The organism is Streptomyces sp. Q2, assembly GCF_056820935.1.
The window spans coordinates 1-51581 of record NZ_JBXEJE010000061.1 but is presented as its reverse complement, the minus strand read 5'-3'; the positions used below and the strand labels follow the sequence as shown (position 1 = coordinate 51581).

Genomic DNA, 51581 nt, shown 5'->3' with positions numbered 1-51581 from the left:
GGGCGGCGGCTCGCCGCCGCCGGGGGCTGCGGGATGCTGGTCGGGCTTGCCGAGGCGGTCGGCCCGGCGGTGGCCGCCGCCGCCGACGGGCCCGAGCGCCGCCTCGCCGAACTGACCGCCCGCGAACGGGAGATCGCCGACCTCGTCGCCGACGGCCTCACCAGCCCGGCGATCGCCGAACGACTCTGCCTGAGCCGCCGCACGGTCGAGACCCACATCTCCCGGGTCTACCGCAAGACGGGAGTGTCATCGCGGGCAGCTCTGGCGGGCCTGATGGCGGGGCGCACGCGGAGGCCTTCCTTCAGCGACTGAACTACGCACGGTTCGAGCCGCGGGTACCGGTGATCCTGCACATCAGCCGCAAGCCGCAAGCCGCAACCCCGGCGCCCCGGACGGCGCGTCGGGAAGGACCCGGCAGAGCCGCGCGCCTGGCTCCACCTACGCGATCACAAACCGTCGCAGTGCGCGGCCGACGGTGATAACGGGCCAGCGAAGAAGGTGGATGGACTGTGTGAGCGAGCAGCGGTGCTACCGCTCCGACCGGTCCGCTGCCCCGCCCCGCCCGATCTGGCGCGATCTCGTCATCGACGCGGTCCTCGCCCTGGCCTGCGTCGTCACCGCGGTCAACGACGTCCTGGACGTCGGGACGGGCCGTATCTGTGTGCCCTCCGAGCTCGGCATCTTCTGGTCCTTCGCCGCCACCTGAGGGACCCTCATGAACAGCAGCAACGGCATGGAGCCCACCGCGTCGACCATGGTCCGCACCCGTTCCACCACGTACCCCGACCGCGGAACCGCCCAACGGGCAACCCAGCAGGTCGTCACCGTCAACGAGCAGTTCGTCCTACCGCCGGCTGGCGCGGTCCACGCGTCCCCGTCTGACCATCGAAGCGTCCTGGCCCTCGCCTTGCGGTCCGAGCCAGTGGGCCGGGTGCCGCTTCAGGTGATGATGCCGGCCGGGCGGGGGCCCATCGACGTCCGCACGGGGAGCAGGCAGCCGACTGGTGATCCTGAAGCGGGACGCGTGCCGCCCCCGCCTTCGTAGTCCACGCCGCCTTCCCGTCTGGGGCTGGGCGGCAGCGACTCGGGGATCGCTGCCGCCCAGCACCTCGCAGCCCGGAGCACAACAGGAAGAACAGGCGCCCGGGCTGCACTCCAGTGCCCCGTCACCTGGTAGCCATACTGCGCCGATCGGGTGGTGCCGCCGCAGTCGCGGTCGGGTCCCTGTGCGGGCATCGCCACCGCGGACCGGCTCGCGCGCCTCAACGAGCCTGGCGGCAGCTCGATCCGGCGCGGTGTATGCGGTGGCGGGCCCCGGGCCCAGCCGAATTGTCGGTGGCGGCTGCCAGGATGAGAAAATGACGATCATGCGGAATGGCACGCCTGGGGCGGCCGCCGACCTTGCACATGCCATGTTCACGGAGCCGGGAAGGGAACTGGGCCGGGAGCCCACCACGATTCTCACCTACGCACCGGGCGCCAACCTGGTACAGCGCCGGGAGGCCCTCCGGCCGGTGTACGAGGCGATCGTGGAACGCATCGGCCAGCCCACGCTCCTGGGCGGTGCTGCCTACGGTCCGAGTGTGCGCTGGTGCACCCGGGAGCGGCTTCTCCTGCTGTCGGGGGACCACGGGCATGCTGCACTGTCCGTTCACGACGCCCACGCTTTCGCAAGGCAGGAGTGGTTCGCCTTCGACAGCACACCCAGCAGCACCCCGGACGGGGCGCACCGCCTCGGCGACCTGCCGTACACGTGGCAACTCGATCGCAAGGGCCCCGGCCAGGCGCCCGGCTGGACGTACAACGGGATGCAGGTCGCTGACAACTGGGAGCATGCCCAGAGCGCTCTGGAGCTGATGCTGGCCTCGTGGGCCGAGCAGATCCCGGTGCAGGCGCCGGGAGACTGGGTCGGCTTCCAGTTGCGCACCGCGCGCGACTGGAACCGCGACATGGTCATCGCCTACACACACCGGGACCACGGGCACCAGTTCTATGCCGGGATCTATGACCGTGACAGTGAGCAGACCCCGCAGCGCGCGGCCCAGATGCGTGAGCGTGGCTGGCAGGACCTTGACGAACACCAGCGGTGGCGCATCAGACTGCCGGAGACGGATCGGCAGGCGCCCGCCACGATCGCGCGGGTGGTCATCGCGGACGTACGAGCGCGCGGGGCGACGTGTCCGGACGAGCTGACGGCGTGGGACATCAGCGCGGGCGATCACGGGGACCTGTGGGTGCCGGGCATCGGGGTGCAGGTTCATCCCTCGCGCGGCGAGCACTACTGATCGGCGAACCCATACCTGCACGGTTCGTTTCGTCTTCGCGGCAGATCCTTCGCGGCCGGCTGCGGGCAGCGGACAATGAGGCCGACCGAGGAGAGGAGGGGCGTTGTGTCCCAGGAGGAGCGTGACGCCAGGCTGGGCCTCACGGGCTTGACCGGTGCGGAACGGGAGGTTCGGATACGTCTGCTGAGGGAGCGGGTTGAGCGGGAGGCCGCTGCGGCGAAGGCCGCACTGCAGTCAAAGCGGGCATACAGGCATGCGGCTGCCGGAACGGTGCAGGCCAAGGCAGAGGACAGGTACACGAAGACGCTCGATGCGTTCTGGGCTGCGGCCAGGCAGAGAGCCGGGAACCGGGAGGGCACACAGCTGCTGGTCGAGGTCTTGTCACTGCGCCGAGAGCTGCCCCCTTATGCCTTGATTGCCGGCATTGACGCGGCCCTGAAGATCGGCTCGGTCAGTACAGACCTCGTCGCCACCGAGGCCCGCAAGGCGATCGAGGACACCGACGACACACGCCGGGATGCCTGTGTCGCCCATCAGGACGAGTAAACCAGCGCCGAGGCCATAGCCATTACCCCGCGCACACCGTCGTCACCCCGTCACCTGTTCACGGGCTATGGAGGCATGAGTTGGAGCGTTGCCGCCCCTGGTGAGGCCAGGTGCAACAGGTGCATGGCCAAGCGCCCGTCCGCAGTCGGCCCGCGCTCCAAGAAGAGCGGCCAGTTCAGGGTCCCGCGTGATAACGGGGCCGGCCCAGTACACCGACTGCGCCACAGGCGCGAAGCGCACCTCGGTGCCGTGCATGCGCGCGGCATCGAAGAGGGCCTGGAGCACGTGCAAGCCCGCTAGCCCTGGGCCCCTGCCGACCGACCGCCCGCCCAGCCGGGCCCACATACCTACCAGGCGTATTCCTTCCACGCGATCCGCAGCAACTTGCGCAAGTGCGGTATCCGGACGATGACCCCCGTCCCGGCCGACCAGCGACCTCACCGACTGCGGCGGGGAAGCCGGGGCGGCAGTGCTCCGGCCTTCGACCGCGAGACCTACAGCAGAAGCCCGCCGAGCGGTGCATCAACCGCCTGAAGCAATGGCGCGCCATCGCCACCCGCTACGAGAAGACCGCGACCAGCTACCTGGCCGGACTCCACGTCGGCGGGCATCTTTCGCTGGTCCTGCTGGGTGATCCTGCCAAAACCCGCCCAGCTAGTAGCTGTCGTAGCTGGGCTTACCGTTCGGCCGGTAGACGCCGACGATGGTGCCGCCCTTCGTCGTCGAGACGCTCACCGGCTCCAGCGCGGTGGGGATCGCTCCGTCGGCGAACAGCCGCTTGCCGGTACCGATGATCACCGGATGGATGGTCAGCCGGTACTCGTCGACGAGACCGTGCTGCATGAGGGTCTGGGCGAGGTCGCCGCTGCCGACGACGTTGATGTTGCCGCCGTCGGACGCCTTCACCTCGCGTACGGCATCGACGATGTCGCCCTCCAGCAGCGTGGAGTTCTGCCACTCGACGGACGTCAGGGTCCGAGACGCCACGTACTTCTGCATGCTGTTCATCCGACTGGTGAACGGGTTGTCGGGATCGGCGGTCGGCCAGTACGACGCGAAGATCTCGTACGTCTTACGGCCGAGCAGCATCGCGTCGGAGTGCTCGTACCAACCGGCGATGGCCGCGCCGACCTCGTCGTCGGCGACCGGCTTCTGCCAGCCGCCATGCTCGAAGCCGCTCTCAGCGTCCTCGTCCGGACCTCCCGGCGCCTGCATGACGCCGTCCAGCGTCAGGAACGTGCAAACGATGATCTTGCGCATGGTGCGCTCCCTTCGTCGACAGGTAGACCGCACAACCGCCGGAAACTCATCGGCGGAGCTTCCGCGGCACAGTGTCCCGCCGGTGAGCATAAAGTGGGGAGATGCAAGGTTTTGTCAGCGACCCAACGCCGAAGGGGTCACGCTGGGCTTGCTCGATAATCTGAGCGAATGACGAGCGAGCCTGTGACCGGGCTGCCGGAGGCCGAGTACCGACGCGTCTGGGACCGTTTCTATGCGGAGTTCGCATTCCGTCCGGGCGTGAACCCGGACAAGTGGCCTGCCATCAAGGAGCCGGCTGACTGCGCCATCGTTCATCTCCGTGCCGCCGGAGAGCGCCTCGCAGACGGCCTTCGCGTCCTCAATGACGGCCGCACGGAAGTCGGATATGTCGCTGCCGCCGGGCATGGACGACATGACGCCGTAGGACACGGTGCCGCTGGGCCAGGTGGAGAACAGTGCGACGTCACCGACGAACGCCCGGAGGCGATCGCCCTAAGAGCTCACGCAGGGCCGCGCATCGTCGTGAAACTCCTGGCCGCAGGGTGACGACGGATGGGGAAGTGTCCACCTCGGTGCACCAGCAGATACAGCATCAGGCGGCCGACCCTGTGCTCGGGGGCTGCTCGGAGTGCCCCTCTTTCCGGAGTCGGCCCAGCGGATGGGCAGACGCTGCAGCAACATGTGGGGACCTGGCGAACGGCCAGTGTGCCCGGCTTGAACCGCTGTTGACGCAGGGCATCGAGCCGCGTCGGCCTCAGGTGTGGACGCGGCGGCAGCTGATAGACGGCATTCGGCGTCGGACCCGAACCGGTGCCCCCGCGGCGCGATGTGCCCGACCGAACGGCGAAAGCGCAGCGTGACGTTCGGCACATCGGAGGTCTTCCGGCGGTCCGGTGGTTTCAGCCTGCACTTGTCCCCCGCCTGTTGCTCCTTGCGCACTGTTCCCGCAGGACGGTCACGTGTCACCCGATCTCTGACACGACGTCAAATCAGCCTTCCTGGGCGTGAGTAAGGCGGAACGTCTTCGTCCGAGGGAGCGGAAACGGTTGCCAACAAGCGCTCGCATAAGCCGTTTCAGCCTCTAGTCTGCTGCCAGACCCCCCACAGGGCCTTCCCCCGCGACGTGGGCGGGACTCCCGCCCGTACCACCGAGAACAGGCGGCCGAGGGCATGCAACCACTGCACCCAGAAGATCCCGAGCAGCTAGGGCCCTACCGTCCGGTGGCCCGCCTTGGAGCAGGCGGGATGGGCCGGGTCTATCTGGCCACCTCGCCGGCCGGTCGCACCGTCGCGGTCAAGGTCATCCGTCCCGAGATGGCCGAGGACAAGAACTTCCGGATCCGCTTCCGGCGCGAGGTGGCGGCCGCGGCGGCGGTCGGCGGCGCCTACACGGCGTCCGTGGTGGACGCCGCGCCGGACGACCGGACGCCATGGCTCGCCACCGCCTACGTACCCGGCCCCACCCTGGCCGAGGCGGTCACCGCACACGGGCCGCTGCCGGTGGAGACGGTCCTCGCGCTGGGCGCGGGCATCGCCGAGGCGCTGATCGCGGTGCATGCCGAGGGGCTGGTGCACCGCGACCTCAAGCCGTCCAACGTGCTGCTCGCCGCGGACGGTCCGCGCGTCATCGATTTCGGCATCGTCCGGGCCCGGGACGGCTACCAGCTCACCGGCTCCGGCGGCCTGTTGGGCTCGCTCGAGTACGTCTGTCCCGAACAGGCCACCGGCGATCCGGTGGGACCGGAGGGAGACGTCTTCTGTCTCGGCTCGGTGCTCGCGTTCGCGGCGTCGGGACACGCGCCGTTCAGCGGAGCCGCCGCGGCCGCCCTGCTCTACCAAGTGGTCCACGGTTCGGCCGATCTGACCCTGGTGCCCGAGCCACTGGACAAAATCATCAGCCTCTGTCACGCCAAGGACCCGGCCCTTCGTATCAGCCCCGACCGGCTCTCTGCGGCCTGCGCGCCCGGCGGTGTCGAACAGGTGCTGACAGAGGGCTGGCTGCCCGCGCGGGTGGCCGCCATGGTCGACGACCGCAGGGCGGCCGCGACCGATCTCGACCGGCTCGCGCGGACCCTGACGTCCGCACGGCCGGCGGCCGCCGCAGCCGCCGCTGGGGCTCCCACCACGTCCGCCCGATACGGGCCGGGCCGGACGCCGGTGCACCCGGCGTCGCACAAGACCGACCGCGGAGACGGCGCGGCGGACCCGGACCGCGTCCTCCCGGCCGGGGACGCCCACCACCGCGCCGCTGGTGGAACCGGAGCCACCGGTGGAGCACCGCCCACCGCCGAGCCGCCGGAGCGGAGACCCCCGGCGGCCGCGGCCGAATCGGCGACGGAGCGTTCCACCGCGCCCGCGCACCGCCGCGCCCCCGAACGCTCCCGTGTCGGCCGACGCACCCTCCTCGCCGTGACCGCGGGTGCGGCTCTCGCCGGAGGCACGGCCCTCGTCGTCGGACGAAGGACCAGCGGGCAGCGGGCGCGTCGGCCCGGCCCCGCCCCCGACCCGACCTGGGTCTACCGCGGCGGCCCTCTGCTCCAGACCCCGGCCGTCTTCAACGACGGCACGGCCCTGCTGAAGAGCCGCCCGGGCACCATGATCTGCCTCGACCTGAGGAACGGATCCCAGCCCGAATGGGTCTACCAGGGCATCAGCCTCTCGCCCAGTCCCGTCCTGCTGGCCCACGACGCCGCGGTCGCCCTCGGCACCGGTGCGACGCTGATCGGCGTCGATCCGGCCGGCGGCACCGAGAAGTTCACCCTCGACTTCGGCAGGGACTTCCAGTTCGATCAACTCCTCGGTGGATACGACGGCCACGTCGTCTCGGTCCTCGGCGCCAAGCTGGAACGCCGGTCAGAGGAGCAGGGCGTCGCGACCTCCACCAGCGCGGTCTTCGGCGTCGACCTCAAGGCCCGCCGGGCCGTCGTCATACCGATCGACCCCCAGGACGTCGGGGTTCCCCTCAAGCCGGTCATCACGTCCGACTACTTCGTCTACGCCGACGGTCTGCGCAATGTCACGGTCCGCAGCACCCGGGACGGCGGTGGCCTGCGCTGGCGGCTCCCGGTGGGCTACGACCTGCGGCCGGGTCTCGCCGTACTCGGCGGAACCGTCTTCGCCATCGGCTCCGAATTCATCGCCCTGGACCTCGCCACCGGAAAGCTCCGCTGGAAGGCGAAGGCGGAACGCGGCATGTTCGCCTCCCTCGGAGCGGGCGGCAACACGGTCTACGCCACGGGCACCGATCCCTACGGCGTCCACGCCTTCAACGCGGCCACCGGCGCCCGGCGCTGGTTCTGCGAGACCCCCCGCCTCAACGTCGACCACCCGATCGCGGTGGGGGCGCACGCCGTCCACGTGCCGGCCTTCGAGAACAGGAACGGCTTCTACGCGATCGACGCCGCCTCCGGCCATCTGCTGTGGAACTTCTCCGACGGCCGCGAGACAGGCGTCAACGACTGGCAACTCTCCTGCGACGGGGCCGGACACCTCGTGGCCCAGCATTTCGACCGGGCCTACGGACTGCCCGTCACCTGATGACCGGGACCCGGACAGCCGGATCCCCCGGTCCTCAGGCAGCGTTCGGTGCGCCATACGCCGCGACGGCACCTTCCACGAATCCCGCCTCCCCCAGGCGACGGCTGCATGGACCAGCCCACAGGCACGGGGAGGCAGATCAACACCTCGGGTCGCCTGTCCACACCGAGATGTCTGCGGCCCCCCGGCGGACAGCTTCTTCCGGGTCCCGGACCAGCTTCCTGCAGGCCGCCGCGGCACCCGGCACACCGCCCGGACCCACAAACGCGTCGTGCACCCCGGTCCGCAGCCAGTCGGCCTGGTTGTCGTCAGCCTCAGCGACCGCGAGAGCGATGAGCCTTACGGCGGCCAGCGTCCCCACCCGGGCCAGGGCCTCTGCCGTCTGCCGGGTCACCGCCGTGTCCTCGACATCCAACAGCAGCCCCACCAGCGTTTCCGCAGCGTCAGGAACAGCAGCGAAGGGAGCAAGGTCCCGCCCGGCACGAACACGTCGCGCCCACGAAGGAGACGACGCCTCAGTCAAGGCCGCCTCCAGCCCACTGCACATCTCATTCACGACCAGACACTCTCATCCCTCACAGAGAAGATCGAGTCCCAGCGTGACCGCGCCTCGTTCCCAAAGCTCCCATGCCTGGGACGATGCGCGGTTCGTTCATGCGTCGTCAGCCGAGCCAGACGATGTCGACGACGTACAGGCGTCCGGCGGGGCGGTTGATCCAGTACACGGTGGTGAGCTGTCCGACAGAGGCCGAGCGGACGTCCTCACCTTCGGGGTCGCGGGCGTTGAAGGGCGGGAAGGACCACGGGTCCCGCCCGGCGATGTCCAGGACGTCCCGGAGCATCTCGCGAGCACGGTCGGGCAACCCCCCTGCGGTACCTGCGGCCTGTGGCGACAGGCGTGCGGGCCAGGGCGGCTGATCGCTCACGTACGGGCCCCGAGGACCTGGTCCAAGTCGATGCCGTCGGAGTCGTCGCTCCCGCCGGCGAGGAAAGCGTCGACGGCAGGGGCGGAGGCAAGGCGGGCCCGCCAGGTTCGAACAACGTCGTGGAGCGGGGCGAGGCTATAGCTGTGCCGGGCGTCGTCCAGGGCGCGCGCCCAGTCCTGCTCGAACGCGGGCACCCACGACTCGGCGCGGCGGTCGGCTCGCAGCTGCGCGAGCAGCTGGGCGGCGGCGGCCGGAGCCGGCGGGGCGGCGGCTTCCTCGGGCTGCGCGCTCATCGGCACCTCCTGGCGGGTCGTATCACCACCGTACGCGCGCGGTGGCACGGTGGGGACGAGCATGCGGTCATTCTTCCCTCGGTGGTGACAGTCAGTCGACGCCGTCGTCGAAGCGCTGTCGTGTGTGCAGTCGTCGAGGATCTCGCCGACGGCCTCGCGCAGCCGCCGGCGATGGCTATGTTCACGAGAATGGACACCGATGTTCGCCACTCGGGGGCACCACAGCGCACCGAGACTTCGAACACTGAGTGAGCCGCTAGGCGCCGTCAGAGTCGACGGCCGGCGCTCCCCCACGCTGCGTTGACGCTCCACGACGGATGAGAAAACACGTTGGCGGGCCGCCGCCGGGCTGCGACGATGCAGCTGATTTCCCATGCGGAGGGGGCTCTTGTTCGTTTTCGTCTGTGCGCGGTGCGATGCCGAGTTGACCGTCCCCTTGTCTCAAGTCGCCCTTCCGGCCCACGCCCGTCAGAAGTACGGGAACGGGGTCCAGCTTCCGGTACTCATGAAGTCACGGACGTTTGCCGTGGACCCGGACCCCTGGGGAGGGCCGTGGCGAATGTGGAATGAGATCGATCCGGGCGAGGCGGAGGCACGCGGCATCTACGCGCCGGTCTACGCCCTGTCCGACAGCACGCCCGGGGCGATTGTCATCGCGCCCGGCGATATCCGCGGAACCCGGCTGATCCCGGAGAAACGCGGCGGTTCCTGCTGTGGCCTCGACGGGGCCGACGGGCCCAACATGGCCTGCGAAGCGTGCGACCTGCCCGTGGCAACCAGGGTCGACGACTGCTCGCTCTGGCAGACAGCGCGGCTCAGCTCAGACGCCGTGCGCCGCGTCCTCGTCGACGGTGTCCAGCCTGCGCCGTTCTCCTGGGCGGAGCTGACAGAGAGGGAGGAGAGCACGCCCCCGTTCGAGCCGATTGCCACATGGGGAGGACGGTTCGGGTCGAGCCATTACTGGTCGTGGAGTCCGCAATGGGAGGCGGCAGCCGGCCAGGCGCTCGCCCACCTGCTGGTGGCCTCCAAAGGCCAACCGGTAACGGTCCCCAACGGTCTGACCGCGGACGTGTTCCAACGCGCACTGGACGCCCTCCTGCCCGCAGGTCCGCCAACGCGGCGCGCCGTCCTGGCTGGACCAGGAGAGCCCTCCCCCGAGGCGGGCGTCGACATCCTCCTGGTACCCGTCCATCCCCAGACGGGTCAGACCTGGGCCCCCGTCGGCCCGGCCGACTCGGCATACCCAGTGCCCCTGCCACTGGGGGTGTGGCTGTGGCTGGTCTCGCCCCAGACGTACTTGCCGGTTCCCGCGTCGGGCGGCATACCCCAAGACGTCCTCCGCGACGAACCGCTCCCCCCGCGCCCCAACTGCCTGTTCCGGGCCGACCGGGGAACGTTCGAGCACACCTTGGTCCGGCTACCGGCCGTTCGCAGCCCGTGGATGCGCACGATCCTCGAGAACCTCACGCAGGACAGATCGGCCGACGTTTTCTAGGGCGTCTTGAATGAGGACTCAACAACCAGCGGAACGTGCCGAACAGCGGGACTACCTGGAGGGCAACCGGTCGGAGTTTCTCGACGCCGCCCGCGAGGTGATCGGGTAGCCCTCCCAGCCCGAGATCTTTTTTGCGGAAAAGCACTGGGCAAGGCTTGTTGATTACCTTGATCAGCGCATCGTGCGGAATGTGCGGCGTTTTCGGCGGTCGAACGGTGTCGCGATTCAGTGCCGCCGGCTCAGTCGCCGTCGAAGCCGCCCGAGTCCACGTCGGCGCTGTCTCCGCTGCCCCCAGTCGGACACGCCCGGCGGCCCGGCCGCTTCGCGGTGCTGTGTCTTCACCTTGTCGGAGACGACCGGCACGGTGATCAGACTCGCCGGTGGGAACACGGGCTCAGGCGAAGGGCGCCCTCACGGCGGGCGAATCCGCATGCGAGTAAATCCGTTCGAGACGCCATTCGAGACCGTGGCACCATGTACCGCATGACGACGAACCGAAAGGTCCATGCCGCGTAGCCGGCCAGGAAAGATCCGTGCCGACGCCCTCGGCAGCCACCGGACAACNCCGCATGCGAGTAAATCCGTTCGAGACGCCATTCGAGACCGTGGCACCATGTACCGCATGACGACGAACCGAAAGGTCCATGCCGCGTAGCCGGCCAGGAAAGATCCGTGCCGACGCCCTCGGCAGCCACCGGACAACGGGCGCAAGGCCCCTCATCGACGGCCTGTCTTCGCGTGCGCTGTCCGAGATCACCCGCCTCGAGCACACCCGCAACTATGTGCAGCCAGGCGATGTCAGCACGGCTGTGGGCCTGTGGAAGGACTACGTCCACCAGCCCGAGCGGGATCTGTGGCACGACTACGAGTGGGGCAACGTGCCCTGGTACTGCTGCGGCGACCCCCTCGAAGCGCGAGCCCTCCTCGACACCGTGATGCAGGCCATATCACCCCGAAGTGCCCGCGAACTTCGAAAGATTGTCAGCCGGTCAGACGCCGTCTGGAACCTTCCGTCCCCGCCGTATGACGCGGACGGACGATGAAGAACAAGCTCAGGCCTGTTGTGAAAATGAATCAAGCTCGTGGATGTGGATGATCACGCATCGTGGGGCGTGGAGATCTGACGAACGGCCAGTGGCTCCGGCGCGAGCCGTTGTTGCCGACGAGCAAGAAGCCGGGCCGTCCGCAGACGTTGACGCGGCGACAGCTGATCGACGGCATACGGTGGCGAGCCAGGGCCAGTGCGCTGTGGCTCGACGTGCCGCAGCGGTACCGGCCGAGGGACCGAGCCTACGACCTGCTTCGGCGCCGGCAGCGCGACGGCACTTGGCAGCAGATCTTCGTACAGCTGCAGGCCGAGGCCTACGCGAAGAGACTGATCACCTGGGACGTCAGCGGGAATTCCATGAGCGCGCGGGCTCACCAGCATGCTGCCGGGCTCGTAAAAAGGCGCCGAGCAGAAGGAGTTCCCTGGCGGCATCGACACCGAGCCCGACAACCACGGCCTGGGGCGTCCGCGAGGCGAGTTGTCCACCAAGCTGCTCTGGGCGACGGCTGAGCAGGGCCAGAAACCGCTGTCGCCGCTGGTCACGGCAGGCCAGCGGCACGACAGCCCGCAGTTTCAGCCGGTCCCGGCGGCCATCCAGGTTCCCCGCCTTGGCCTGAGCCGGCCGCGCACCCGGCCGGACAAGGTCCGGGCTGACAAGGCGTACGGGGCACGCGCGAACCGCGACCACCTGCGCAGGCGTGGCATCCGCTGCAGGATCCCGCGGAAGGCCGACCAGGTCCGCAACCGTTAGAAGCGTGGCTCCCGCGGCGGCCGACCGCCGAGGTTCGACGGGGCCGACTACGAGGAGCGCCACGCGGTGGTGTGGGGGTTCAGTCGCCTCAAGCGCCACCGGGGTGGCTGGGATACGACAACCTCGCCGTCCGATATGAGGCGAGTGTGCTGGTCGCAGCTATCAAGGAGTGGCTGCGCCCATTGACACGGTACGCTCCATGCAAAGGAGCTGATCTCGTTCCTCCCATGATTCGGCGACGGTGAAACCGAGCCTTTCGTACAGGGCGATCGCACTTGCCCGCCACTTCCACACCGACAGCCGTACCGTGCTGACGCCGCTTTCCGCGCATTGCGCAAGCGCGGCGCCGACCAGACCGGACGCGATGCCCCGGCTACGGAATGCCGGGTCTGTCCAGAGCCTTTTCACCTCTGACCGCCCGCCGACGGGGGCGGTCACCACGAGGCAACCCACGGCTGTGTCGCCGCTCAGAGCCATCAGCACGACATCGTCGACGAACGCGGCCCGCGGGTCCAGGATTTCGGCCCGGTACCGGTCCGGCAACCCGGCCGCATCGACAACGGCCTCACCCTTCTCGGCCTCCGTCCGCAGATGGTAGGCCGCCAACAACTCGGCCAACCGGTCCACGGAGGGGCCCTGACCTGGCCAGCGGACGATGACAACCTCGCGTTGATCAGTCATTGCGCCAGCATCACACGACCCCTACCAGACGTGAACGAGCTCCTTGACTCACTTTCGCAACACGCGCTGGTCGTCTGGCGGTCGAACAGCGCCAGCTCTCGTGCCTGCCGATGTGCCGTTGAGCGTCATAGGCCGGGGAGCTAAGCGTTTCCCGTTCGGTCAATTGGACCACCTGTTAGCGTGCGCGGATGGAAGATCTGGGACTCGCGGCTTGGCCGCCTGAGCCGATCAGGACCGAGCGGCTCGTACTCCGTGAGCCCGAGGCACGGGACCGTGCGGCGTTCATCGAGCTGCTCGCCTCGCCAGAGGTACACACCTACCTCGGCGGTCCCCGCCCACGTGACGAGCTTGAGCGCGAGACGCCTGAGGTGCCCGAGCGATGGCCCGGGAGTTTCGTCGTTGATCTCGACGGAGCGATGATCGGCCAGATCCTGCTCAGGAGAGCAACCGGGCACCGCCGCCCGGCTGCCGCGGGCAAGGCCGATCTCGGCTACGTGTTCCTGCCGCGGGCGTGGGGATTCGGGTACGCCGCCGAGGCGTGCGCGGCGGCACTCGACTGGTTCGACGGCGTCTTTCCCGGCGAGCCGGTGGTGCTCGCCACGCAGACCGCCAACGTCGGCTCGATGCGTCTCGCGGCGAAGCTGGGGTTCACCGAGGTAGAGCGGTTCGAGGCTTGGGGCGCCGAGCAGTGGCTCGGCATCTGGTCGCCCGTCACGCCGTCCATTGATTCGTGACGGAACCAGCCGGGGAGTACCCACCCATCCACACGCGCGAGCGACCTGCCACGGCCAGAGGGCGCGGATCGGGCCGTTGTTGCCGGACCCGACGCCCAGACGGGGTGGACGGTGGGCGGGATCACCGTGAGGTGATCGATGCGATCGCCCAGAGGTTGCCGACGGGGCCGCAGTAGGTGCACCTGCCGTCCGGTCCGGGAGCAAGGGCTCGATCCGAGCCCACTGCGCGTCAGTCAACGGCACCCGGACCGCGACCGGCTGTTCCAAACGGAACTGCCTAGGAGGAGCGCCGGGACCGAATAGGGCCAGGGCCAGGTCGCAGTCCGGCCGAGAGCCGAAGGTGAACGATGCGACCGGCTCTGGCGCCACTGCAGGCAGCCGGTGGATGCCGTTGAGGAGGGCGCGCGGAGGGACCGCCATCGGGCCGAACAGCTTGGTCAGGATGCCGGTCCGGCAGACCCGCCAGGGCCTCTGAGCCCTTGCCGCCCTCGGGCCTGCTCCAGGTTCGACCGGTGGAGTCCGCAGAGCCAGTCCGCATGTGGCCCCAGACGCGCGTCGACCGGTTCCTCTCCTCGCCGGAGCGCGTCGATGTAGGCATGATCGGCGGCGAGGCGGGTCGCCACCTCGGGACCTTCGGCAACGGCTCCGTGGCCGGGGATCATGACATCGACGCGCCCGGCGGCCTCACCCAGCCGGTCGAGCGCGGCCCCATAGGCTCCCACCTGATCGTCTTGGCGAAAGTCGAAGAGCGGGATCAGGATGTCGGAGAGCATGTCGCCGGCGAGCAGGACGCCACGGTCCGCGAGGAGGATCGCGGCGTGGCCGACAGCGTGCGCCTGATGCTCGATGATCTCGCCCGGCACCGGTCCGCCGTCCGCGGGCAGCGGCGTGACCAGCGCGACCAGGTCGAGAGGGATGCCGGACGCGCTCTCCGCCGCCATCGCCTGCGCCCGCTCTCGGGCTTGACTGGCAAGGTGGGCGGTGGCGGGGGTGGCGTAGCGCGGCGCGTTACCGAACCGGGGATGCCAGAGCAGATGGTCCCAGTGGGGATGGGTGGAGAACCCGGCGACCACCGGAATGCCGAGCCGGTCCACGTCATCGGCGAGTTGGTTCAGCTCGGAGCCATCGATGCCGGGATCGATAAGGATCAGCCCATCTTCCCCGCGCACCGCGATGGAATTGGTCCAGACCCAGTCGCTCTGCCGGACCCAGACGCCGTCGGCCACCTGTTTCAGCTTGCCCATCTTCACTCCCATCGGTTGGCTACAGTGCCGAGACTCCGATCCGCAACCAAAGTCATCGCTTCCGGCGCCCGCTGGGCGCATCGGAATCTCCCTCGTCGAGGCCGTGGAGCAGACCGCCCGGGCGTCGGCCGGCACGATGTAGCAGCTGCTGCATGGAGTGGTTGGAGACGTTGGTCGAAGTGAACAGCTTCGCGGCGGTACATCGGGGCTCTCGACGGCCGTGAGGAGACGTGTGCCCACACCTCGTCGGTGGGGCGCTGGGGGCGACCATCAGCATGGTGACAAAGCCCTGCTCGAAGAAGCGGTACTCCAGCACGCTGTAACCCAACGGCCCGCTGCCGCGACGGAATCGATCTTGGTTAGCGCGGCCCAGTCCGATGGGCCACGCGGTCCACGCGGAACCCGCTGAGGTTCTTCGACATCCAGGGGGTGCATCGTCGCAGCGTAGGGGTGGTCAGTGCTCGCCTATTCTGGGCGGCGCCGGGAACCGGTCTACCCTGGTTGAGGCCGCCGTTAGGGATTGAGGCGGCCGCAGCGCACGGCAGCCTTTCAGGCGGTCTGCGCCCGCTGCTCACATCATCCGCAGCGACTCGCTGAGCGCGGCGAGGTTTTCCAGGTACTCCCTCAAGGTCAGCGGAACCTTCTGAATCTCCGCGTCATGCCCCGGCGTCATCGTGAAGACATCAGTGTGCTGGCGTCGTTCACAGCCGCTTTCCACATACAGAGTCACGGTTTGACCGGATGACTCGCGCCAGGCGCGATGCAGGACGTGGGGCGGCAGCGCGTAGGCACTCCCCTGGGCGTAGTGCGCGGTGTGCGCCAGGCGGAGACGCGCCAGCCCGGTGGGCCGGAGCAACCAGGAACCCGTACCGTCCACCAATGACTCCTCAAGGTGGATCGCTTCGATCTCCCCTTCAGGGCAGGGCTCGAAGAGTTCCATGCCCAGCCGGCCCAGGACGACGCATGAAGCCAGCGGGGCGCGGTGGTTGTGGATGTCCTCCTTGCGCGCAGTACTTCCGTCGTGGGGGTGCCACAGATGTGCCCGGAGTTTGGCGCGACCGCCTGCGTCGACGAGGAGGAGCTTGGTAAAGCCCAGGACGTGCTGGTACGAGAGACGTGCGCAGACCGCGGCATCTCCTCCGCCTTCGGCGAGTTCCGATAGCAGCTCCGCCAGGTACGCGGGCCGAGCCAGTTCCGTGATGACGGTCCGACCAGCGTTGACCATTTCGGCATCGGTCAGAGTATCGCCGAACACGTCGTTCAAGGCTTTCTCCGCCGTCAAGATGCTCCGGCCTACCATGCCCTGCTCCTGTCCCGCTCGTGCGCACACATGGAGACTTCGTTCGCTTCAGCTGCCCACCGAAAATTCAGACAGGCAGAGCCTGTGGTCGGAGAAATTCTCAATGGCCTCGGTGCGGTTCAGAATAATCCGCGGCCCGTAAAGAATGTCGTCGACGGATCGTTCGTTATAGGTGCGCGATCCTTCCATTGAACTGGTCAGCGGCAGGTTTCCCGCCTCGAGAAGCAATCCGCGGTCCGATGAGTTGAAATCTCCGCAGACGAGAACCGAGTGACCGTCCAAATTGTGTCTCAAGTTCTCGGCGAGTTGGTTCCAGATCTCCTTGAATTCGCTCTCATTCGCATCCCTGCCGAAGAGATAGAACGGGAAGGAGTGGAGCGATGTCACCTCCATGCCGAACCCCCACGGCCTGAAACCGGCCGTCAGCATCCCTTTGTCGTGACTTCTGATCTCCTTTCCCTCGATCCGCGTCTGCAGGCCCGGGTTGGGAAGCAGACATCGCCTCGTGTGCTCCACGGGAAATCGGCTGGCGAGGGCTACACCACTGCGGCGTTCCGGAAAGAAGGAGGACTCATGGAGCGGGTAGGCAGCCACATGCTTCAGGTCGGTGGTACGCCGCACGTGCTCGAGAAGCTCGGACGTGCCGCTCGCAGCGAATCCGAGCTCTTGGAAGGCCACGATGTCGACGCCCTTCTCCGAGAGGAGTCGAGCCACTTCCTTTTCGGTCTCGGCGTTCACGGGAGTCCCGCTCCCTGTAGCCGGGAGCCCTTCGTGCACGTTCCAGGTGGCGGCAATCAAGCGACGGTGGGCCGTCCCGGTCACAGGCATCTCGTATTCCTCAGTGCGTAGTCCCTCAAGACCATGGCCCCTTGGTACGTCATCCAGATCGGCCTCGTGTCATCGTGCCAGCGCCACGCTCCGTCGGCGTGCCGCTTGAGTGTCTCGGCGACCGCGTCCCGCAGCGGGTCCTCACAGTCCCGCGCGCCGGGAAGCATCAAGGCCCTGGCCACCCAGGCGGAAGTGAAGTGGCCGATCATGAGAGCGTCCACGCTTCCGTCGTCAACGGGGCGTCGGAGTTGTTCGTCGGTGGTCTGCAGGGAGAGATCCGTGTTGCACAGCCAGTTGATCCCGGACCTGGACGCTCGCTCGTAGATACCTCCGTCCGGGAGCACGCCAGCCGCCCGATGCAGTGCGATGGCGGCACGGGCTGTGTGCGCGGCCGACCTCGTGGAGTGAACCAGGTTCTCACCCCAGTAGGTCAGCGTCTCGCTGCTGTCGTCCCGGCGGGCTCCGTCGAGGAGCCGGCGCGCGAGCAGAGGGAGAGCCGGCGACCTCGGAGCGACTTCGGCCAGGGTGGAGATGACCACCGTCATGACGGTCGTACGGTTCATGCCTATTGGATCGTCCGCCACGTCCAGCATGCCTTCCAACAGACGCACCAGTTGCTGTCTCGTCGTGTCATCGAGACCCGCGCGGTACATCGCCGCGAGGACCCACGCGGTGATCTCCGGCCTGCCACGGTCGCGTTGAGTGCTCGCCGCCCAGCCACCGCCCGGCTTCTGTAGGGCCAACAAGGACTCGACCACCCGATGACGGCTGATTCGGGGATCCCGGATGTCGAAGGACGTCACCACGCGAAGACCATAGGAGGTGCCGACGGCCGTGGGCGGGACTCCGTGGTCGTCAAGGTATTGCGACCACCCCGCCAGGTCGGTACCGCCGTGGTGAACCTCCCTGAACTCGGCCAGGACGCCTCTCTCGGAGTCGTCAATTATGCGCCGGACAGCGGGAGCCGACGACGACACCGGCGGATCGGGGACCGGTGGATCCGTAGGCGTAGGACGGTATCTCTCGCCGAGAAGGCGCAGCACGAGACCGATGCACAAGGCGCATACCCCTGCGAACAGGACGCGGACGAAGGAGACACTGAACCAGTCCTCGGGCAGCAGGTAGTCGAGGATGCCCTTGAACGCGACGAGTGCCGCGGTGAAAGGCGCCAGGGCAACCAGGGCGCCGACGACGCGATGCGGATTGCCGGATGGGGCTTGAGGGACCGTGCGGGGCGGCGCGGGCGATCTCGTCCGGTTCGTGTCGGTCATCCTGGCCCCCCGAAGGTGTCCCCCAGTGCAGCACTTCAGAGTAGCGGAGCAGTAACTGTGCGTCCTGGCCTCCGTTTCATCTCACCTGCCTGCTGTGAGCCAACGCCCGCCGACTGCCCGGTGAAAGCCGGCTACCTGACGCTCGCGGGCATGCCTCACGCCACCTGGCGCGGCCGACACCAACTGCGGCACACGTACGCTTGGTTGACCGATCATCTGTATGCCGCGCGGGACAGTGTCTGCGGGCATCACCTGTAACCCATGGAGACGATCGCCCGGCTGAAGCCCCCGTGCAGTCTCCCGCCGAGAGGAGACCGCCCTCCGCTCCGCGCGACCACAGCGGCCCGGTTGGTCTCCCCCGTCCAGCAGGGACTTCACGTTCCACTTGGTCCTCGCCGGGCTCCCCGTTTCCGGACACCGCCGGCATGCTGGTGAGCCCGGTTGACGCTGGAGTCCACCTCCACCATCCACTCCACGCGCCTCATCGCGTCGTCGGAGGACTGGAGTTGCTCCCGAAGCCTGGCCCAGGAGCCGTCGGCCTCCCAGCGGGCGTACCGTTCATGGGCGGTCCGCCACGGCATACCCCTCGGAGAGACCCGTCAGGGAGCCCGGGTCCGCAACAGCCACGACACTCCATCGATCACCTGCCGGTGTCCCGTCGAGGCCGCCCCCACTCATCCACCGCCGGGAGCAGCGGCGCTGTCCGCTCCCACGCCAGATCCGTCAGCTCACCACGACATCCGCAAGATCAATGGTCAGGGTGGTCTCGGCTGGGATCGCAGGCAGGGACCGGCACGAAGAGACTCAGCCGGTAGGTTGTCGGGTGCACCAGGCGTCCGCAGAGGGTGTCGATCCGAGTCATCTCCCAGTCGATCCGCTCCGCCCCGGTGCGCAGACGACGCAGGTGAGCATGCCACTCCGACTCGTCCTGGGTCTCGAAGATCACTTGCCAGCGACCCATGCCGGGACCCGTGCGAATGGCAGCCTGCTGCCCCGCGTCCTGCTGTTGCCGTTTTCTCTTCCGCTGTCCTGGCACCGGCCCAGCATCACGGGTCTGGCGCCACCGCAGCAAGGGCATTGATCCGGGTCACGGGGCTGCCCGGTGGTGATCATCCGTCAGACAGAACCCAAGAGGGCCCCGTTAGGTCTCTCTGGGTGGACGGCCAGTAATCGGTCAGCGCTTCGGCGCCGGCGGACCATTCGATCAGCAGCCAGCAGTTCGGGCAGGTTTCCGTCCCACCAGCCCTGTTCGGCCCGGCTCACCGGCTGCCAGGACGTGGTGGGCCGCCGGCAGAGGGCTTACCGAGTTACGACGGGGGCGACGATGGATGCCAGTGCGGCGACGCCCGCGAGTCCGACCAGCAAGGGCTGGACCCAGGTTGGATGGCGCCGGGCAAGGTGGACGAGAGCGCCGACGGTCAGCGACCCGCTGAGGAAGAGCAGCAAATGACGAGCAGGGCGAGCGTGGGCATGGATGCGGGCTTTCTCTGAGTGATGGTCCTGCGTGTGTGAGCAGGGAGCAGGGGCTTGCTGTTGGGGTTGGTCAGGGGCGGATGGGGTGTGCGGGCGCCGATCGGACCAGGAGTGCAGACGGCAGCCTGGGGTGAGGGTTCGTGGTCCGGGCGTCGACGACGGGTTGTGTGTGTTCGGTTGGGATGGTCGGAAGTGGTCGGGATACGGCCGTGATCAGACGGTTGCGGCGCAATATGGGCACGGGAACCCGGTGGTGCGGAGGTGTGAGGGTGGAGCACCAGCCTGGACCGGAGATTGGTTGTCCACGACTGAGTGTCGGTGTTGCCGCAGGTGGGCGAGGCTGTACGAGGTGGACGTGCCTGGACGGTCACCGGTGAAGGGGCGTCGGCATTGCCCGACGGGGGCCGGATTAGGGTGCGGGGAGCGCGGCGTAACGGGCCGCTTGCGGGTCGGAGCCCGGAAGGCTATGCGTTGGCTGCCTGGTTACGGGAGATCACCGCAGGCAGGACGCTGAACGAGCTGGTCGCCGAGTTCGGCACGTACAAGCGCGCCACGTGGGGAGAGTTCCGCAACGGTCACAAGCCCATCCCCCTCGGCTTGTTGCGCACAGCTGATGGACATTGCCGCCCCGCCCGAGCAGGACGCCAGGCCCGCGGATGGGCCGGCGGGGACGGTGCACGTTGTCCAGCCGCACGACATGGACAACGTGGACAACCCTCCAGACCGCGGCGTTCGGGCCAGTGCCGGCGGCGCCCAGGAGACATCCGGCGCGGATGGCAGCAGCCGCGGCCCTTGCCCGTCCGCGAGCCGTGGTGGCGAAGCCGGGCCGGCACGGGTCACGGCCGCAACGGTTTCCGATCCGGCCTTCCATCCGTGGAGAGCACCGCGCCCTACGGCGAGCCGGCGGCTTCGCGGCACAGACACGGCACGGGGTGCTGCGCCGCGATGCCTGCGCGGACTGGCGGCGGTCATGCTGATCAGACTGTCAGCGAACACGTCCTCGCCACCACGGCAGCACCTACAGCCGGCGGCGGCAAGTCTGAGCTGCCCCCCTCGGCGAAGAACAGCGACCCCGTTCCGCCCGTGAAGTGGACGACCGCGCTGGCCCACTTCGCGACAGGGTGGGAACAGGCCGCGCGGGCCCAGGCTTGCGTCACAACTTGCCCCACCCGTGCGGACTTTCGCCACCAACGGCCAGGGCGCCTGCCATGATCGTCATCATGGGGATACACATCGCACCGGCCGAGGTGGCCGACTTCCACCAGGTGCTGACTGATCACTCCCGTTACTGGGGCGAACGCGACCTTCGGTCGCTGCACCTTCTGGCCCTGGTGCAGGAGTTCGGTTCCACCTGCTTGGTTGCCCGCGCCGAGGACGGAATCCGCGGGTACGTCTTCGGGTTCGTCACCCCGGACGGCACGGGGTACGTGCATCTGATCGCCACGCGGGATGATTCCCGTGGCACCGGTCTCGGGCGTCGTCTGTACACGGCGTTCGCCGAAGCAGCGGAACGTCACGGTGCACGGAAGCTGAAGGCGATCACGTCAGTCGAGAACACCGGCTCGATCGCCTTCCATCGCAGCCTCGGCTTCGACACGAAGATCGTCGACGACTACAACGGCCCCAACCGGACTATGGCCGTCTTCTACCGAGATCTGCCACTCAACGTCTCGCGGCCCTGACCAACCAACCGTCACGGAAATCGCTCCCCCAGGCCGTCAGCCCTGGGATGATCTGGTTTCGTGGCACGTGGAGATCTGACGGACGAGCAATGGGCGGTGCCGGCACCGCTGTTGCCGACGGGCGAGAAGCCCGGCCGCCCGCTGACGTGGGCTGCTACCGTCCTCGTTGCCGGCATCAACGCGTGGTTGTGACGTACTGGTCCGACGACAACTCGAACACCCGTACTCGCCGACCACAGGTGGGACTGACGGTCTCACGGACCGGACGCATCCCCAGCTTGGTCATGATCCGTTCGGAGGCGTCGTTGCCCACTTGAGTGATGCTGACGATCCGCTCCAGCCCTCGCTCCTCGAACCCGAACCGTACAGCGGCCGCAGCGGCCTCGGTGGCCAAGCCCTGCCCCCAGTGGGAACGTCCCAGCCGCCAGCCGACCTCAACCGCCGGCAGTACCTCCGGCAAGAAGTTGGGCACCGAAAGGCCGGTGAACCCGCCCAGCTCGCCAGTGGACCGGATCTCCACGGCGAACAGGCCGAAGCCCTGTGACTCCCACTCGCTCTCCCATGCCTGGACCCCGTCGCGAGTCTGCTGTTCGTCACGGACGCTGCCGTCACGGATCCACCGCATGACCTCGGGGTCGGCATTGATGGCAGCCATGGGCGCAACGTCTTCCTCGCGCCAGCGACGCAGGATCAAGCGGGGAGTCTCAAGCATGACCATCCCATCATTCTGGATTACGCGTGGGCTCTCCGTCATCCTCACCAGGCGCTTTCCATACACGCCTTGGCAGCCGTGGAAGTGGCGCACCCCATGCGTGCGGTGGCAGGTGGCCGGCCCCCGGTCGGAATGTCTCCCGTCTTGGTGCGCTGGAAGGTGACACCGCGCGGGCGAGCATCACGACCACCACGACCACCACGGGAAGCCGACCCGGCCCGGATTAGGCACTCATGCACCGTTTGATGCATGGAGGAACATACGAAACTGAGAATTCGCTGAGCATTCGGCGCTCACATTCGTATGTGAGGACGCGCTTCACCCATGCCGGAAGTCCTGCCGGCTCCGGAGATGTTCTTGAGAGGCCTGATGAGACGCAACACGCGGAAAAGATCGAAGACTGCCCGCCGGGCGGTAGGCACGGCGGCCGCACTGGCCATAGGGGCCGGTGGACTGGTGGCGGTCAACATCTACGCCTCGGCCGACGAACCCGGCGCGTCGAAGGGCTCTGCCCAGAACCAGGTGCTCGCGGCCGGCACCTCCACCATTGACTGCCCGGACGTCGGTCAGCAGTTGACATCCGTGCCCGCCCAGGCGAAGGCGCAGGTCGACAGGGAGCTGGCACTCCTCGACAAGCAGATTTCCGAGGCATACCAGCGCCTTTCCACCTCCCAGAAGGCGATTCAGCAGGACCCCAACTTCGCCCAGAACGCGATCGTGGGTCCGCTGAAGGACAAGCGGAAGGCGACGATCGATCGGATCGCCATCGCCATCGGCCGTGTGGCAGCCAAGCCGCAGGGCCTTGACGCTTTGGCGGCCTGCACGCTGCGTGCCACCGGCAACCAGCCCACCGCCGGTCAGGGAGGCAACAACAACCAGGGTGGCAACAACACCAATGCCGGAGCGACCGGCAACGGCCCCGTCGCCGCGGACTTCGTGGACATCACCAAGGTGAAGTCCAATGTGCGCACGCCGGCCAAGTCGGCGAACGCTTCCAAGGGTGTCTTCGTCAGCAAGTGCGGGGTGAACGCCAACAAGCTGTACAACAGCGACAACGTCATCGTCGCGCCCGGTGTCACCAACGGCGCACACCACGTGCACGATTACGTCGGCAACCAGGACAACGACGCCTTCTCGAGCGACCAGGACTTCGCCAAGGCCGGGACCAGCTGCCAGAACAAGGGCGACAAGTCGTCCTACTACTGGCCGGTGCTGCGCCTGCAGGACGGCACCAAGGAGTTCGACGCCGCCAAGCAGGGCGGCGGCGCCGAGGGCAACACGGGCCGGATCCTGACGGCCAAGAAGGCCACTTTGGACTTCGTGGGCAGCCCCCGCGGCAAGGTGGTGGCGATGCCCAAGTTCCTGCGCATCATCACCGGTGACGCCAAGGCGTTCGTCAACGGCACGGCAAACGCCAACGCCTCCTGGAGCTGCACCGGCTTCGAGAACAAGGTGCAGTTGAAGGACAAGTACCCCCTCTGCCCGTCAGGCAGCGACGTGGTGCGCACCTTCAAGTTCCAGAGCTGCTGGGACGGCAGGAACATCGACAGCGCCAACCACCGTACGCACGTGGCCTTCGCTGACGCCAACGGCAACTGCCCGACCGGCTTCAAGGCCATTCCGCAGTTGGTGCAGCGCCTCGTGTACGACGTGGACGCCCCCAGCGTCAAGGACAACGGCAAGGCCCGCCCGTTCTTCTCGCTGGACAGCTTCCCCGAACAGCAGCACAAGCCGGTCACCGACCACGGCGACTTCATCAACGTCTTCGACGCGAAGCTGATGAACAAGGCGGTCCAGTGCATCAACACCGGACGTAAGTGCAGCTGAGTCCGAGTACCGAGCGGTGGGCTTCATCTGACGACGCCCACCGCCGTCAGATGAAGCCCTGCTCGGCGACTCAGGCAGCCGCCAGCTTCCGGATGCGCGGGTGATTCTCCAGTGCCCATCGCACGGTCTTCGGGGGGCGTCCGAGCAGGGTTTCCAGTTGGTCGGTGGTGCCGCGGTATCCGCCGCCGCCCATCAGCCGGGTCAGGGTCTTCAGGTGTTCCGCGGTGTGCGGGAACGCGGCGAGGGCGGTGTCCACGTAGGTCTCGTTCCAGGTTTCGACGTCTTCGGGAACGTAGGTGACCGGGCGTCCCAGCGCGGCCGCGTAGTCCTCCGCGAACCCGTGCATGTCTTTCCGTTCGGGGCCGTTGAGGTCGTAGGACTTCGAGAGGTGCGGCGCCGGGTCGACAAGGATCTTCACGCACAACTCCGCCACGTCGTGACCCGCGATGGGCGCCAACTGGTGGTGGCCGAAGGGCAGGCGCAGTTCGCCGTTACTCAGCGGCTCCAGCGCCAGCCAGGTCATCAGCGGGTTCTCGACGAACATGGCCGCCCGTATGTTGACGGTCGGGAGGCCGGACCACTCCAGCACCTGTTCGGCGACCCAGTGGGCCCGTTGCTGGGGCGACCACTGCGTGACGAGTCCGCCGAGCCATGCACGCCGTTCTTCCAGCGGCGCGGTCATCTTGTCGAACGTCATGAACGACTGCTCGTACTCGGAGATGTTGACGAAGACCTCGATGTCGCCCTGGGCCCGCGCCGCTGCGGCCATGAGGCTGACGGCGTCGGTGTAGTACGGAGACAGGCTCATGCTGAAGTAGATGCGACGGACGCCCTTCAGCGCGGCGGTCACGTCGGCAATGTTGAGCAGGTCACCGACGAAGACCTCGGCACCTGCCTGGCGCAGTGCGTGGGCGCGTTCGTCGTCCTGACGCACGAACGCGCGCACCGGGTGCCCTTGTTCGAGCAGCATGTCGACCATCGTTCGGCTCACACCACCGATTTCGCCGGCGGCACCGGTGATCAGGATGGGGTTGCGCTCTGGCATCAATGTGTCCTCTGTCTGGTGGTGGGGGGAGTCAGCTGTTGAGCAAAGCCACGAGGCGGATGCCGCGAAGCGTCATCGGGCCGCGGATCCGTCGATGCGGGCGAGGAAGTCGAGGAGTGCGGTGTTGACCTCGGCGGGACGCTCCTGCTGTGTCCAGTGGCCGCATCCCGGCAGCACCACCGGGCCGTGCAGTTGAGGTGCGACAACACTCAGCGGGTTGCCCGATCCGCCCTGTCCCCGGAGGATTTCGCTCAGTGAGCTGCCCCCGTCCGGGGGACGCAATGCGGTGACCATGTCGCGGTCTCCCACCACGTACAGGGCGGGGACGTCGATCCCGAGCCCTTGGAAAGGCGCGAGGAGTTCGTTGTTGCGTTCGATGTTCCGGTACCAGTTGAAGGCTCCGGTGAAGGCATGCTCGCCGTGCAGGGCGAAGTCCTCCGCGTATGCCTGAATGTCCTCCTCCGTCAGCCATTCCGGGAGAACGGGCGACTCCGGCATGGTGTCCAGGAGGCCCAGACCGTCGGGTATGACCAACGGGCGAGGCTCTTTACCGAGCGGGTTGTCGCCGGAGGCCCCGACCAGCAGACGGCGCAGGGAGCTGGGGATGTCCTTGGCGAACTCCGCGTCGGCGACCCCCGGCTGCTGGAAATAGACCTGGTAGAAGCCCTCGCCGTACTGGGTCCGGGTGATGGAGGGCGGGATCAACCCGCCGGGCAGAATGGGCGGAATGCTGAGCCCGGCCACCGCGCGCACCTTGTCGGGGCGCAGCATCGCCGCGGTCCAGGCAACGGGTGCACCCCAGTCGTGACCCACGACGACCGCCTGCTCCTCCCCCAGTTCCTCGATCAGGCCGATCACGTCGCCGACGAGGTGGAGCAGGGTGTACGACGCCACGTCCGGCGGCTGCTCGCTGCGCGCGTACCCGCGCTGGTCAGGGGCAACGACCCGGTATCCGGCCGCCGCCAGCGCCCCGAACTGGTGACGCCAGGAGTACCAGCTCTCCGGCCAGCCGTGCAGCAGCAGAACCAGCGGACCCTGGCCCTGTTCGGCGATGTGCAGCCGGACTCCGTTCACGTCGACGTAGCGGTGGGTCAGCGAACTTTCCACAAGTCTCCTTATCTGCATGAGTGCGTGCTACTTCTTCAGCTGGGCGTACATGGCTTCCAGGTCGGCGGACAGCTGGGACTTGACCCAGCGGGTGGTGTCGTCGGCCAGCACCTCGTGCGCCCCTGCCTCGATACCGTCGAGCGCGGCCACGGCGATGTCGCGGGGGTCGGCTTTGGGTGCGTCGACGCCCGAGGTCATGTCGGTGTCCACGTAGGCCATGTGGAGCCCGGTCACCCCGATGCCCCGCGGCTGCAATTCCAGGCGCAGGGAGTTGGTCTGTGACCACAGGGCCGCCTTGGAGGCGCTGTAGGGCGTGCCGTCGGCCAGCCAGGACAGGGCGGAGTGGGCGTTGAGGATGTGGCCCCCGCCGTTGCGCTCGATGATCGGCGCGATGGCCCGGGTGACCAGCAGCGGCCCGTAGAAGTTGGTCTCCAGGTCCCGGCGCACCTCGTCCATCGGGGAGCTGAGGTACGAGGCGCGTACGGAGGCGCCGGCGTTGTTGATCAGGATGGTGACGTCCTGGGCCTGCTGGGCTGCGGCTGCCACGGATGCCGGGTCGGTGGCCTCGAGCGCCAGCGGAACGGCCTCGGGGTGTGTCACCGAGCGCGGGTCACGGGCCGTGGCGTAGACCTTGCCTGCGCCGCGCGCGTACAGCTCCTCGACCAGCACCCTTCCGATACCTCGGCTGCCTCCGGTGACGAGCACGTTGGCGCCCTTGATCGCGGTCATGATTACCTCCATGAGATGAAACCGATCGGTTTCATCACCGTAAACCGATCGGTTTCGTCATGCAAGTCGGGTGAGCGGCGGAGGACGACGGCGCGCGGTGTCGAGGTGGAGTCGGGCGAAGCTCACTCTTCGAGAGCCGGCCTCGTATCCATCGGCGGAGTCCGTACTCGCCGGCACCGGCCCGTGAACCGGCCAGCCCGCTGACAGTGATCGACGTGGCCTGACCGGACCTCAGGCGGAGTTCAGCGGAGTGACGTGAAGAGTGGCGCGCCATACGGCGGCGGTGTCGCCGGCGAGCCCGGCCCGCGCTGTGCGGGCCGGCCTGATGTCGGCGGCCCAGGGCGGCCGGCTGTCGGCGGCGCAAGGACGCTCACGTACCGCGAGCGTGTGGGCGAGGCGCACGGCGGCAGGGAGGACCATTGCGACGGTCCCAACAACCGTTGCAGCGACGCGGCCTCGCCACGAGGCTCAGCCCGTGGGGGCCGGCGGGCGGTGCGAGTGCGGACGGGCCACGCCCGGACCGGCCGGCCCGGCGCATGGCGGTGAAGTTGTCGAGCGTGCCCTGGCTGAAGATGTCGTACCAGCCGCCGAGTTGGAAGGTGGGCAGGTCGACCTCGTCGTGCCGGCCCGCGACGCGGCAGGACGACGCCCACTCGGGCTCCCGCCGAGAACGCTGTCGTGACGCGCGGCAACCCAGGGAGCCGTCTCGTGATGGTCGGTATCGCGTGGTGTCGCAACAAGGGCGCTGCGGGCCTGCGCCCCGCCGGGCTCCTTGTCGGCTGACGCCGGCCGACCGGCGCCTGCCGCCATGACGGCATGGCCAGGATTCGTCGGCAAGAGAGGCGCGAGAGCGTCGTCCGCGCTGCGATCGCCGAGTTCGCACTCAAGGCTGATGCGGCGCCTCCACCGAGGCGATCGCCGAACGCGTCGGCGTCACGCAGGCCTACCTCTGGCGGCAATTCCCGGACAAAGAGGCGATCTTTGTCGCGCTTTGGTGCGGAGCATCAGGGGCGTGAGACCGCCGTGGCACGGCTCCGGCTACCGGAGACGGGCATCAACCCGAAAGAGCGCTTCGGCCTTCGAGCCTGCTCGAAGACGGGGGCGTCAGCGCATGTCTGCCGCATCGAGCAGGGTGGCCACGGTGGGCGCGATGAGCCCGGTCAGGTTGTCGGCCTGGATTCCCGCGCGGGCGCTGGCGCCGTCGAACACCAGGATGAGTTGCCGGGCCAGCAGGTCGGGGTCGCTCGCACCACCCTGTTCGGCCTCGGAACGGAAGAAGGCCGTCAGGTTCGCCTTGATCCGGTGAGCCACCCGGCTCGCAGGGTGGCTCTGATCCTTGAGCTCGATCTGCACGGCCAGGTACCGGCAGCCTCGGAACTCGGCCTCACCCGCCTGCGCCTCCACCCGCTCGAAGACGTGCAGGATCCGCTCGCGGGGTGAGCGGCCATCGTCCGCCGGGGGCAGGAGGCTCGCCACGAAGGCGGCGGCACGCTCCTTCAGGCTCGCCGCCAGCAGTTCGTCCTTGCTCTCGAACAGCTGGTACATGGAGCGCTTCGACACTCCCGCCGCCTTGCACAGCGCCTCGACACCGATGCCGACGCCGTCTCGGTAGGTGAGTGTGGCCGCTGCCTCCAGCAGCCGCTCTCTGGGACTTGGCTTCACAGTGGTGGTCATACCGCGAGGTTAACTCGAATCGGACAAAAAAGAAACCGATCGGTTTTCAGGGGTGCCGGAGGGATGTCCGGTGCCATGCGGATGCCTGAAGGCCGCTCAGAGGCTCGGCAACGATCTGAGGAAGAGGCCGTCGCCCAGCCGTGACGGTGTGCGCGCCTCTCTTCCCGCGGGCGACACGCCGACACCGGCGGCACTCCGGGTGATGACGCCGTCCTGGTGAGCCGCGCTACGCCGGGGCAGCGGTCTTCTCGGGCTCCGTCTCGGCGGGGATGCGGTGCAGCCCCTTGCGGTCGTACCAGCTGGTCATGCCGAACCCGAAGAGGGCGGCTGCCGCGAGACCGACGGCCATCATGACCCACCCCCGGGTCAGGCCGGCGTCGGCCTGGGCGTCGTAGTAGAGGATCGAGCGGATGCCGCCGGTGATCTGGCGCAGCGGCTCGAACTCCGCGAGGAAGCGGTAAAAGCCGGGCAGCGCCTGAAGGGGGGTGGTGGCGCCCGCCGTCGGCACCGCCATCCCGATGAAGACCAGCGTGACCACCAGCATGCCGGGCGTGCCGAACACGGCGAGGAGGGTGAGCGCGCCGATCCCGGAGACCGCGATGGCGCACACCGAGTACAGCCACAGCAGGGGCAGATGGGAGGCGTCCATCCCCATGATGCCGACCGCGCCCGCCATGACCAGGGTCCCCATCAGCAGGGACAAACCGGCCATGAGGGTGCTGCTGATGGCGAGGGTCTGCACCCGCGTCGCCCGGATCAGCGGGCGGTGCAGGCGCAGCGGGCCCATGTCGTTGTGGGTGTAGCCGAGAGCGTGGTCCACCTGGCCGCTGATGACGTTGGCGGAGAGCATGCCGCAGACCACCAGGACGAGTGCGTAGTAGAACGCCGTCAGGCCCAGGCCGCTGTGCGAGTCGAGCGGATGGCCGTCCTGGACCTTGACGGCGGCCGGGTCGGCGAGCAGGACGCGTGCCGCGGCGGGCAGCTTCGCCTGCCCGGTCCCGTTCTGGGCCGTCAGCTCCTTGCCCAGGCGGAGCGAGGCGCTCTCGGCCGCCTGGGTCGTCGCCGTCCGGGCCAGGCTGGAGCCCACGCTGCCGGCGGACTGGTTGGTCAGCACCGTCAGTGTCGGGCGGGTGGGGGTCGCGCTGGTCGCGGCGCCGGTCAGTGCGGTGGTGGCGGAGGTGAAGTCGGCGGGGACGACGAGCGCGCCGTACAACTTGCCCTTGCCGAGCTCCTCCTTCATCTCCTTCTCGTCCATCACCTTCCAGTCGATCTTGTCCCCGCTCGCCGTGGACTTGGTGATCGACTCGGTGATCTGCCTCCCCAGGTCGACCCGCTTGCCTCCGACGGCGGCCCCCTTGTCGGCGTCGACCAGGCCGACGGGCAGCTTCTTCATGTGGTCGACGGGATCGATGTTGGCACCGACGTAGAACACGGTGAAGAGCAGCGCGAGGACGCCCGTGATGACGCCATTGGCGATCCACAGAGGCTTGGCGCGCAGGACGCGGAAGGGGTGAATCCCACTCATGACTTACTCCGGTCTCGGACAACTCGCTCATATCCGAAGGAGGCCGGACAGCTTCGTTGCGGGCCGGCGCCCCTCGGAACGTTCAATCGCGGCACGCACGGGCGCCGACACGGAACCGGAGGTGCGGATTCAGCATCCTGCAGGGACTCCGACTGATGAAACCGGTCGGTTTCAGTCTCATGGTAAACCGATCAGTTTTCAAATTCCAAGCCGAAGCGCCGGCCCACGTCCCAGCAGCGCAGGAGGCCGCATGCCGACGCCGCCCCGGTCGTCGGGTCGCGTCGAGCCTCGGGCGGCCCGCTTCAGGTACCACAGGCACCGGGGTCCGTCGCGCCGAAGAGGACGATTTCACAGCGGGGCCCGCCGCCGCGCCCGGCAAGGCGCGGGCGCCAAGGGCCAGCGCACCCCGCCGAACAGCGCACAGTTCCCGGCACAGGGCGGCGCTCGCCATCGACCGAGCCGGGTCGTTAGGGGCCGCGGACGACGAGTACGAGATCCGCGCCGCGACGGGCCAGCTGGCGCGCGAAATCCGCGCCGAGCCCGGAGCTCGCTCCGGTGACGATGACGGCCTGGCGGCGATAGTCGATTTTGCTCATGCCTGCACTCTGCGCATGTTTGTGCACTGGATGCAATCTATTTCATGTCATGAAGATATGTACCATCGGTGCATGGCTCAGAAACCGGCACCTCTTCGAGAGCAGACCCGCTCGGTGGTTCGCGCGCTTCTCGCCAAAACCGCCCTCGAACTGTTCGCCGCCAAGGGGTACGACGACACGACACTCGACGAGATCGCCGCCGCAGCAGGTGTCTCCAAACGGACCCTGTTCAACTACTTCCGCAGCAAAGAAGACCTCGCTCTCAACGGCCTCTCCGAGCAGGGAGAATTGATCGCCGCGCGGCTCGCGGAGCGGCCGGCCGACGAGGACCCGTGGACGTCGCTGCGTGCGGCGTTCCAGGTGCTCGAGGAGATCGACCTCACCGCCGAGCGCCGACTCGAGATGACCACGCTGCTGTTCGGCAACGAATCCCTGCGCGCCGGACACGCCGAGAAGCAGGCCCGCTGGCAGGACCTGCTCGCACCGCTGATCGAACCGCGACTGCCCGACTCCGACCACCGCGCCCTGCAGGCGCGCGCGATCGCGGCCGCGGCGATCACCTGCCTCCAGGCGGCAACAGAAGAGTGGATGCGCCTGGGCGGACAGGTCGACACCTTCGACCTCTACGACACGGCCGTACAGGCCGTTCGCCGCCCCGCCTCACCACCAGATAAGCCAACGACATGAGCAAGCGCCTGCCCCCCCCCCCCCCGCCGACCTGCACAACATGGCCGCCACCCTGCGCGCCGAACGCGCCGAGATGCTGGACTTCACCAGCAGCCTCACCGACGACGAATGGACCGCGCCCAGCGCCGCTGCCGGATGGCGCATCGCCGACGTCGTCGCCCACATCGGTGCGACGGCGCGCAGCTTCTACACACCCGCCGGGCTGCGTACGAGCTTCGCCGCCAGCCTCGAACAGACGAACGAAAACCCCGTCGATCGACGGCGAAACTGGAGCCGTGCCAAGGTCATGGCCGAGTATCAGCGCGCCGGCCGGCGCGCCACCACGCTCCTCGACGTCGTCAGGCGCACACCCGCCGCCCGAGTACGGGCACAGATGGCCGAACTCGGCCGCCACCCCCTGGGTCTGATGATCGGCGGCGCACTCGTCTTCGACCACCACACCCACCTGCGTCACGACATGGCCCCAGCGCTCGGCCGGCCCGTGCCGTCCACCGACGCGGACCGCATGCGCGCGGTCCTGACGTGGATGATCGCCGTATTGAACCATCAGGTCGCGCAGGCACCGGTCGCCGGGCTCGACGCCCGCGTCGCACTGACGCTCACGGGCCCAGGCGGCGGGACCTGGTGGATCGACGAGGCCGGGGGCCTGGCTCCCTCCGACGGCGCCGTCGCCGCGCACGTCACCGCCCCCGCGCTGACCTTCCCCGACTGGGGCACGCAACGCTCTTCCTGGCGCGACAGCGACGTGACGGTCACCGGCGACACCGAGCTCGCCGCCCGCTTCCTCGACACCGTCAACGTCATCTGACCGGGCAGGGAAGCCCGCCCCCAGGCAGCCGCGATCGCTGGTTCCAGCGTCCGCCATCCGACGATCGACGAGAGCCGGTTCTCGCGCGGTGGCCGAAGACGGTCTGGCCGGACTGCCCCTACCCGATGCGGTCTGTCCGGCCAGGGCCCGTTCTGAAAAGATCAGTTCTGCAATGATCAGTCGAAGACGGCAGCGGGTGAACCCTGGCTGGTCGGGTCCCGGGTGACACCGGACGGACTCGGCGGGCGGCGGACGGTCACGTACCGTCGGCCCGCAGACTGGCACCGATCGCTTTACCGACCAGGGGATGGATTTCATGGCTGACCGGCCTTTGACGTTGATGGCAGTGCACGCCCACCCGGACGACGAGGCTACGGGAACAGGGGGTGTCCTGGGACGTTACGCCGCGGAGGGCATCCGAACGGTGCTCGTCACATGCACCGACGGTAGCTGCGGTGACGGTCCGGGGGGTGCCAAGCCGGGCGACCCCGGGCATGATCCGGCTGCCGTTGCCGAGATGCGTCGAGGCGAGCTCGAAGCGAGCTGTGACGTCCTGGGGGTCGGTCACCTTGAGCTGCTCGGGTACGCCGACTCCGGGATGATGGGCTGGCCGGCCAACACCGCGCCCGGATCGTTCTGGAGTACGCCCGTGGATGAGGCAGCCGCTCGGCTGGCCGAACTGATGCTGCGTTACGAGCCTGATGTCGTCGTGACCTACGACGAGAACGGGTTCTACGGCCACCCCGATCACATCCAGGCGAACCGGATCACGATGGCAGCGTTGTCGCTGACCGGGATGGCGTCGAAGGTGTACTGGACGACGGCGCCGCGCTCGATGATGAAGGAGTTCGAGCAGATCATGCGCGAGTTCGGCGCGGACTGGGAGGAGCCCGATCCCTCCGAGGCCGGAGAGGGTTTCGAAATCGGGCTGCCCGACGAGGAGATCACCACGTGGGTGGACACCACTGAGTACGGCAGCCAGAAGTTCGACGCGCTGGCCGCGCATGCCAGCCAAGGGGAGAACATCTTCTTCCTGCGGATGGGCAAGGAGAGGTTCACGCAGCTCATGGGCGTGGAGACGTTCGTCCGGGTCCACGACACCACCGGCGCGCCCTTGCCCGAGAACGACCTCTTCGCCGGCCTGCGCTGAGCTCCGGTCGGCGGCCGTCCGCCTCGGCCGACGACGACCAGGCGGTGGGGGCTCCGCGAGGCATTCGCGAAGCACCTGCTTGCGGCGCGACGGTCCGCCAGCGCAGTCGCAACTACCAGCTCGTCAGGTTCGAGGCGGACGAGATCGAATACAGCCGGACCGCCCAGCAGGTACGGCAGGCCCCGGAAGAGGACTACGGCCTCCTGCTGCCGATCAACGGGCGGATCGTGCTGCGGCAGAACGACGAGGTGGCGCACCTCACGCCGGGGTCGGCCGCCCTGGTCACCTTCGGCGTTCCCTTCCAGTCGCGCCGGAGGACATCGCCGGGTGCGGAGGAGGAGAGCGGAGGGAAAGCCTACGGTGAGCTGGCGTTGCCCCTCTCACCGCGCCGACGCGGAGGACAACAGTTGCTCGGTCCAGATGGTCTTGCCCTCGCGCGTGTACCGGGTGCCCCACCGCTCGGTGAGCTGGGCCACCAGGAAGAGGCCGCGGCCGCCCTCATCGGTGGTGCGGGCTCTACGGAGGTGCGGGGAGGTACTGCTGGTGTCGGACACTTCGCAGATGAGGTGGTGGTGATCACGGATGAAACGCAGGGTGATCGGCCCGCCACCGTACCGGTAGGCGTTGGTGACCAACTCGCTGACGATCAACTCGGTGGTGAAGGCCATCTCCTCCAGTTCCCACTCGGCCAGTTGGGATGCCGTCAGCGCCCGGGCGCCTGCAGCAGCCGTGGCCTGCACGGGCAGTTCCCACGTGACGACGTTCGCCGCCGCCAGGACGCGGGTACGGGCGATGAGCAGCGCCACGTCGTCGGCGACCTCGTCGGTGGCGCGGTCGCGCAGCAGTGCGCCCTCCACCGCCTCGCATGTCTCCTCCAAGGAGCGGGCGGGTGCGGTCAAGGCCCCGCACAGATCTGCCAGGCTCTCTTCGACATCCCGCTTGCGGGCATGGATGAGGCCGTCGGTGTAGAGGGTCAGCAGGCTGCCTTCGGGCAGCGTCAGCTCGGCCGCCTCGAACGGCAGCCCGCCTAGACCCAGCGGCGGTCCTGCCGGTATGTCAGGCAGGTGGACCTGTCCGGCCGGACTCACCACGGCGGGCGGCGGGTGGCCGGCGCGGGCCAGCGCGCAGTGCCGTGAGACCGGGTCGTAGACGGCGTACAGGCAGGTAGCGCCCACTATTTGGGGGGATTGCTCGCTGGTCGGCTCCTGCTCCTCGGCCAGGCGGTCCACGAGATCGTCGAGGTGAGCGAGGACCTCGTCCGGGGTGAGGTCGAGGTTGGCCAGGGTGTGTACGGCGGTGCGCAGCCGGCCCATGGTTGCCGCCGCGTGGATGCCGTGGCCGACCACGTCGCCGACGACGAGGGCCACGCGGAGCCCCGAAAGCGGGATGACGTCGAACCAGTCACCCCCGACGCCTGACGCGGCGTCGGCCGGCAGGTAGCGGTGGGCGACCTCGACCGCCAGGTGCCTCGGAACCTCGTGCGGCAGCAGGCTGTGCTGCAGGGTGAGCGCCGCTTGGTACTGCTGGGTGTAGCGGCGTGCGTTGTCGATGCAGACGGCGGCCCGAGAGGCGAACTCCTCGGCGACCCTGAGGTCGTCCTCTTCGAACGGATCGAGCTGCCGCCAGCGCCACAGACTGAGCAGGCCGAGCACGAGGCCCCGCGCGACCAGCGGAACCACCATGAGCGAATGGGTGCCCAAGCTGAGGGCGCGCTCGGCCCGCTCCGGGTCCAGGTCGAGCCACGTGGAGGACCTTTGCAGCTGCGCTTGCAGGATGGGTCGCCGCTCGGCCAGGCACCGCGCCTGGACGCTGTCCGGCGGGACGTCGATGGTGTGGCCCACGGGATACATCACGTCGGCGTCGGACGGCAGGGGGCTGCGGACTGCCGTCCTGCGCAGGGTGCCCAGCGTATGCTGCCCGGGTTCCTCGCCGTGGATCACCGGCTCCAGGAGGTCCACGGAGACGCAGTCGGCGAGGTCAGGGGCAGCCACATCGGCCAGTTCACGTGCGGTCCTGGCCACATCGAGCGTGGTCCCGATGCGGGCACCGGCCTCATTGAGGAGGGCGAGCCGACGACGGGCCCGATAGCGATCCGTCACATCCTCGACCGTCTGTGTCACCCCGAGGATCCGCCCAGAGGGGTCCTGTAGACGGAACGCCGAGATCGACACGATCAGTTCACGGCTGGGATCCCTCCTCAGGCGGCAGGGCTGCTCGGTGAAAATCGAGGACTGGCCCGTCTCCAGTACCTCCCGCAGTTGCCTCTCCACCGTGTCGGTGTCCTGCTGGATCAGGAAGTCGCTGGTGCGGAGGCCGCGATGCCGCTCGGGCGGTATCTGACTGAATCGTGATATCGCCCGGTTCACTCGCAGGATGCTCAGATCCGGGGCGTGGACCGACAGACCGATCGGGGAGCGGCGGAACAGCCCCTCCAGGACCGACCGGTCGGTGTTCCACCGGACAACCTCCTCGGCGGGTGCGCCGAGGAGAAACCATTCCCGGGAGGAGTCGCCCTTGATGATCGGCCGGGACCAGCACCCGAACTCCATGCGTCGGCCGTCGCGGTGCCGTACGGGCACGAGCCCGAACCACCCCTGGTCGCGGAGGCATGCCTCCACTGCTTCCATGACCACGTGGTAGTCGCTCGGGTCGACGAGGAAACCGATGGTCGACCGCCCGAGGGCTTCCTCGGACGGGTAGCCCAGCAACGCCTGAGCCCGCTCGCTCCAGCCGACGATCCTGCCCCCGTCGTCCAACACCACTGAGGCAGCGCGCTGCACCGCCAAAGGGTCTTCCTGCCCTTCGCTGAACGTCGTCACCGGTATCTCCATCGCTATCCACCTTCCGCCTCCGGCTGGCGCGGCGCGAGTGGGGCCGTTCGGGGCGGCTGTTCACCGTGTTCCCAGGACCGTTCTGGCGAGAAGCACCGCCACGTCATCCCGGACAGTGGAGGGCAGCACACGGCGCAGGATGTGCCCGCAGATCTCCTCCAGCGGATGGTCGAGATCCCGCAGCGCCTCGGCGAGCTCCCGCATGCCCTGGTCCAGGTCTCTGTCGCGGGCCTCGATGAGGCCGTCGGTGTACAACACCAGCAGTCCGCCGACGGGCAGAGGGACCCACTCGGTCTGGAAGGTCCTTCCGCCCGCCCCCAGCGGCGTACCTGTGGAACCGTCGAGGAACGCGAGCGTTCCCCGGGCGTCGACCATCGCCGGCGGTGGATGTCCGGCCCTGGCGATCAGGCAGCCGCCGGCATCCGGGTCGTGGATCGCGTAGATGCAGGTGGCCATTTCGTTCTCGCCGAGGTCGGCCACGGCGGCATCCAGGGACATGAGCATCTCAGCCGGTGGAATCTCGTGGCGTGCCAGCGTCCGTACCGCTGTGCGTAGTTGTCCCATGACGGCCGCGGCGTGGATTCCGTGCCCCATGACGTCACCGATGACCAGGCCGGTCCTGCCGTGCGGCAGGGTGATGACGTCGAACCAGTCGCCGCCGACCTCGTGGTCGCTGGCGGGGAGGTAGCGCCCGGTGAGTTCAAGGCCGGTCACTTGCGGGAGCGTGCTGTTCGTCAGGCTGCGCTGCAGGGTGAGGGCCGCGGCGCGCTGGCTTGTGTACATGAGGGCGTTGTCGATGTTGAGTGCCGCTCGGGCGACCAGCTCGTCGACGAGGACGCAGTCCTGGTCGTCGAACCTCTCGCGACTGCGGACACGCGTCACCACCACGGCGCCGAGCACCTTGCCCCTGGCGACCAGCGGGACCAGTCGTGCCGAGCCCAGACGGGTACTGAGGTACGCGCGCAGAGGCTCGGCGCTCGGATCGGTGATCAGCGCCGGGATGTCGGCCTGGTAGAGGTTCATCGGACGCCCGTCGGTGATCACCCGCTCGTACACCGATCCGATCGGAACCTGGAACGTCTCGCCCACCTGGAGCAGCGCGGTGGGGGCCGACGGTTCGGGAAACGCGGCCGCCAGCCGACGTACCACGCCGTGGGTGGACCCGGCGGCCTCGTCCGGTTCCAGTACTTCTTCCAGCAGCTGCACGTCGGCCGAGTCAGCCAGCCGGGGCACCAGTACGTGCACCACTTCTTCCGCGGTCTGCCGCAGGTCCAATGTGGTCCCTATACGGGAACCGGCATCCGCCAGCAGGGCGAAGCGCTGCCGCGCCCGGTCGGCCTCGACCTGCGCCTGCTGCCCCTCGGTGATGTCGATCAGGGAAGCGATCAGTCCCAGCCGCTGGCCGGTGCTGCCGACCAGCGGTGCATACGAGCACGACCAGGTCCGGTCGTGATCCGGATCGGCAGGGGTGCGACCGGTGCGGCGGACGTCGACCACCGCCTCACCGCGCTCCAGGACCTGGCTCATCACCTCTTCCAGCATCGCGGCATTGACCCCCGGCGCCACTTCGGCCAGCCGCTTGCCGATGTGCTCGGCCGCGGGGACTCCGTTCATCCGCGCCAGCGCGTCGTTGACCCGCAGAAAACGCAGGTCGGGGCCGAGTGTGGCCAGTCCGATCGGCGACTGGGTGAAAAGGGATTCCAGCACCGTCAGCGAATCCCGCATGGCCCGGACGCCGGACGTCTCCACGGCGATGGTCAAGATGCCCGTTCCGCCCTGCGGGTCCTCGGCGGGACAAATCCACATCTCCATCGGTACGAGGTGCCCGTCGCGGTGCCGCACCGGCAGCGTTTCGAGCACGGCCTGGCCCGCCTGGACTCTCCGCGTCAGACGGTCGGCACGCTCCCGGTCCGGCGCAGGGACCAAAATCCGGAATCCGTTCCGGCCCAGCAGCTGGCCCGGCAGGTAGCCGAGCAGGTCCTGTGCGGCGCGCGACCATTCCACGATGCGCCCTTGCGTATCGGCCCTCCACAGCAGGTCGCGCGGTTGCCCCGCATACCCAACCGTAGGCAGGGGCAGATCCGGCACATCACGTGTGTCCATCACAGCGACCTAACCCCGGGGGCACAGGGGCCTGTTCGGGCCGTAGTATTCCGGGCGATTTGAGCGAGCGCTGCCGACGCGTCAGCGTCGTCGGGTAACGGCCTCTCGGGTGATCCATACGGGGCATTTACCACATAAGCGTATCCGAGGCGCCGACGGCGGCCCAGCGATCCACTGCTTCTTCGCCCCCGGTTGTGGGCGGCCTCGCCTCTTCAGAAGCGAGCGACGGCGGCATCGTGACCTTGGCCCCGCCGTGGCCAGCGCTCGGTGACGGCGGGGGAATCCGACAGTGGCACTTCCGTCATGTAACGGCATCGGGCCGGGCTCGCACGGTGGTGCTATGAAAGGTGTATGCAGGTATCTCTCGGACGATATCTGGCACCGTGGCGTCATCCGCGCACGGAACGTTCGCCTGATCGTCGCGTCTCTTTGCTGAACATGCACAGTGCGGCCGGGCAGGTGTTCCTTCTCCAGGTCGTGATCGTGGTGCTGCTGGTCGTGACCGCGGTGACCGCCTTGGTACTCCAGGCGGCACGTGACGCTCTGAGGGAGGGGCGAAGGGAGTCGGTCGTCGCGGCCCAGTCGTTCGCGAGTGCGCCCGGTGTTGTCGAGGCGTTCCGCAGCCGGGACCCTAGCGCGGTGCTGCAACCGCGAGCCGAAGAGGCGCGGAGGAGAGCGGGTGTGGATTTCGTCGTCGCCATCAGCACCGAGGGCATTCGTCACACGTATCCCTACCCGGAGGAGATCGGGAAGAAGTTCGTCGGCACCATCGCACCGGCGCTGGAAGGCCGCACCGTCGTCGAGCAGGCCGGCGGCCCGCCTTTGCCCGCGGGGGAGGGAACGGCCGTGCAGGCGGTGGTACCGGTGACCGACTCGCGCGGCATGGTGGTCGGCCTGGTCTCCGCAGGGATCACGGTCAAGAACGTGTCGGGACTGTGGATGCCACAGTTGCCGATCATCGTCGGCGCCGGCGCGGCAGCGCTCGCGCTCAGCATGGTCGGGACGACCCTGGTGGCCCGGCGGTTGCGGCGCCAGACGCACGGTCTGGCCCCGGCGGAGCTGGCGCGGATGTACGAGCACCACGAGGCCGTCCTGCACGCGGTGCGGGAAGGGGTGCTGATCACCGACGCCGACGGGCGACTGCTGCTGGCCAACGACGAGGCGCAGCAGTTGCTGGGGCTGTCGGCACAGGCGCAGGGATGCCCGGTCCGGGAATTGGGACTGCCGGAGCCGATCACAAGCCTGCTCACGTCGTGGAAGGTGGTGACCGATGAGGTACATCTCGTGGGCAACCGCTTGCTGTCGGTGAACAAGCGGCCAACGTTCCCGCACGCGGCCCGCGACGGCAGCGTGGTGACGTTGCGGGACACCACCGAGCTGGCCGCGGTCTCGGGGCGGGCGGAGGTGGCGCGGGAACGGCTGCAACTGCTGTACGAGGCAGGGGTGGGCATCGGGACGACGCTGGATGTGACGCGGACGGCGCAGGAACTGGCCGAAGTGGCCGTGCCGCAGTTCGCCGACATCGTCGCGGTGGATCTGCTGGAAGCGGTGCTGCGAGGGTGGGAGCCGACGGCCGAGGGATGGCGGTACCTACGGCGGGCGGCGATCGGAGGCCAACAGCAGGGGATGCCCTTGTACCCACTCGGCGAAGTGATCGCTTTTCTGCCGGACACTCCGCAGATGTGGACGCTGCAACAGGGACGGGGCGTTCTGGAGGCGGACCTGGGAAAGGCGCGCGGCTGGCAGGAGCAGGACCCGGATCGTGCGCGTGAGGCCTTGGACCGCGGGATGCATTCCCTGGTCGCCGTGCCCCTGCAGGCGCGGGGTGTGCCTCTGGGCGTGGCGAATTTCTACCGAACGGGGGACTCCCCAGCGTTCGAGCCGGAGGAATTGTCCTTCGCGGAGGAGATGGCCGCACGCGCGGCGGTGGCCATCGACAACGCTCGGAGATTCACCCGCGAGCACACGATGGCGGTCACGCTGCAGCGCAGCCTGCTGCCCCGGGGGCAGCCGGACCAAGACGCACTCGAGGTGGCCTGGCGGTATCTGCCGGCGGAAGCGGGGGTGGGCGGGGACTGGTTCGACGTCATTCCGCTCCCCGGCGCACGGGTGGCGCTGGTGATGGGCGATGTCGTCGGTCATGGGGTGCACGCGGCGGCGACGATGGGACGACTGCGCACCGCGGTGCACAACTTCTCCGCTCTAGACCTCCCCGTGGACGAAGTGCTCGGACACCTGGACGACCTGGTCGTGCGCATGGACAAGGAGGAGAGCACCGACGGCGCCCTGGACCACCATGAGGGAGAGGGCGTAACAGGCGCAACCTGTCTGTACGCGATCTACGACCCGGTGGCGGGGACGTGCACCATGGCACGCGCCGGACACCCCGACCCGGTGGTAGTGGGGCCGGACGGGTCCGTTGACTTCGCCGACGTGCAGGCCTCCGCCCCGCTCGGGCTTGGAGGCTACCCCTTCGAGACCGCCGAGATGTACCTGCCAGAAGATTCACAGCTGGTGCTGTACACCGACGGCCTCGTGGAGGACCGCACCCGCGACCTGGACATAGGGCTGGATTCGCTGCGCCGGGCGCTGGACGGGGCCGCCGGGCGCACACCGGAGGAAGCGTGCCAGGCGGTGATCGACGCGTTGAGGCCCGCACACTCCACCGACGACATCGCGCTGCTCGTGGCACGTACCCGACTGTGGCCGCCGCCCTCGCGCGTGGCCGAGTGGGACGTGCCGTCGGACCCCGCGGTGGTGCCCTCGGTGCGGGCACAGTGCAGGGAGAAGCTGGCGGAGTGGGACCTGGAAGACCTCGCGTTCACCACGGAGCTGATCATCAGCGAGTTGGTCACGAACGCGATCCGCTACGGATCGCCACCCGTCAAAGCGCGGCTGCTCTACGGACGCTGCCTGATCTGCGAGATTTCGGACGCCAGCGGCACCTCCCCGCATCTGCGGCGGGCGACGACCACGGACGAAGGCGGGCGGGGGCTGTTCCTCGTGGCCCAGTTCGCACAGCGATGGGGCACGCGGCACACGCCCCGCGGCAAGGTCATCTGGGCGGAACAGACTCTTCACGACGGCGTATCCGCACCAGCGTCCCCCACACAGGTCGACGTACTCCTCGAGCAGTTCGGTGATGCCGCCCTTTGAGGCCGGACGGCACCGCGGATGCCGCGGAAGCGGCCCGACCGAGGCCACGCGAGTCCGCCAGTAAGTCCCGGCACGGTTCCCGGGCACCTACGCGCAGTGGTCCTCACCTGGGGCGTGCCGGCAGCGCACGGCGAGGGCTGCGATGTCGTCGTCGAGCCGACCGCTGCTGTAGTGGAGCAGATCCCGGTGTAGCCGGCCCAGCAGCTCCCGGGGCGGCGCCATGGTATGCCGCCCCATCCAGTCGGCCAAAGGGAAGAACTCGCCGGCGCGGTCACGGGTCTCTGTCACTCCATCGGTGTAGAGCAGCATGTGATCACCCGGGCCGAACGGGACGGTCTCGACGTAGTAGTCGTCTCCGAGGAGCGTCGCGAGATTGAGCGGTGTAGAGGCGGTGGTGGGCTCGACGACGTGGACCTTCCCGCGCCGCACGAGAAGCAGTGGCGGATGCCCGCAGTTGAGAACTCTGACCTGCCCGCTGCCGTACGGGATCTCGGCGATCAGAGCGGTGGCAAAGTGCTCCAGCCGGTCACGGGCCACGCTCCCCGCGCTGTAGCGGGCGATACTCATCTCCAGCCGATGGATGATGCTCCTCAGGTCCGGCTGATCGTACGCGTTCTCCCTGAAGCTGTTGATCACCGCAGCGGCCGCCCCCACCGCCGACAGGCCCTTGCCGCGCACGTCGCCGATGAGTAGCCGGACACCGTACGAGGTGTCGGCCGCCTCATAGAAGTCGCCTCCGATCCGGGCCTGATCCTGGGCCGCCAGATACAGCGCCTCGATCTCGACGTCCTGCATGCGGAACGGCAGCGGTCGCAGCAGCACCTTCTGGGCCGCGTCGGCGACGAGCCGGACCTGGAAGAGCGTCTCCTCCCGCTGGAGTCGGAGATGGCTCGCATACGCTGCCGCCAAGGTGACCGCGATGATCGCGGCAGCCGTGTACGGCGTCCCCAGATCTGCATAGACGAAGCTGAGACCGATCATGATCAGCAGGCAGAACGCCCCGAGCAGCACCGTCGGGAGCACGGGCCACATCGCGGCGGCGAGAGCCGGTGCTGCGGGCAGGAGGCGGCTGAAAGCGATCTCCCGCGGAGTGGAGAAAGCCAGGCCGGCGATGAGGACGGTGACCATCAACGGTGACAGCAGTACGGCTTGCTGCCGACCACCGTACGGACGGTTGCGGCCCCGGAGCCATCCTGTCCTGATCACATAATGCATCCTATCCGGGATGAATCGGACTTCGAGTGGTCAGAGAGCAGGCGCTCATACGCGACGATCAGCCGCTTGAACGGACCTCCCAGCCGCCCGGCGCGACGCTCCGACGCGGGCCGGCCCGGCGGTCAGGCCACGGGCACCGGGACGCGCTGCGGCGTCCTGGCTGTCGTACTCCAAGCCGTCGAGAACGATGTCCCCGTTAGCCCGTGGGAGAGGGTTAGGGGTCCTAGAAGGTGCCGTCGCGGGGCATTGCGAAAAGCACGTCCCCCGTCGTCTCGCGAGGTAGAGGAGGGCTTGGGTGTGGTGTTTGCCCTGCGCGATCTTCTTGTCGTAGTAGGTCCGGGCGACCCGGTCGGCGATGGCCGCGAGCGCGGATAGGAAGAAGGCCCGTTTTTAGCTGCTTGTTTCCTCGGCGGGAGGGCTGTTCGCAGCGGATCGACGAGCCCGAACTGCGGGTCGCCGGAGCGAGTCCGGCGTAAGCGGCGAGGTGGGCGGCGGACGGGAACCTGCTGCCGTCGTCGACGTCGATGAGGATCCTGGGGGGGGTTCGGGGTGGGCGCGGTACCAGCGGGCCGGGTGCCGCCGTCCGGAACTGTCCCGGCGACGTCGACGCCGACTTCCACCACCAGCTCGGGCCGCACGGGGGTGACGCTGGCCTTGCCGACTCCCCGCAGCTGCACCCAGCCGCACGCTGAAAAGCCCAGAGCCTGCCTGCTGTTGTCCGCTAGTGCTGTGGCCAGGAAGTTCACAGGATTGGTGGTCGGAGCGGTCGTATAAAGCGGTCGTCCGATCCGACTGCTGGGGGGGCGGTGGCTGAGCCTGTCCGTGTGCGCAGGTTGACCGACCAGGAAGGGCAGAAGCTGCAGCAGATCGTGCGACGGGGCAGTACCAGCTCAGTGCGGTACCGGCGCGCGATGATGTTGCTCGCTTCGGCCGGCGGCAACCGGGTGCCCGTGATCGCAAAGCTAGTGCAGGCCGATGAGGACACCGTCCGCGACGTGATCCATCGGTTCAACGAGATAGCCTGGCCTGCCTGGACCCTCGGTGGGCGGGAGGCCGTCCCCGCCTGCTCAGCCCTGACGACGAGGACTTCGTCGTGGCGACGGCCACCACCCGCCCGATCAAACTTGGTCAGCCCTTCACCCGCTGGTCCATCCGCAAACTCGCCGCCTACCTGAGGAAAGTACATGGCCGCGTCATCAGGATCGGACGCGAGGCGTTACGGTGCCTGCTCGCCCGCCGCGGCATCCCCAATTTAGGCACCGCTAGGAGTTGGCGGCCTCCGACAACACGCGGGCGAGTTCGCGAGGGCGGGTGGTCATCGGCCAGTGGCCCGAGTCGAGGTCCACGTACTGAAGGTGGGTAGCGCGGGCGAGCTCAGGACTCTCGCCGGCGGCGATCCACTCCTTGGCCTGGGCGGGGGTGAACTCGGGGCACACCACCACCACGGGGACGTGGAAGCGGCCCTCGTTGGTCAGGCGCACGACTCCCCTGGTGACCGCCTCGGGGACAGGAATAGCGGTGGACGCGAAGCGGTCCCGGGCTTGCTGGTCCAAGTCGGCGGCGTCCGCGCTCTCGAAGTTCCCAGCCCGGGAAGGGCACAGCGCCGCCCTCGATCGCGAAGTGATCTGCGTAGGCCCGCCCATCGGCGGCGGGGAAGCCGCCGATCAGGGCGACCTTGGCCACCCTCTCCGGTCGTGCGTCGGCGGCCAGCCAGGCCAGGGTCGATGCTGCCGAGTGCCCTACTACCAGTGGTTTTCCGGGTGCTGCATCAACCGCGGCGACCACCACTCCCAGCTGATCGTCAAGCGTCGCGGAGGCAGCGCCGTCGCCCTGGCCTGGGAGGGTGAGCGGCACGGGATGGTGGCCGAGCGCAACGAGTTCGGGCACGACGTCGTCCCATGCGGATCCGTCGAGCCACAAGCCAGCACTGAGCAGGATGTCCACGGTCGTTCTCCCGGAGAGGAGTCAGATCTGGTTGTCGGCACGTTATCGGGAGGCTCTGACACCGGGCGGCTCACCCCAACCCGACCCGGCGAACCTACGCGGTCACAGCACTAGACAGCGGCCAGGCAGCCACATGAGCGAGCCGGAGATGTCACACGAGTCTGACCGGCCCGGCGTCGATCGGCAGGCGGACCAGGAGATAGGGCCTGCGGCGCAGGTCCTTGCCCTCGTGGAAGGGCGACAGCCGGTTGAGCTGGTTGGCGATGGCGTACAGGTGCCGGTCCGAGGCGACGGACAGGGTGTCGACCCAGATCAGGTCGTGCCCCTGGGCGAGGGTCCGGTAGGTGCCGTTCGGGCTCCTGCGCCAGAGGGAGTTGTGTTCCAGGTCGCCGCCGTAGAGCCGCCCCTTGTCGTCGCTCTCCAGACCGTCGGCCATCGGCTTGAACCCGAGGTCCTCGACCGTCGCCGCCACCTCGGCGTCCGTGGCGTCCGGGTCGGCGAGGGCGCCGGTGGACACACTGTGCAGTCGACGGCTGGACAGCGGGCAGTAGTAGAGGCGCGTGCCGTCGGCGCTGAGAGCGATGCCGTCGGAACCGGTCTCGTAGTACGTGGGCTCGCCGTCCGCGGGGCGGACCATGAAGGGCTCGCCCTCGATGACCGGAAGGAACCGTGCGTCCGCGAGCGCCGAGGGATGCCCGGCCAGTCGCCGCCAGGAGCGGCCCGTGGCGAGGTCGACCACGATCACGCCGTTCGAGCCGCCCGAGTCGGTGACGAACGCCATGCCCTCGGCGCCGCGCCGCAGGTCGAAGCGCACGTCGTTGGGGTAGCTGTTCGCCGGCACCACCTCGGGCGGGAAGAGGATCGTCCGTACGATCCGGTCGGTGCGCATGTCGACGGCCACTAGCTTGGGGCCACCATAGGAGGACCCGGCGAACAGCGGGCTTCCCGTGTCGAGGATCCACAGCCGGTCGGCCGGGTCGACGACGACGCTCTGCACCGACTGGAAGTGCCCGGCCAGGTCGGAGGCGTCCTCACGGTTCACCTCGGCGTCGGGATAGGCCACCGGCTTCCCACCCCGCAGCTCGGCGACGGTGAACGGAACGTCGTCGCCCCAGCGGGGAAAGTTGACGAACACCCGGCCGCGGCGCGAGACGGTGACACCCGTCGGCATCGCGTCCCAGAAGCGGGCAACGACCTGGTAATTTCCGGCCGTTGAACCGGAGGCGTAGGCGGGCGCTTCGAGTTGCGTGGCGGCCAGCGACGCGGTGGTCGCCGTAAGGAACGTACGTCGTTTCATGCGAGCGTCTCCTGCTGGGTCAAGTTGCCCGAAACCGCTGCGAGTTGCCGCGTCACCTCGGCGCGTGGAGGATCGGCCGGACGCCGCGAAGTCGCCTGCCGCTACCAACAACACTCCTGGAAGGGCAACGGGCAAAACGCCCAGTGGAGCTGGTTCTCTCAGGCCTGTCGGGCTGTCGGCCGGGTCAGCGGGACCACGCGGCGGTCCCCGAAAGTGACCATCGCGTGCACGGGCGCGGCGCTGGCGCGCATGAGCGCCGCGACACCCCGGCGGCCCTGCCGGCGGGCGAGCTCCGAACCGGCGCTGACCATCAGGGCGGTGAGGGCCGGCATCGGACGCCCGAAGAGCGTGATCTCCTTGATGCGTGCCTCGTCGTCGAGCCGCAGCAGTTGCGCCTCCTCGAACGGCTGGGATCCCACCCGCGCCCGGTAGAACAGCCCGTACGCGTCGCCCTCGCCGGTCTGCGTGTGGAAGTGGATGTCCTCGACCGCCGTGAACGCCGAGGTCAGGAAGTCGCCCAGCTGGTCAGGTCCCTCGAAGCGGAACTGCTCGGTGAGCGGCGAGCCGAGCACGACGTCCCGGCTCAGGCACGCGACCGCGGCGTCGACGTCACCGCGTTCTGAGGCGGCACGCCAGCTCGCGACGGTGGCGGCGGCGGAGTGCAGGGGCTCGGACATCGGTCTCTCCCGGTATCGACGGCGCTAATGGTTTTGCGGGCGGCGGAGGTCGGGAGTCAGCCGGCCAGCTTGTTCATCGTGCGGATCTGCTTGTCCAGGACCCAGGCGGGAACGAAGCGGAGGAGGCGCGCCCGTCCGGCCATGGGACCGGCGGCGTAGCGCAGTTTCGGCTTCCTGTCGGTCGCTGCCGTGACGATCGTCTTGGCCACCACGGCGGGGTCGTCACCACCCTTGATCGCCTCCGTCATCAGGCGGTCGAAGATGTGCCGCTGGTCCGCGTAGACCTGCAGGGGCGTGTCGGGCTTCGCGCTGTTGGCCTCGAATCCGGTCCTGGTGTAGGCGGGTTCGACGAGAAGTGACCGGACACCGTACTCCCGGACCTCGTGGTCCAGAGACTGGGAGTAGCCCTCGATCGCATGCTTGGACGCGCCGTAGACGGCCATGTAGGGAGCTGGGATGAACCCCTGCACGGACGAGAGGTTGATGATGCGCCCGCGCCCCTGGGCACGCATGTGCGGCAGGACCTCCTTCACCATGCGCATGACCCCGAGGACGTTGATGTCGAAGACGCCCTGGGCCTGCGCGACGGAGGTCTCCTCGGCCGCACCTATCGAGCCGACGCCGGCGTTGTTGACCAGGACGTCGATCCGCCCGAACCGGTCGATCACCTGCTGGACCACGGCGGTGACCGACTTGTCACTGACCACGTCGAGGTCGAGGAACGTCACACCGCCGAGCGGGGCGACACGCGAGGTGTCGCGGCCTGTGCCGACCACGTCGAACCCCGCTGCCACCAGCGCGAGCGCGGCTTCCTTTCCGATGCCGGAGGACGCGCCCGTCACCAGGGCCACCGGCCGATTTGTCGTCATCATGCACTCCCGAACTCATGTGGGAAACCGATCGGTTTCGCCTCGCCTCACTGTAAACCGATCGGTTTCCACGCGCAAGCCCAAGTACGACGGTGCTTCCCCGACCACGGGGGGCGTCGAGGCGGCACCGCTGTGTTCCTCGCCAGCCGGCCGCTCCAGCGGGACTTTCACCGCGCTGGAGCCGAACACCAGGTATGTGGGAGATCACCCACCTCCCCATCGGCAACGGCCAATTCCTCTGTCCTGCAACGGCGTTGGACCTGTGCTCGAAATGCCTGACGGGCAGGTGACGGTCTGCGCGGCGACGGCACTCACGCCTCGGCCAGATCAACCCGGTCGCCTACGTACGGCCGCTCAACTACGTTGACCACCGCAGGGCAACCGGTGTCCGCCATCACGGGGAAGGCTTCGTGGGCGCAACCTTTGGGGTGGACCGGGAGTCTTACCGTCATGCGGAAACGTGCTCTTGCCTGCTTCGGCGTCCTCCTGGCCGTCACCACCGCCTGCTCGGGCAACGGCACCGCTGACAAGCCGAAGCAGCGCCCCACCTCCGCCGCCTCCGGCTCCAACAGCACCGCCGACGGACCGACGCCGCGACGCGCCGCCGCTTCCAGGGCGTCCGACTTCAACGGCGACGGCTACGGCGATCTGGTCGTCACGGACTCCGGCGCCACCGTCCAAGGCGTCCACGACGCTGGACAGGTGGTCGTGGTCTACGGCTCCGCGAAGGGCCCCGACACCGCCCAGTCCCAGGTCATCGACCAGAACGACCTGGGACTGGGCAAGGCCGGGCAGGGCGGCGGCTTCGGCTCCCGCTCCCTCAGCGCCGATCTCGACGGCGACGGCTACGCCGACCTCATCGCCACAGCGGGCAGCAAGTCCCTCTTCGTCGTCTGGGGCGGCAAGGACGGCCTGTCCGGAGCGGCGGCCCGGCTGACCGGCGCGTCACCCGTGACCGGCGACTTCAACGGCGACGGCCACACCGATCTCGCCGCCATGGACGCCGAGACGAACGTCGGCACCACGGGCACGGTCGAGGGTGCCGCCACTGTGGCCCTCGGCCCGTTCACTCGCGCGGGCAGAGCGCACAGCACCGTCCCGTCAGACCTCGCCCCGGGCGGCAAGCCCGACAAGGACTACTACATCGCCACCCCCTCCGCCGCCGGGGACGTCACCGGCGACGGCCGCGACGACCTCGTCGTCACCTGGTCGCACGTCTACGCCGACGAAGCGCTCACCCCTCGCGCCACCGTTCTCTATCCGGGTGCACCCGACGGCCGCCTCATCGCGGGCCCACGCCTGAAGGACGCCCAGGGCCAGGACCTCTACGGCCTGGCGTCCATCACCGCCGACATCGACAAGGACGGCTACGCGGACATCGTCATCGGCCTCCCCTGCGACGACGCCGCCGAGCCCCAGACCCCACAAGGCGGCAGCCAGGTCGCGGTCTCGTACGGCGGTCCCGACGGGCAGAGCACCAGGCTCAAGCCGGTTCGTATCACCGAGAACGCCGCCCTGCCGGGATCACCACAGTTCGTCGTCTGCACCTTCGGCCGCCCCGGGTCCGCCGGCGACACCAACGGCGACGGTTACGCCGACGTCGCCGTCACCGGCACGGTGGGACGCGGCTACGACGACGGCCGACCCACCGTCATCCTGCTGCTGGGCAGCGCCAACGGACTGACCACGCACGGCGCCCAACTCTTCAGCCGGCTCTCCCCGGGCATCCCCGGACCGGACGACAACACGGCCGGCTTCGGCGACGACACCGTACTGCTGGACACCGACCGGGACGGCGCGGCGGAACTGGCGATCAGCGGCAGCCAACTGCCGGGCGCCACCGACGCCCCGATCGTCTGGGTGCTGCGTGGCTCCGCCCGCGGCATCACGACCTCGCGCCTCATCACTTTCGACCAGGACAGCCTGGGCCTCGACCTCACCACCGGCCGCGGCCACTACGGCTTCGCCCGGTGAGCCCGCTCACGGCGGTCGGGGCCGTTCGCCAGGCCGTGCAGCGGCGCGCTCGCCACCTGGCACCGACAACGATCGGCTGCGCCGACCGCTGCTGTACGGCAAACGGTGTCCACGCTTCGGCGGGGCGCCCCCTTCTACGTGACGGAACGGCAGTCGCTCGCCGATCACGTCACGGTCACCTGGTTCACGCGGCGGCAGCCCGTCCAGGAGACCCGTCACCCGGCACAGACCAAGCCGTATCGGCGCGGAACATCAGCTCGTCCCCGAGGCGCGAGCACGATCGGCCGGGGATGATGACAACCAGGTGGGAAAGACAACCAGGTGGGAAAGGCTCCCTGATTGATGATCGGCCCACGGATCTCGGTGCGGTGATCGTCAATCGTGCACCGGTGCCCGCTCGTCCAGGAGGCCTTCGCTTCGCAGGTCGTCCCAGACCTGTGCCGGGATCTTCGCGCCGAATGCCGCGACATTGCGGCGTACTTCCTCCGCGGTACGCATTCCGACCACGATCCCCGAGACGACCGGATGGCGGAGCGGAAAGGCCATCGCCAGCTCCGGGAGCGTCACACCGTGTGCCTCGCAGACATCGGCGATACGCTGCGCGCGCTCCAGCACCTGCGGGGCGGCCGGCGCGTAGTCGAAGGTCGCGCCCTCGGCGGGCCGGGCCGTGGCCAGCAGTCCGGAATTGAATATCGACGCCGCAAGAACCGAGACCCCCCTGTCCGAGCACGCGGGCAGCAGTCCGTCGAGGGCGCTCTGGTCCAGAAGCGTGTAACGGCCGGAGAGCATCACCACATCGACGTCCGACTCCTCGACCAGGCGGGTCAGCTTGCCAGGGTGGTACATCCCCGCGCCGACCGCCCCCACCAGCCCCTGGGCACGCAGTTCGGCCAGGGCCGGATAGCCCTCGCGCAACGCGTCCTCGAAGCGCTCCTCAGCGTCGTGCAGGAACAGAATGTCGATACGGTCGACGCCCATCCGTTCGAGTGAATCTTCCACGCTGCGCAGAACACCGTCCCGCGTGAAGTCCCACACGCGGCGGTGCGTGGCAGGCACCGCAAAGCTTTCGTCCATTCGGCCCGCCGGGTCCTGCGGGACCAGCAGCCTGCCCACCTTCGTCGACAGCGTCACCTCCTCGCGGGGCTTACCGCGCAACAGGCCACCGGTGCGGCGCTCGGAGTGCCCGATGCCGTAGTGAGGAGAGGTGTCGAAGTAGCGAATCCCGCTCTCCCACGCCGTCTCGAGGGCGCCCGCGGCAGTCTCGTCGTCCAGCGGCGCGAAGAGCCCGCCGAGTGGTCCGCCACCGAAGCCCAGTTCCGTGACCTGCACCTTGCTCTTCCCGAGCCGGTTCCGCCTCATCCACCGTTCCCCTCATATGGCTTGTGACGCTGGACCATGATGCTGTGGCCCTGGACCACCGCGCCAAACGGATTCCCACACACGCGGGGCGTGATCCGCCGAACAGGTCCTGATTTCTCCCGGTCGCAGAGCGTGTCGCGTTTCTTGACCCGAGCTGGTTCTTCTTCGGTAGTCGCAGCGAGAGACCGCGGCCTGGTCGCGTGTTTGCGATCACAGCCGGTTCAAGGCGTGGAGCCATCTCTCCTGACGTAGCGGCGACCTCGTACCGATCGAAGCCGCACTCGCTCTTCATGGCCTGAAAGCGCTCCTCGATCGCCCAACGGCTGCCGACGAGCCGGACCAGGTCGGCGACCTTGACGCGGACGGCTGCGTAAGAGAGGTAGAAGAGCGAGTTGCAGCGTGTCGCAGAAAGCCGTGACTTTGCAGGTCAGAGCCCGACCGCTGCTGTGCTGATCACGCGGCCCGGTCGTGGCCACACATGCCTGCCTGCCGGTCCTGCCCGTCCGAGAGTGGACGCAGGCAGAGCATAAACGGCCGTGGGGGCGGTGGGCGGAATGGAGGCCCTGAACCTCCTCGCTTCGTAGGGGGCACGGGCGGTTCGGCCTGGGTGGAGACCGCGTCGCCGGTACGGCCCGTACCCTTCATGGTGTCCAACGGCGTCACATAGCGGGCGCCAAACCACTGGAGGCAACAACTCGTGCTGATTGCTCAGCGTCCGTCCCTGACCGAAGAGGTCGTCGACGAGTTCCGCTCCCGGTTCGTGATCGAGCCGCTGGAGCCGGGCTTCGGCTACACCCTTGGCAACTCCCTGCGCCGTACGCTTCTCTCCTCGATCCCGGGTGCGGCGGTCACGTCCATCCGCGTCGACGGCGTTCTGCACGAGTTCACCACCGTGCCGGGCGTCAAGGAGGACGTCACCGACCTGATCCTCAACATCAAGCA

Annotated in this window: 42 protein-coding genes and 6 pseudogenes; 21 read left to right on the top strand and 27 right to left on the bottom strand. The window is 68.4% G+C overall.

Annotation, left to right across the window (positions count from 1 at the left end; all coding sequences use genetic code 11):
• From ACWBNA_RS43100 to ACWBNA_RS43085, 4 genes are all read left to right on the top strand, one after another.
• Positions 1–312, top strand: a 312-nt coding sequence (locus ACWBNA_RS43100; protein WP_482710072.1) for a helix-turn-helix domain-containing protein, incomplete at its 5' end; no start/stop codon positions are given.
• Positions 313–511: 199 nt separating this feature from the next.
• Positions 512–706 (top strand): hypothetical protein, encoded by a 195-nt coding sequence (locus ACWBNA_RS43095; RefSeq protein WP_482710070.1) that lies wholly within the window; start codon positions 512–514, stop codon positions 704–706.
• 661 nt (positions 707–1367) lie between these two features.
• Positions 1368–2285: a hypothetical protein gene (locus ACWBNA_RS43090; RefSeq protein WP_482710069.1), complete on the top strand. Its 918-nt coding sequence runs from the start codon at positions 1368–1370 to the stop codon at positions 2283–2285.
• A 105-nt stretch (positions 2286–2390) separates the two neighbouring features.
• On the top strand, positions 2391–2831 hold the full coding sequence (locus ACWBNA_RS43085; RefSeq protein ID WP_482710068.1) for a hypothetical protein: 441 nt from the start codon (positions 2391–2393) through the stop codon (positions 2829–2831).
• A gap of 654 nt (positions 2832–3485) precedes the next feature.
• Here ACWBNA_RS43085 and ACWBNA_RS43080 read toward each other — a convergent pair.
• Positions 3486–4091: a dihydrofolate reductase family protein gene (locus ACWBNA_RS43080; RefSeq protein WP_482710066.1), complete on the bottom strand. Its 606-nt coding sequence runs from the start codon at positions 4089–4091 to the stop codon at positions 3486–3488.
• A 168-nt stretch (positions 4092–4259) separates the two neighbouring features.
• Between ACWBNA_RS43080 and ACWBNA_RS43075 the strand changes: the two genes are divergently transcribed.
• Together ACWBNA_RS43075 and ACWBNA_RS43070 are read left to right on the top strand one after the other, a co-directional pair.
• Positions 4260–4637, top strand: a complete 378-nt coding sequence (locus tag ACWBNA_RS43075) for a DUF2716 domain-containing protein (RefSeq protein WP_482710064.1) — start codon at positions 4260–4262, stop codon at positions 4635–4637.
• Between the two features lie 624 nt (positions 4638–5261).
• The gene (locus ACWBNA_RS43070) at positions 5262–7628 is read left to right on the top strand and encodes a protein kinase domain-containing protein (protein ID WP_482710063.1); all 2367 of its coding nucleotides are present in this window, start codon (positions 5262–5264) and stop codon (positions 7626–7628) included.
• A gap of 139 nt (positions 7629–7767) precedes the next feature.
• On the opposite strand, the gene ACWBNA_RS43065 is transcribed toward ACWBNA_RS43070, so the two are convergent.
• From ACWBNA_RS43065 to ACWBNA_RS43055, 3 genes are all read right to left on the bottom strand, one after another.
• On the bottom strand, positions 7768–8055 hold the full coding sequence (locus ACWBNA_RS43065; protein ID WP_482710062.1) for a hypothetical protein: 288 nt from the start codon (positions 8053–8055) through the stop codon (positions 7768–7770).
• A 235-nt stretch (positions 8056–8290) separates the two neighbouring features.
• Positions 8291–8491, bottom strand: a complete 201-nt coding sequence (locus ACWBNA_RS43060) for a hypothetical protein (RefSeq protein ID WP_482710061.1) — start codon at positions 8489–8491, stop codon at positions 8291–8293.
• A gap of 59 nt (positions 8492–8550) precedes the next feature.
• Entirely contained in the window at positions 8551–8847 is a 297-nt protein-coding gene (locus tag ACWBNA_RS43055; RefSeq protein WP_482710060.1) for a DUF6247 family protein, read from the bottom strand.
• A 388-nt stretch (positions 8848–9235) separates the two neighbouring features.
• Between ACWBNA_RS43055 and ACWBNA_RS43050 the strand changes: the two genes are divergently transcribed.
• The 4 genes from ACWBNA_RS43050 (at position 9236) to ACWBNA_RS43035 (ending at position 12141) form a co-directional block, all read left to right on the top strand.
• Positions 9236–10342: a hypothetical protein gene (locus ACWBNA_RS43050; RefSeq protein ID WP_482710059.1), complete on the top strand. Its 1107-nt coding sequence runs from the start codon at positions 9236–9238 to the stop codon at positions 10340–10342.
• Positions 10343–10986: 644 nt separating this feature from the next.
• Positions 10987–11385: a hypothetical protein gene (locus tag ACWBNA_RS43045; RefSeq protein WP_482710058.1), complete on the top strand. Its 399-nt coding sequence runs from the start codon at positions 10987–10989 to the stop codon at positions 11383–11385.
• A gap of 62 nt (positions 11386–11447) precedes the next feature.
• Positions 11448–11900, top strand: a complete 453-nt coding sequence (locus ACWBNA_RS43040) for a transposase (RefSeq protein WP_482710057.1) — start codon at positions 11448–11450, stop codon at positions 11898–11900.
• Positions 11869–12141, top strand: coding sequence for a transposase (locus ACWBNA_RS43035; protein ID WP_482710055.1), 273 nt, complete (start codon positions 11869–11871; stop codon positions 12139–12141). Before ACWBNA_RS43040 ends, ACWBNA_RS43035 begins: the two co-directional genes overlap by 32 nt.
• Before the next feature lie 162 nt (positions 12142–12303).
• On the opposite strand, the gene ACWBNA_RS43030 is transcribed toward ACWBNA_RS43035, so the two are convergent.
• Positions 12304–12822, bottom strand: coding sequence for a GNAT family N-acetyltransferase (locus ACWBNA_RS43030; RefSeq protein ID WP_482710054.1), 519 nt, complete (start codon positions 12820–12822; stop codon positions 12304–12306).
• A 188-nt stretch (positions 12823–13010) separates the two neighbouring features.
• On the opposite strand from ACWBNA_RS43030, the gene ACWBNA_RS43025 reads away from it, so the two are divergent.
• Positions 13011–13556 (top strand): GNAT family N-acetyltransferase, encoded by a 546-nt coding sequence (locus tag ACWBNA_RS43025; protein ID WP_482710053.1) that lies wholly within the window; start codon positions 13011–13013, stop codon positions 13554–13556.
• 437 nt (positions 13557–13993) lie between these two features.
• Here the strand turns inward: ACWBNA_RS43025 and ACWBNA_RS43020 are convergent, their stop codons facing one another.
• The 5 genes and pseudogenes from ACWBNA_RS43020 to ACWBNA_RS43000 form a co-directional block, all read right to left on the bottom strand.
• A complete protein-coding gene (locus ACWBNA_RS43020; RefSeq protein ID WP_482710052.1) occupies positions 13994–14800 on the bottom strand; it encodes an MBL fold metallo-hydrolase in 807 nt (268 codons plus the stop codon).
• 571 nt (positions 14801–15371) lie between these two features.
• Positions 15372–16055: a hypothetical protein gene (locus tag ACWBNA_RS43015; protein WP_482710076.1), complete on the bottom strand. Its 684-nt coding sequence runs from the start codon at positions 16053–16055 to the stop codon at positions 15372–15374.
• A 93-nt stretch (positions 16056–16148) separates the two neighbouring features.
• Positions 16149–16928, bottom strand: a complete 780-nt coding sequence (locus tag ACWBNA_RS43010) for an endonuclease/exonuclease/phosphatase family protein (protein ID WP_482710051.1) — start codon at positions 16926–16928, stop codon at positions 16149–16151.
• Positions 16919–17971, bottom strand: a complete 1053-nt coding sequence (locus ACWBNA_RS43005) for a hypothetical protein (RefSeq protein ID WP_482710050.1) — start codon at positions 17969–17971, stop codon at positions 16919–16921. The genes ACWBNA_RS43010 and ACWBNA_RS43005 overlap by 10 nt, the downstream gene beginning before the upstream one ends.
• Before the next feature lie 617 nt (positions 17972–18588).
• A pseudogene (locus tag ACWBNA_RS43000) lies at positions 18589–18926 on the bottom strand (transposase); the annotation flags it as partial.
• A gap of 1954 nt (positions 18927–20880) precedes the next feature.
• On the opposite strand from ACWBNA_RS43000, the gene ACWBNA_RS42995 reads away from it, so the two are divergent.
• On the top strand, positions 20881–21354 hold the full coding sequence (locus ACWBNA_RS42995; RefSeq protein ID WP_482710049.1) for a GNAT family N-acetyltransferase: 474 nt from the start codon (positions 20881–20883) through the stop codon (positions 21352–21354).
• Positions 21355–21529: 175 nt separating this feature from the next.
• Here ACWBNA_RS42995 and ACWBNA_RS42990 read toward each other — a convergent pair whose 3' ends face one another.
• Positions 21530–22066, bottom strand: coding sequence for a GNAT family N-acetyltransferase (locus tag ACWBNA_RS42990; protein ID WP_482710075.1), 537 nt, complete (start codon positions 22064–22066; stop codon positions 21530–21532).
• A 369-nt stretch (positions 22067–22435) separates the two neighbouring features.
• Here ACWBNA_RS42990 and ACWBNA_RS42985 point away from each other — a divergent pair, with 369 nt between their 5' ends.
• Positions 22436–23893 carry a DUF1996 domain-containing protein gene (locus ACWBNA_RS42985; RefSeq protein ID WP_482710047.1) on the top strand — a complete coding sequence of 486 codons (1458 nt, stop codon included), beginning with the start codon at positions 22436–22438 and terminating at the stop codon, positions 23891–23893.
• A 70-nt stretch (positions 23894–23963) separates the two neighbouring features.
• Here the strand turns inward: ACWBNA_RS42985 and ACWBNA_RS42980 are convergent, their stop codons facing one another.
• From ACWBNA_RS42980 to ACWBNA_RS42965, 4 genes are all read right to left on the bottom strand, one after another.
• On the bottom strand, positions 23964–24938 hold the full coding sequence (locus ACWBNA_RS42980) for an NmrA family NAD(P)-binding protein (RefSeq protein WP_482710046.1): 975 nt from the start codon (positions 24936–24938) through the stop codon (positions 23964–23966).
• 72 nt (positions 24939–25010) lie between these two features.
• Positions 25011–26063, bottom strand: a complete 1053-nt coding sequence (locus tag ACWBNA_RS42975) for an alpha/beta fold hydrolase (protein WP_482710045.1) — start codon at positions 26061–26063, stop codon at positions 25011–25013.
• A gap of 9 nt (positions 26064–26072) precedes the next feature.
• On the bottom strand, positions 26073–26774 hold the full coding sequence (locus ACWBNA_RS42970) for an SDR family oxidoreductase (RefSeq protein ID WP_482710044.1): 702 nt from the start codon (positions 26772–26774) through the stop codon (positions 26073–26075).
• A 231-nt stretch (positions 26775–27005) separates the two neighbouring features.
• On the bottom strand, positions 27006–27194 hold the full coding sequence (locus tag ACWBNA_RS42965) for a hypothetical protein (RefSeq protein WP_482710043.1): 189 nt from the start codon (positions 27192–27194) through the stop codon (positions 27006–27008).
• A 396-nt stretch (positions 27195–27590) separates the two neighbouring features.
• On the opposite strand from ACWBNA_RS42965, the pseudogene ACWBNA_RS42960 reads away from it, so the two are divergent.
• Positions 27591–27763 (top strand): annotated as a pseudogene (locus tag ACWBNA_RS42960) (TetR family transcriptional regulator); the annotation flags it as partial.
• Positions 27764–27878: 115 nt separating this feature from the next.
• Here the strand turns inward: ACWBNA_RS42960 and ACWBNA_RS42955 are convergent.
• From ACWBNA_RS42955 to ACWBNA_RS42945, 3 genes are all read right to left on the bottom strand, one after another.
• The gene (locus tag ACWBNA_RS42955) at positions 27879–28448 is read right to left on the bottom strand and encodes a TetR/AcrR family transcriptional regulator (protein ID WP_482710042.1); all 570 of its coding nucleotides are present in this window, start codon (positions 28446–28448) and stop codon (positions 27879–27881) included.
• A gap of 226 nt (positions 28449–28674) precedes the next feature.
• Positions 28675–29973 (bottom strand): SNG1 family protein, encoded by a 1299-nt coding sequence (locus ACWBNA_RS42950; RefSeq protein ID WP_482710041.1) that lies wholly within the window; start codon positions 29971–29973, stop codon positions 28675–28677.
• Between the two features lie 467 nt (positions 29974–30440).
• Positions 30441–30569 (bottom strand): SDR family NAD(P)-dependent oxidoreductase, encoded by a 129-nt coding sequence (locus ACWBNA_RS42945; protein ID WP_482710040.1) that lies wholly within the window; start codon positions 30567–30569, stop codon positions 30441–30443.
• 72 nt (positions 30570–30641) lie between these two features.
• Between ACWBNA_RS42945 and ACWBNA_RS42940 the strand changes: the two genes are divergently transcribed.
• The 3 genes from ACWBNA_RS42940 to ACWBNA_RS42930 all read left to right on the top strand — a co-directional run bounded on the left by ACWBNA_RS42940 (position 30642) and on the right by ACWBNA_RS42930 (position 33214).
• Positions 30642–31256: a TetR/AcrR family transcriptional regulator gene (locus ACWBNA_RS42940; RefSeq protein WP_482710038.1), complete on the top strand. Its 615-nt coding sequence runs from the start codon at positions 30642–30644 to the stop codon at positions 31254–31256.
• Positions 31257–31296: 40 nt separating this feature from the next.
• Entirely contained in the window at positions 31297–32064 is a 768-nt protein-coding gene (locus ACWBNA_RS42935; protein WP_482710037.1) for a maleylpyruvate isomerase family mycothiol-dependent enzyme, read from the top strand.
• Positions 32065–32380: 316 nt separating this feature from the next.
• Complete coding sequence (locus ACWBNA_RS42930) at positions 32381–33214, top strand: PIG-L family deacetylase (protein ID WP_482710036.1); 834 nt, start codon at positions 32381–32383, stop codon at positions 33212–33214.
• 380 nt (positions 33215–33594) lie between these two features.
• On the opposite strand, the gene ACWBNA_RS42925 is transcribed toward ACWBNA_RS42930, so the two are convergent.
• The gene (locus ACWBNA_RS42925; RefSeq protein WP_482710035.1) at positions 33595–36045 is read right to left on the bottom strand and encodes a SpoIIE family protein phosphatase; all 2451 of its coding nucleotides are present in this window, start codon (positions 36043–36045) and stop codon (positions 33595–33597) included.
• A 60-nt stretch (positions 36046–36105) separates the two neighbouring features.
• Entirely contained in the window at positions 36106–38148 is a 2043-nt protein-coding gene (locus ACWBNA_RS42920) for a SpoIIE family protein phosphatase (protein WP_482710034.1), read from the bottom strand.
• A gap of 438 nt (positions 38149–38586) precedes the next feature.
• On the opposite strand from ACWBNA_RS42920, the gene ACWBNA_RS42915 reads away from it, so the two are divergent.
• Positions 38587–41304: a SpoIIE family protein phosphatase gene (locus ACWBNA_RS42915; protein WP_482710033.1), complete on the top strand. Its 2718-nt coding sequence runs from the start codon at positions 38587–38589 to the stop codon at positions 41302–41304.
• Positions 41305–41391: 87 nt separating this feature from the next.
• Here the strand turns inward: ACWBNA_RS42915 and ACWBNA_RS42910 are convergent, their stop codons facing one another.
• Together ACWBNA_RS42910 and ACWBNA_RS42905 are read right to left on the bottom strand one after the other, a co-directional pair.
• Positions 41392–42519 (bottom strand): PP2C family protein-serine/threonine phosphatase, encoded by a 1128-nt coding sequence (locus ACWBNA_RS42910; RefSeq protein ID WP_482710032.1) that lies wholly within the window; start codon positions 42517–42519, stop codon positions 41392–41394.
• Positions 42520–42742: 223 nt separating this feature from the next.
• Positions 42743–43102: pseudogene (locus ACWBNA_RS42905) on the bottom strand (transposase); the annotation flags it as partial.
• A 223-nt stretch (positions 43103–43325) separates the two neighbouring features.
• On the opposite strand from ACWBNA_RS42905, the pseudogene ACWBNA_RS42900 reads away from it, so the two are divergent.
• A pseudogene (locus tag ACWBNA_RS42900) lies at positions 43326–43795 on the top strand (helix-turn-helix domain-containing protein); the annotation flags it as partial.
• Here the strand turns inward: ACWBNA_RS42900 and ACWBNA_RS42895 are convergent.
• The 4 genes and pseudogenes from ACWBNA_RS42895 to ACWBNA_RS42880 all read right to left on the bottom strand — a co-directional run bounded on the left by ACWBNA_RS42895 (position 43782) and on the right by ACWBNA_RS42880 (position 47306).
• Positions 43782–44463: pseudogene (locus tag ACWBNA_RS42895) on the bottom strand (alpha/beta fold hydrolase). The pseudogenes ACWBNA_RS42900 and ACWBNA_RS42895 overlap by 14 nt on opposite strands.
• 151 nt (positions 44464–44614) lie before the next feature.
• On the bottom strand, positions 44615–45760 hold the full coding sequence (locus ACWBNA_RS42890; protein ID WP_482710031.1) for an L-dopachrome tautomerase-related protein: 1146 nt from the start codon (positions 45758–45760) through the stop codon (positions 44615–44617).
• Positions 45761–45918: 158 nt separating this feature from the next.
• Entirely contained in the window at positions 45919–46437 is a 519-nt protein-coding gene (locus ACWBNA_RS42885; RefSeq protein ID WP_482710030.1) for a nuclear transport factor 2 family protein, read from the bottom strand.
• A 56-nt stretch (positions 46438–46493) separates the two neighbouring features.
• The gene (locus ACWBNA_RS42880; RefSeq protein ID WP_482710073.1) at positions 46494–47306 is read right to left on the bottom strand and encodes an oxidoreductase; all 813 of its coding nucleotides are present in this window, start codon (positions 47304–47306) and stop codon (positions 46494–46496) included.
• Positions 47307–47756: 450 nt separating this feature from the next.
• Here ACWBNA_RS42880 and ACWBNA_RS42875 point away from each other — a divergent pair, with 450 nt between their 5' ends.
• A complete protein-coding gene (locus ACWBNA_RS42875) occupies positions 47757–49280 on the top strand; it encodes an FG-GAP repeat domain-containing protein (RefSeq protein WP_482710028.1) in 1524 nt (507 codons plus the stop codon).
• A 375-nt stretch (positions 49281–49655) separates the two neighbouring features.
• Here ACWBNA_RS42875 and ACWBNA_RS42870 read toward each other — a convergent pair whose 3' ends face one another.
• Positions 49656–50639 (bottom strand): aldo/keto reductase, encoded by a 984-nt coding sequence (locus tag ACWBNA_RS42870; RefSeq protein WP_482710027.1) that lies wholly within the window; start codon positions 50637–50639, stop codon positions 49656–49658.
• A gap of 697 nt (positions 50640–51336) precedes the next feature.
• Between ACWBNA_RS42870 and ACWBNA_RS42865 the strand changes: the two are divergent.
• Positions 51337–51581: pseudogene (locus ACWBNA_RS42865) on the top strand (DNA-directed RNA polymerase subunit alpha); the annotation flags it as partial.

What these genes read in the sequence shown, in the direction of transcription:
- ACWBNA_RS42920 (WP_482710034.1), bottom strand. Translation starts at nt 38,148, where the DNA reads ATGGACACACGTGATGTGCCGGATCTGCCCCTGCCTACGGTTGGGTAT.
- ACWBNA_RS43025 (WP_482710053.1), top strand. Translation starts at nt 13,011, where the DNA reads ATGGAAGATCTGGGACTCGCGGCTTGGCCGCCTGAGCCGATCAGGACC.
- ACWBNA_RS42985 (WP_482710047.1), top strand. Translation starts at nt 22,436, where the DNA reads ATGAGACGCAACACGCGGAAAAGATCGAAGACTGCCCGCCGGGCGGTA.
- ACWBNA_RS43020 (WP_482710052.1), bottom strand. Translation starts at nt 14,800, where the DNA reads ATGGGCAAGCTGAAACAGGTGGCCGACGGCGTCTGGGTCCGGCAGAGC.
- ACWBNA_RS42965 (WP_482710043.1), bottom strand. Translation starts at nt 27,194, where the DNA reads ATGGTCCTCCCTGCCGCCGTGCGCCTCGCCCACACGCTCGCGGTACGT.
- ACWBNA_RS42950 (WP_482710041.1), bottom strand. Translation starts at nt 29,973, where the DNA reads ATGAGTGGGATTCACCCCTTCCGCGTCCTGCGCGCCAAGCCTCTGTGG.
- ACWBNA_RS43010 (WP_482710051.1), bottom strand. Translation starts at nt 16,928, where the DNA reads ATGCCTGTGACCGGGACGGCCCACCGTCGCTTGATTGCCGCCACCTGG.
- ACWBNA_RS42935 (WP_482710037.1), top strand. Translation starts at nt 31,297, where the DNA reads ATGGCCGCCACCCTGCGCGCCGAACGCGCCGAGATGCTGGACTTCACC.
- ACWBNA_RS42940 (WP_482710038.1), top strand. Translation starts at nt 30,642, where the DNA reads ATGGCTCAGAAACCGGCACCTCTTCGAGAGCAGACCCGCTCGGTGGTT.
- ACWBNA_RS42925 (WP_482710035.1), bottom strand. Translation starts at nt 36,045, where the DNA reads ATGGAGATACCGGTGACGACGTTCAGCGAAGGGCAGGAAGACCCTTTG.
- ACWBNA_RS43030 (WP_482710054.1), bottom strand. Translation starts at nt 12,822, where the DNA reads ATGACTGATCAACGCGAGGTTGTCATCGTCCGCTGGCCAGGTCAGGGC.
- ACWBNA_RS42975 (WP_482710045.1), bottom strand. Translation starts at nt 26,063, where the DNA reads ATGCAGATAAGGAGACTTGTGGAAAGTTCGCTGACCCACCGCTACGTC.
- ACWBNA_RS42980 (WP_482710046.1), bottom strand. Translation starts at nt 24,938, where the DNA reads ATGCCAGAGCGCAACCCCATCCTGATCACCGGTGCCGCCGGCGAAATC.
- ACWBNA_RS42995 (WP_482710049.1), top strand. Translation starts at nt 20,881, where the DNA reads ATGATCGTCATCATGGGGATACACATCGCACCGGCCGAGGTGGCCGAC.
- ACWBNA_RS43080 (WP_482710066.1), bottom strand. Translation starts at nt 4,091, where the DNA reads ATGCGCAAGATCATCGTTTGCACGTTCCTGACGCTGGACGGCGTCATG.
- ACWBNA_RS43055 (WP_482710060.1), bottom strand. Translation starts at nt 8,847, where the DNA reads ATGAGCGCGCAGCCCGAGGAAGCCGCCGCCCCGCCGGCTCCGGCCGCC.
- ACWBNA_RS43070 (WP_482710063.1), top strand. Translation starts at nt 5,262, where the DNA reads ATGCAACCACTGCACCCAGAAGATCCCGAGCAGCTAGGGCCCTACCGT.
- ACWBNA_RS42875 (WP_482710028.1), top strand. Translation starts at nt 47,757, where the DNA reads ATGCGGAAACGTGCTCTTGCCTGCTTCGGCGTCCTCCTGGCCGTCACC.
- ACWBNA_RS42890 (WP_482710031.1), bottom strand. Translation starts at nt 45,760, where the DNA reads ATGAAACGACGTACGTTCCTTACGGCGACCACCGCGTCGCTGGCCGCC.
- ACWBNA_RS42915 (WP_482710033.1), top strand. Translation starts at nt 38,587, where the DNA reads ATGCACAGTGCGGCCGGGCAGGTGTTCCTTCTCCAGGTCGTGATCGTG.
- ACWBNA_RS42945 (WP_482710040.1), bottom strand. Translation starts at nt 30,569, where the DNA reads ATGAGCAAAATCGACTATCGCCGCCAGGCCGTCATCGTCACCGGAGCG.
- ACWBNA_RS42970 (WP_482710044.1), bottom strand. Translation starts at nt 26,774, where the DNA reads ATGACCGCGATCAAGGGCGCCAACGTGCTCGTCACCGGAGGCAGCCGA.
- ACWBNA_RS42870 (WP_482710027.1), bottom strand. Translation starts at nt 50,639, where the DNA reads ATGAGGCGGAACCGGCTCGGGAAGAGCAAGGTGCAGGTCACGGAACTG.
- ACWBNA_RS42910 (WP_482710032.1), bottom strand. Translation starts at nt 42,519, where the DNA reads ATGCATTATGTGATCAGGACAGGATGGCTCCGGGGCCGCAACCGTCCG.
- ACWBNA_RS43090 (WP_482710069.1), top strand. Translation starts at nt 1,368, where the DNA reads ATGCGGAATGGCACGCCTGGGGCGGCCGCCGACCTTGCACATGCCATG.
- ACWBNA_RS43075 (WP_482710064.1), top strand. Translation starts at nt 4,260, where the DNA reads ATGACGAGCGAGCCTGTGACCGGGCTGCCGGAGGCCGAGTACCGACGC.
- ACWBNA_RS42880 (WP_482710073.1), bottom strand. Translation starts at nt 47,306, where the DNA reads ATGACGACAAATCGGCCGGTGGCCCTGGTGACGGGCGCGTCCTCCGGC.
- ACWBNA_RS42885 (WP_482710030.1), bottom strand. Translation starts at nt 46,437, where the DNA reads ATGTCCGAGCCCCTGCACTCCGCCGCCGCCACCGTCGCGAGCTGGCGT.
- ACWBNA_RS42990 (WP_482710075.1), bottom strand. Translation starts at nt 22,066, where the DNA reads ATGCTTGAGACTCCCCGCTTGATCCTGCGTCGCTGGCGCGAGGAAGAC.
- ACWBNA_RS43045 (WP_482710058.1), top strand. Translation starts at nt 10,987, where the DNA reads ATGCCGCGTAGCCGGCCAGGAAAGATCCGTGCCGACGCCCTCGGCAGC.
- ACWBNA_RS42955 (WP_482710042.1), bottom strand. Translation starts at nt 28,448, where the DNA reads ATGACCACCACTGTGAAGCCAAGTCCCAGAGAGCGGCTGCTGGAGGCA.
- ACWBNA_RS42930 (WP_482710036.1), top strand. Translation starts at nt 32,381, where the DNA reads ATGGCTGACCGGCCTTTGACGTTGATGGCAGTGCACGCCCACCCGGAC.